General features: G+C 38.5%; 29 protein-coding genes. 15 read left to right on the top strand and 14 right to left on the bottom strand.

The genetic code is table 11. The annotated features are described in order from the left end of the window. The 7 genes from RAO94_12100 to RAO94_12070 all read right to left on the bottom strand — a co-directional run. Positions 1 to 1,101 (bottom strand): hypothetical protein (locus RAO94_12100; protein MDP8323085.1); only part of this gene is annotated, 1,101 nt, incomplete at its 3' end. A 94-nt stretch (positions 1,102 to 1,195) separates the two neighbouring features. Further along, complete coding sequence (locus RAO94_12095) at positions 1,196 to 3,163, bottom strand: LruC domain-containing protein (protein MDP8323084.1); 1,968 nt, start codon at positions 3,161 to 3,163, stop codon at positions 1,196 to 1,198. 13 nt (positions 3,164 to 3,176) lie between these two features. After that, positions 3,177 to 5,141 carry an LruC domain-containing protein gene (locus RAO94_12090; GenBank protein MDP8323083.1) on the bottom strand — a complete coding sequence of 655 codons (1,965 nt, stop codon included), beginning with the start codon at positions 5,139 to 5,141 and terminating at the stop codon, positions 3,177 to 3,179. A 317-nt stretch (positions 5,142 to 5,458) separates the two neighbouring features. Further along, positions 5,459 to 7,615 (bottom strand): ABC transporter ATP-binding protein, encoded by a 2,157-nt coding sequence (locus RAO94_12085; protein MDP8323082.1) that lies wholly within the window; start codon positions 7,613 to 7,615, stop codon positions 5,459 to 5,461. Then, complete coding sequence (locus RAO94_12080) at positions 7,570 to 9,321, bottom strand: ABC transporter ATP-binding protein (protein MDP8323081.1); 1,752 nt, start codon at positions 9,319 to 9,321, stop codon at positions 7,570 to 7,572. Before RAO94_12080 ends, RAO94_12085 begins: the two co-directional genes overlap by 46 nt. A 13-nt stretch (positions 9,322 to 9,334) precedes the next feature. Continuing rightward, the gene (locus RAO94_12075) at positions 9,335 to 10,198 is read right to left on the bottom strand and encodes a glycine--tRNA ligase subunit alpha (protein ID MDP8323080.1); all 864 of its coding nucleotides are present in this window, start codon (positions 10,196 to 10,198) and stop codon (positions 9,335 to 9,337) included. 202 nt (positions 10,199 to 10,400) lie between these two features. Next, complete coding sequence (locus RAO94_12070; GenBank protein MDP8323079.1) at positions 10,401 to 10,529, bottom strand: hypothetical protein; 129 nt, start codon at positions 10,527 to 10,529, stop codon at positions 10,401 to 10,403. Positions 10,530 to 10,914: 385 nt separating this feature from the next. On the opposite strand from RAO94_12070, the gene RAO94_12065 reads away from it, so the two are divergent. The 4 genes from RAO94_12065 to RAO94_12050 all read left to right on the top strand — a co-directional run bounded on the left by RAO94_12065 (position 10,915) and on the right by RAO94_12050 (position 18,283). Beyond that, on the top strand, positions 10,915 to 12,360 hold the full coding sequence (locus RAO94_12065; GenBank protein MDP8323078.1) for a TldD/PmbA family protein: 1,446 nt from the start codon (positions 10,915 to 10,917) through the stop codon (positions 12,358 to 12,360). Continuing rightward, the gene (locus RAO94_12060) at positions 12,357 to 13,643 is read left to right on the top strand and encodes a metallopeptidase TldD-related protein (GenBank protein MDP8323077.1); all 1,287 of its coding nucleotides are present in this window, start codon (positions 12,357 to 12,359) and stop codon (positions 13,641 to 13,643) included. Before RAO94_12065 ends, RAO94_12060 begins: the two co-directional genes overlap by 4 nt. 158 nt (positions 13,644 to 13,801) lie before the next feature. Continuing rightward, positions 13,802 to 15,157: an MATE family efflux transporter gene (locus tag RAO94_12055; protein MDP8323076.1), complete on the top strand. Its 1,356-nt coding sequence runs from the start codon at positions 13,802 to 13,804 to the stop codon at positions 15,155 to 15,157. Between the two features lie 21 nt (positions 15,158 to 15,178). Next, a complete protein-coding gene (locus tag RAO94_12050) occupies positions 15,179 to 18,283 on the top strand; it encodes a glycoside hydrolase family 38 C-terminal domain-containing protein (protein ID MDP8323075.1) in 3,105 nt (1,034 codons plus the stop codon). A gap of 15 nt (positions 18,284 to 18,298) precedes the next feature. Here the strand turns inward: RAO94_12050 and RAO94_12045 are convergent, their stop codons facing one another. Beyond that, positions 18,299 to 18,829 (bottom strand): 3'-5' exonuclease, encoded by a 531-nt coding sequence (locus RAO94_12045; protein ID MDP8323074.1) that lies wholly within the window; start codon positions 18,827 to 18,829, stop codon positions 18,299 to 18,301. Between the two features lie 30 nt (positions 18,830 to 18,859). Beyond that, positions 18,860 to 19,600, bottom strand: coding sequence for a 2-C-methyl-D-erythritol 4-phosphate cytidylyltransferase (gene ispD, locus RAO94_12040; protein ID MDP8323073.1), 741 nt, complete (start codon positions 19,598 to 19,600; stop codon positions 18,860 to 18,862). A 328-nt stretch (positions 19,601 to 19,928) separates the two neighbouring features. Here ispD and RAO94_12035 point away from each other — a divergent pair, with 328 nt between their 5' ends. From RAO94_12035 to lpxK, 7 genes are read left to right on the top strand one after another with little or no spacing between them, the layout of a single operon-like run. After that, positions 19,929 to 21,515 (top strand): SpoIIE family protein phosphatase, encoded by a 1,587-nt coding sequence (locus tag RAO94_12035; GenBank protein ID MDP8323072.1) that lies wholly within the window; start codon positions 19,929 to 19,931, stop codon positions 21,513 to 21,515. A gap of 3 nt (positions 21,516 to 21,518) precedes the next feature. After that, positions 21,519 to 21,854: an STAS domain-containing protein gene (locus RAO94_12030; GenBank protein ID MDP8323071.1), complete on the top strand. Its 336-nt coding sequence runs from the start codon at positions 21,519 to 21,521 to the stop codon at positions 21,852 to 21,854. Between the two features lie 4 nt (positions 21,855 to 21,858). Next, positions 21,859 to 23,070: an HD domain-containing protein gene (locus tag RAO94_12025; GenBank protein MDP8323070.1), complete on the top strand. Its 1,212-nt coding sequence runs from the start codon at positions 21,859 to 21,861 to the stop codon at positions 23,068 to 23,070. Continuing rightward, positions 23,057 to 23,605, top strand: a complete 549-nt coding sequence (locus tag RAO94_12020; GenBank protein MDP8323069.1) for a hypothetical protein — start codon at positions 23,057 to 23,059, stop codon at positions 23,603 to 23,605. The genes RAO94_12025 and RAO94_12020 overlap by 14 nt, the downstream gene beginning before the upstream one ends. 46 nt (positions 23,606 to 23,651) lie before the next feature. Continuing rightward, positions 23,652 to 24,038 carry a hypothetical protein gene (locus RAO94_12015; protein MDP8323068.1) on the top strand — a complete coding sequence of 129 codons (387 nt, stop codon included), beginning with the start codon at positions 23,652 to 23,654 and terminating at the stop codon, positions 24,036 to 24,038. Between the two features lie 15 nt (positions 24,039 to 24,053). Next, positions 24,054 to 24,560 carry a cob(I)yrinic acid a,c-diamide adenosyltransferase gene (locus RAO94_12010; GenBank protein MDP8323067.1) on the top strand — a complete coding sequence of 169 codons (507 nt, stop codon included), beginning with the start codon at positions 24,054 to 24,056 and terminating at the stop codon, positions 24,558 to 24,560. Beyond that, positions 24,560 to 25,600 carry a tetraacyldisaccharide 4'-kinase gene (gene lpxK, locus RAO94_12005; protein ID MDP8323066.1) on the top strand — a complete coding sequence of 347 codons (1,041 nt, stop codon included), beginning with the start codon at positions 24,560 to 24,562 and terminating at the stop codon, positions 25,598 to 25,600. The genes RAO94_12010 and lpxK overlap by 1 nt, the downstream gene beginning before the upstream one ends. A gap of 369 nt (positions 25,601 to 25,969) precedes the next feature. Here the strand turns inward: lpxK and RAO94_12000 are convergent, their stop codons facing one another. The 5 genes from RAO94_12000 to RAO94_11980 all read right to left on the bottom strand — a co-directional run bounded on the left by RAO94_12000 (position 25,970) and on the right by RAO94_11980 (position 38,427). Further along, a complete protein-coding gene (locus RAO94_12000; GenBank protein ID MDP8323065.1) occupies positions 25,970 to 31,063 on the bottom strand; it encodes a C25 family cysteine peptidase in 5,094 nt (1,697 codons plus the stop codon). 23 nt (positions 31,064 to 31,086) lie between these two features. Further along, the gene (locus RAO94_11995; GenBank protein MDP8323064.1) at positions 31,087 to 34,161 is read right to left on the bottom strand and encodes a C25 family cysteine peptidase; all 3,075 of its coding nucleotides are present in this window, start codon (positions 34,159 to 34,161) and stop codon (positions 31,087 to 31,089) included. Positions 34,162 to 34,869: 708 nt separating this feature from the next. After that, entirely contained in the window at positions 34,870 to 35,010 is a 141-nt protein-coding gene (locus RAO94_11990; protein MDP8323063.1) for a hypothetical protein, read from the bottom strand. A 435-nt stretch (positions 35,011 to 35,445) separates the two neighbouring features. After that, complete coding sequence (gene polA, locus RAO94_11985) at positions 35,446 to 38,148, bottom strand: DNA polymerase I (GenBank protein MDP8323062.1); 2,703 nt, start codon at positions 38,146 to 38,148, stop codon at positions 35,446 to 35,448. 96 nt (positions 38,149 to 38,244) lie between these two features. Continuing rightward, entirely contained in the window at positions 38,245 to 38,427 is a 183-nt protein-coding gene (locus RAO94_11980) for a 4Fe-4S dicluster domain-containing protein (protein ID MDP8323061.1), read from the bottom strand. Between the two features lie 189 nt (positions 38,428 to 38,616). Here RAO94_11980 and RAO94_11975 point away from each other — a divergent pair, with 189 nt between their 5' ends. From RAO94_11975 to RAO94_11960, 4 genes are all read left to right on the top strand, one after another. Further along, on the top strand, positions 38,617 to 39,684 hold the full coding sequence (locus tag RAO94_11975; protein MDP8323060.1) for a glycoside hydrolase family 3 N-terminal domain-containing protein: 1,068 nt from the start codon (positions 38,617 to 38,619) through the stop codon (positions 39,682 to 39,684). Positions 39,685 to 39,721: 37 nt separating this feature from the next. After that, positions 39,722 to 40,657 (top strand): sugar ABC transporter permease, encoded by a 936-nt coding sequence (locus RAO94_11970; GenBank protein ID MDP8323059.1) that lies wholly within the window; start codon positions 39,722 to 39,724, stop codon positions 40,655 to 40,657. 9 nt (positions 40,658 to 40,666) lie between these two features. Next, entirely contained in the window at positions 40,667 to 41,653 is a 987-nt protein-coding gene (locus RAO94_11965; GenBank protein ID MDP8323058.1) for a carbohydrate ABC transporter permease, read from the top strand. 65 nt (positions 41,654 to 41,718) lie between these two features. Further along, the gene (locus RAO94_11960; GenBank protein MDP8323057.1) at positions 41,719 to 42,123 is read left to right on the top strand and encodes a hypothetical protein; all 405 of its coding nucleotides are present in this window, start codon (positions 41,719 to 41,721) and stop codon (positions 42,121 to 42,123) included. Positions 42,124 to 42,147: the final 24 nt, after the last annotated feature.

Here is a 42,147-nt window from a genome sequence, read left to right as displayed (position 1 = left end):
GATCGTGATCAGGTTGGCGAATATTATCAGATTCATTCCGGTTACTGCCAGTTTATTGGGTGTGATGCCATAAGTGAAAAGGCGGTAGAGTATAGCCGAAAGCGCGATCAAATTCAAGACGCAGGCAAATAGAGTGAGAAAATAAAGGACAATAAATTGGAATTTATCCTTTTTTGTCCCAGTAATATTACTAAGCGAAAATATTGTAACTGACAGCACAGTGAATAGTATAATATTGAAAACGATCAGGAATTCGCGTTCAGCATAGATGTTTTTTCCTGCCTGGGCAATGGTGATCAGATAGATGATCAGAACGATCAGGAGCACAGGATTGAATATTCTGGCGATGAGGGGAACTATTTTATTAGTGAGAGTTGGTATGCGTTCAATGGCAAAGCTGGCAATCAGAGGTGATATAATTGCTGCGTTAATATACAGATCCAGAACCATCATATCACTGAATTTGATATCCATCGATTCAAACAGACTGATAGTAATCCCCAGCAGAATAGTCCAGCAGATCATTACCAGTCCCGTAAAGAGCAGCAGGTCACCATTATAGCGCAGGAATCCTGTCCAGGCTCTGGAATCATTTGATTTACCGATATTAAATGCTAAACCGAACATAAACCAGAAGAGTATGGGGGCATGTAATAATGCCAGGATAAATGTCTGCCCTTCAGGGTATCCGCTGAGACTGTTCAGATGCAATGTCATCAAACTGTAAAAAAACAGAAATCCCAGCCAGAAGAACAGTTTACTGTTTTCTTTGCGGAGCAGTTCATAAAAAGTGATACCAGCAAAGGCTATCAATAAAAGATTTTTTATTTCAAATAATTCTTTCATCGAATCAGAAAAGCCAAATATCTGGGGAATTCGAGCCAGAAAAATAACTGCAATAAGTGATATGATGAGAGGAGTGAAATTAACTTTCTGTTCAATTGTGTCCTGTAGTCTGACTTGCCAGAAGTGGATCAGGTCAGAAGGCAAAACTTCTGAAGTTACTTTTTGAAAGGCTGATTTAAATCCATGCTTGTCCTGCCGGTAAAGTTGTTCCAGGGCTTCGGGATCATTAAGAGCTTCTTTAATTTTATTTTCCATGATCATTCCCCACTATTAAAAGAAAAGGCAGCATAATAAATTTCTTTATCCTGCTGCCTGTATTTTTTATCACATGATTTAAAATATCATTTCATTAATGATCTATATACACCTTATCCATATCCACACGATCGCTCTGGAATAAATACCATTCCTGGTTAGAAATGCCACCGCTTTCTGCCCAGCCGGCAAACTGATCATATACTTCAATTATGCTGTTTTGCTCTGCGGGGTAATGCCAGCTTTCCGGCATATTCAATGCCCAGGGTAGATTTGTGATAGAGAGATAATAACTATCCAGAGAAGGAACTGAAGCGTCATCATGAGTTCCAAATAAGTTAAGATCGGCTCTTCCAGTGGGACTATGATTGATGAGATGGATTTCATGAGATACATCGCCCTGCTGGATCATAAAAATATTAAATGGCAGCAGGAAATCCAATGCTGATAAATCCAGATGACTGGCTAAGGTCATATTACAGTAGAATTCTATCGGAGCATGAGTTGGCAGGTCCATATTTGTGTTATATGCCGCCGGCACCGGCTGACCTGTCAATGATGTGGTGTTGCTGAATAGATCAAGTATCGTATAGTTATCTTCAACCAGTGCTGGTGTGAGATTATCACTATATCCCGTGATCGTTACATCACTATAAGTAAAAGGAAATTCAATAGAAAGACCATTATTATTGCTGGCACCTACTGCTCTGAGTCGTCCTAAAACATCAATATCCTTCATCAAACCAGCGGCATTTGTTACTATTTGATAACGGAAGTCAATAACCAAATCATTAAGATCATAATCACCATAATGGGGCCATAGGTCTTCAAAAACTACCGTGGCATATTCTGTGGATGGATAATATTGAGTAAAGGCACGATCAGGATCATTTGGAAATTCATCAATAGGATCACTTACTCCATCACCATCAGTATCTGGAGGAACGTCGATAGGGGGAATATTTGTGTTATCTATACCACTTAAGGGATTAGCATTAGCTATAAAAACGGCATCATTGAAATCATGATCACAAAAACTTTCCTGGCGATTTACATCTTCAAAGCCAAGCACAAAAAGCTCATGTTCGGCATCATACAATAAAACAGTATGCTCATCATCAGGAGCACCTTCGGGATTATACTGCTTGTCACTATAAAAGCGCTGGGCAGTTTCAGAGACGTTTGCCGATCCTTCCCAGCCATTTTGGACCAGGAACCAGCCTATTACTGTCCCTGCCGTAAATGTTCCCAGATATATCTTGGAACCCGATTCCAGAGCTCCACCATAGCCGGGATATGAACAATTGGGGAATAATATAGTATGATCTAAAGAAGCAGGATCAGCAGGAGGATTCCCTACAGGATATGTATAAAAACCAAAGGCATTTCGATAACTGGCACCTTCAGCTACAAACGTTATCCAGACATCCGCATCTTCAATAATAACAAAGTTTGATTCTACTCCGTCAGCTATATATTCAGGATGAGTAGTACCCACATCTTCATGTTCAGGCAGGGAAGTGGAAATACGGGCTATAACCTCCGGTTCAATAGCAATTAAATCTATGGGAGAGGGTACCCCCTGGCTATTATAGGTAACACCAGGAAGATAAGAAAATGATCTGGTTGCAGCAGGAGGTTCATAATTTGCATCACTTCTGAATCCCTGACCGGGACCCATTTCATATCTTGCTTCTCCATTGATGATTTCCAGTTCCTGACTGCTCATAAGACCACTTACAAATAGCTTATTAACATAGGAAGGCACAATAAGCTGTCTTTCGATAATTCCAGTTTCATTTGTTACTGCCTGCATAATATGCATATTTTCGTTATCACTATTCACATAGGCGATGTCAAAAACGATACCTGCAACCGGGGCAGTATTATAATTCTGGATATTGATATACAGGTCTACATTTTGTTCTGAGGAAAAATCAAATCCATCCGGAATTTCTAATTCCTGCATACCATTTGGTGCCTTGTTAATGTCATTATCATTTGAGGTGCAGGAAACCAGCACCAGCATAGTGATAAGGAGCAAGTAAATTAATCTCTTCATTCTATTCTCCATTTTATGGGGTTTGATATATTTTTTCAGGGTCAACTCTATCTTCTAAATAGAGGAACCAGTCTTGGAAGGATTCTCCTCCGCTTTCTGCCCAGGCAGCAAAATTAAAATATGCCTCTGTGATAGTGTTTCTTTCTATGGGATACTTCCAGCTTTCGGGAAGATTCAAACCCCAGGGCAGGTTAAGGGGTGACACGTAATAGGAGCCCGTATCAGGATTACTATTATCATCATCTGTCATGAACAGATTAAAATCATGTCTGCCTGTAGGTGCATAATTCATCAAATGGATTTCATGGCTTTGTGCTCCCTGTCTTGTGATAAATGGATTAAAGGGGAAGGAGAAATCCAGGCTTTCTATATCTATCGGATCAGTTAGCGTCACCTTTGCGTTGAAGTCAACTGGATCATAATATACAGCATCAGTTTCAGTATTAAATATGGTACCTGCCGGCAGACCAGTGATCATTGAAGTTGACTGGAACAGATCAAAAATAGTGTATTCTCCATCCTGTACTAATGCCGGGAAGATATTATCGCTGCTTTCAGTTAAAGTAAGATTAGCATATTCAAATGGCAGCAGAACACTAAATCCGTTATTATAAAAAGCGCCGGCAGCTCTTAAGCTGAATTCCAGATTAAGATCCTTCACTTCATCATCTGCATTGGTTACCATCACATAACGGTAATCCAGCACCATATCATTCATGTCATAATCACCATAAAGGGGCCACATATCTTCATAAACCAGCGTTGCTGTTTGAGTGGAAGATGGATAATATACATCAAATGCCCGTTCGGGATCATCAGGGTAATCATCAAATGGGTCATTTACGCCATCATCATCAGAATCTACAGGTATATCTATTGGCGGAATTCCAGAAGTATCTATATTCTCTATAGGGTTAGCAGTTACAAAAAATACTGCATCATTGAAATCATTATCACCACCAGGTCTCACCTGATCATCAAATCCCAGTAGAAATAATTCTGTTTCTGCATCAAATAGCAGCACCTGGTGCTGGTTGTATTCTTCGTCTTCTTCGGGATTATATTGTCTGTCACTATAGAATCGTAGAGCAGTTTCATCTACATTAGTACCATAATCCCAGCCGTCCTGTACCAGGAACCAGCCCATTATTGTGCCAGCCCCAAATCTGCCTATATAAAGCTGCATCCCGGAAGCTAATCCTCCACCACTACCCGCAAGAGAAGTATTGGGAAATAGCAGGATATGCTCTAGTGAGCTCGCATCATCCGGCGCTCCTGCTTCCTGATCATAGGTATAAAAGCCTAAAGAATTTTTGTAACCCGCACCCTCTGTGATAAAGGTCACCCACACATCAGAGCTGTCTGAGATTATAAAATTTGTGGTGATCCCATCTTCCAGATACTGGGGATGAGAATTTGGTAAACTAACGCCCTCAGGCAAAGAAGTATCTACTCTCGTAAGCATCTCAGCAGTTACAGGAAACATATCATAAGGATTGGGAACCCCTTGACTATTGTATGTGATACCATCCAAAAATGTGAAATTGCGGGAAGGAGCTGGAACTGTGAAATCACCTAATATTTCTCGTCCTCCCGGAACAAAGGAATACTCTACTTCATTATTGATTATGTCCAGTTCAATGCTGTTCATAAAACCTGAAATAAACACTTTCCTCACATAAGATGGCAGGTCAAGAATAGAGTTTATCACTCCAGCAGTATTGGTCATATTTGATCTGATGAACTGATAAGTGCCATTGTTATCTACATAAGATAATCCATAAACTATCCCCGGTACGGGTTCGCCCAGGTTTGATTGGAGAGTTATATCCACTCGCACATCATTTTCCAGTGAAAATTCAAAACCATCAGGTATTTCCAGATCTGTAATGGTCTCAACATTCTCCTCGTCATCACTAAATGAACATCCTGCCATCAGCAGCAGGGAAATCATTATAAATATTAATGAAAATTTCATTATTCCTCCTATTGCATTATTATAAATTCACTTATTTTACAATATAATTCAATAATATATAAAGCAATAAATATACCAAATTATTTCTTTTTTGATTAACATAATTGCACCTTTCTGATAAATCACATTAATTATCTATAAAATATATAGTTATCTGTCAATGATTTTTTAATAATCTTAGAATAAATCTCTTTTTAGCCCTTGATTTTTTTTGTCAGGTTTCAAGAAAAATTTGCTGATGACCATTTTCAGGCAAAATTATGACCGATTCCGGCTAATATAAATAATTATAATAAGATAGTTGCGCCTACGGTTTATCAGCGTTCATATTGCAGCCGATATAGATCATAATAAAAACCTTTATTAGATATAAGTTCATCATGACTGCCAATCTCTACAATTTTACCCTTATGCAGCACGATGATCCTGTCAACATGCTTGATAGTAGAAAGCCTGTGAGCAATGATCAGCGAGGTTCGATTAGCCATAACTTTGCCAAGAGCATCCTGGATCAATATTTCAGTTTCAGTATCGATATTTGAAGTAGCTTCATCCAGAATGAAAATTGCCGGATCATAAGCTAGAACTCTTGCAAAAGCCAGCAATTGTCTTTGTCCCACAGAAAAAGTAGCTCCTCTTTCCATCACAGGTTCATCATATTTCTGGGGTAATCCCTCGATGAATCTATCCACATTGACCATCTGAGCTACCTGCTGTAAACGATCATCGGATATATCCTTATTATTCAAACTGATATTATCTCTGATTGTACCTGAAAAAAGAAATACATCCTGCTGCACTATTCCTATCTGGGAACGGATATCCGGCATAGCGAGACTGGTGATGGGTTTATCATCTATCAGAATCTCACCCTTTTGAATGGGATATAGTCTTGAAAGCAAACTCACAATAGTGGTCTTGCCAGAACCGGTATGCCCCACTAAAGCAATTTTTTCTCCTGGTTTGATCGAAAAAGAGACGTCTTTAAGTATCCAGTCCTCATCATTATATGCCATCCAGACGTTCTGGAAATCTATCTTACCTTCCAGATCAGGCTTTTCGTTAGAAAATTCAATATCTTCCTCTTCCAAAGGCTGATCCATCAGGTCAAAGATCCTCTCAGCTCCGCTCATTGCCGCCTGTAATATATTAAAACGCTCAGCAATACTGTTTATCGGATTAAAAAATCTTTCCATATATCTTAGAAATGCCATAAATATTCCCAAAGTAATGATACCCTTGAGTATCAGTCCACCACCATACCAAAGGATGATAGCCACCGATAATCTGCTGAATGACCAGATCAAAGGTCTAAAAGCAGCATAAAGATTCAGCTCATTTAAAGAAGCATCCAGAAATTTATCATTTTTATCTTTGAACTGGGTTTGCTTGCGTAATTGCAGATTAAAGAGTTTTATGATCTTCATACCCGAAATATCCTCTGAGAGTGTAGCATTGATGATAGCTGTACGTTTGCGAACTTCCCGATAAACCACTCGAACTTTATCACGGAATATTTTCAGCAGAAATATCACAATAGGCACAATGATCATGCAGACCAAAGTCAATTGCCAGGAAAGGATGAACATGGTTACAGTGATCCCGATCACAACCACAAAATCCTGAATTATCTGGATCAAGCCATTAGCCAGCATCTCATCCAGTGTCCGTACGTCATTGGTCACGCGAGTTACCAGCCTACCCACAGGATTTTTATCAAAAAAGGAAGTTGGCATTTTTTCCAGATGACCAAAGAGATCGATCCGCAGATCAAACATAGCGTGCTGGGCAGCGATATTGATAAAAAATACCTGAAAGAAGGAAGCAAACAGCTGCACGGTGATCACAATCAGATATATGATCCCAAAATGTTTGATATTTTTGATATCATCTTCACGTAACAGTGAAAGGTTTTCATTTGTAATGTCAGAGTTATGCTGAAGCTTGGTAAATGAACTTCTGAATATGGCAGATTTATCAATACTGACTTTAATAGTTTTCACACTGTCTGGTAGAACTCCTAAAGCGCTATTATTGACTAGAACTACGTCTTTCCACCAGTTTGTACTCTGCTTAAATTTATCTATCTGATCTTTGGTAAAAAACTTCTCTTTATTACCCTGATAGATCAAATACTGGTCATATTGCTCAAATTTCACTCTTGGATTATCTTTGATGATCTCATCTGCCTGCTGGCTGGAGGTGCACTCTATCAAATTACGGTCACTTACTATATATCGATCCACAATAGTTTTGGTGATCACAGGAATTATCCAGGTGCAGGATGCCAAAATGACCAATAAGATAAATGAGATAACCACATATTTCATATACGGTTTCAGATATCTTACTAATCGCTTGAAAAGGTCCCTATCATAGATCTTTCCCTGCAGATCATCGGCATTAACATCAAAATTATGGCGTGGCATTAGTCCCTGGACTCCAGTTTTTCTTGTAATTGCTGCTTTTCCCACAAATTGTAATACAATTTACCTTCCTGCAGCAATTCGCTATGTTTCCCGCTTTCCACGATTTTTCCTTCATCCAGCACGATGATCTTATCTGCATGCTGTAAAGAAGAGATTCGATGAGCGATTATTATGGTAGTTTTCCCTTTTCTTACTTTGATCAGGTTTTCCAGAAGCTGCTTCTCTGTCTGAGTATCCACTGCCGAAAGTGAGTCATCAAAAACCAGTATTTCAGCATCAGATAAGATTGCCCGGGCAATAGCTATCCGCTGCTTTTGACCTCCGGAAAGCGTTACGCCTCTCTCACCCACTTCGGTTTCATAACCTTTTTCAAAACCTAAAATCTCTTCATGCACCTGGGCAAGTTTCGCTACTCTTTCCACCTCAATATCATCTGCATCCAGTTTCCCTAAGCGGATGTTATTTGCTACTGTATCCGAAAACAAAAATATATCCTGGGGAACAGTTATGATCGTTTTACGCAATAGATCCAAAGGTATTTTATAAATCTCATGCCCACCTATGAACACAGAATTTTCCTGAGGATTATAAACTCTCGTTATCAAATCTATTAAGGTGGTTTTCCCGCAACCGGTTCTGCCTACAATCGCCAGTGTTTCTCCCTGGTTCAATTCCAGATTAACATCATCAAAAATTTCAGGTGACTCTTCAGAATATTTGAATTTCAGATTACTGAGTTTCAAACTACCTTCTACTCCCTTCAAGCTGCTATCTGTTCTTTCATCATCGATTATTGCAGGCTGAATATCAAAAATGGAATTTAGCCTCAACATGGAAGCCTTGCCACGCTGATATAGATTGATTGCCATGCCAATTGCCATTACTGGCCAGGCAAACATACCCAGATAAGTGGAAAATGCTACAAATTCACCAATCGTGATCTCACCCTGGATCACGTTTATCCCACCAAATATTATTACGATCCCCATTGAAATCCCAATTATGAATCCAAAGGATGGATGGAATATCGCTGATAATTTTACCAGTGCTATATTATTTTTTACATAATCATAAGATACTTCCGATATCTTGTCACGCTCCGCTTCTTCCTGCACAAATGCTTTGATTACACGTATCCCGGAAATACTCTCCTGCACCCTGCCGCTCATATTGGCAAATATCCGCTGCACATGCCGGAAACGATGATGTATTTTCTGACCAAAGATTGTGATCACCAATGTAAGAATGGGTAGCGGAGTCACAGCTAAAAGAGTCAATTTTAGATTGATATCAGTCATAAAGATAAAGGTCACCACCGAAAAGAAACATATCTCTACAAGGATCACAAATCCAAAACCAAACAGCATTCGCACCGCATTCAGGTCATTTATGGCATAAGCCATTAAATCTCCGGTATGAGACCGGTTATAAAAATTCTGAGATAATTTCAGTAGATGATCATAATACATCTGACGCAGATCACGGCTCAATCGCAATGATGAACCTATCAAAGCCAAGCGCCACAACCGACGCAATAATGCCATCAAAAATGATAATCCGGCAATGATCAAGGCATATTTAACCAGATTTGCGCGTACAAAACCCGGGTCAGATAATTTATCAATGGCTATCTGCAATACCTTGGGTATGTAAAGTTGAACTATATCCACCACCATCAAAAGAAATAATCCCAGCAGAATTGGCAGGGCATTCTTCTTGAGAATGGGAAATACGCGCCAGAATATCTTCATATTAAAGGATTATTTATTTTTCCAGTTTGTCTGACTGACAGTATTTTGCCACATATAAAGTTGCACAGCTTTTTGCCATGGTTCTGATCCTGCCGATATAGGCTGCGCGTTCAGTAACACTGATCACACCCCGTGCATCCAGCAGATTAAAGGTATGTGAACACTTTAGCAAATGATCATAAGCGGGAAATACAAGCTTTCTGGTTAATAATTCACCTGCTATCTGCTCATGGTCATCAAAATGCTTAAACAGGATATCTACATTGGCTGCCTTAAAATTATATTCGCTGAATTCCACTTCACGATGAAAAAATAACTCTCCATAACTCGTTGTATCATTATATTTAAGCTCTTTGAAATCATTTACATCCTGAATATAGATTGCCAGTCTTTCCAGACCATAAGTAAGTTCTACACTGATCGGAAAACACTCCAATCCGCCTACCTGCTGAAAATAGGTAAACTGACTGATTTCCATACCATCCAGCCACACTTCCCAGCCCAGCCCCCAGGCTCCCAGTGTAGGTGATTCCCAGTCATCTTCCACAAACCGGATATCATGATGTGCTGTATCGATGCCGATTGCCTCCAAACTTTCCAGGTATAGTGTCTGGATATCATCTGGTGATGGTTTTATTATTACTTGAAACTGATAATAATGCTGTAACCTGTTAGGGTTTTCACCATAACGCCCGTCTTTGGGACGACGGCACGGCTGAACATAGGCAATGGATGCGGGTTTGCTGCCCAATGCCCCAAAAAATGTCTCGGGATGAAATGTACCCGCTCCCACATTCTCATCATAAGGTTGAATAATATTACAACCCTTTTCAGCCCAGAACTGCTGTAAAGTTAATATTATATCCTGGAAATTCATTGATACCTCTTAACAACTTTTTCAAAAGATTACTTCTTTCCGGGCACCAATTTCCAGTCAAGTTTTTAAATTTATCACGCATCCCCCCGGAATAAATAAATTCATACTGCTAAGTGCATGTGCACCGCCGGGTATTCCCAGGTAAGGCGCAAATAACGACCGTTATCTCCCATTCAGTACCTCCGCTTCTTCCTCTTCTTTATTAAACATCAGGCAGGACAACCTCCAGAGAATCAGGACAAACACATAGGCGAACAACTGCAAACCAGAATAATTCATAGTTATTATTATTTCCTCTGTTTGTTTTGAAATCAAACTTTTTGATCTTCATAACTGCATTTATGCAAAAAAATGCAGATTTTCTCCGCATTATCTTCATTAATTACTTAATATCAATATTTTACGATCTATAATTCACCATCTGGTATCTCTCAGTACCTCTACAGTGGGTTCCCTGTGGCTTGATTTATGTGATTTGTGACTTGCAGACCATTATTATTACACTTGTTTGCAATTGGAAAGTGCTTTTTCTTCCAATAATTACTTCTTACCCATCGTCCCGGCAATATTATATTATACCAAGGGTGTAATTCAGGTAATTGCAATTTTAGGTTGATTTATTTTCAGGGGTTGACAAATTTTGTTTTTGAAAAAGAGTAATTCATAAATGAAGAATATAATGAGATAGATTTTTAATAAATAGATCAGGAGGTAATGTGAGACATTTACTTGATGTAGCAATGAATGCGGCAGTAAGTCTGGGTGCAGACTATGCTGATATTCGTGTTCAGAAAACCAGGCGGGAATTCATTTACCTGCGCAATTTAAGTTTAAAAAACACTTCAAACAGCTTGACTCATGGTTATGGTATCAGAGTGTTCAAAAACGGAGCCTGGGGATTTGCCCACTCCAATGTATTTACTGCAGATGCAGTGAAATCTACTGTGCGCAAAGCTTTTGAGATAGCGCAGCAAAGCGTTCGTGTGCCTTATGGCAAGGGATTGAAGCTTGCTACCGAACGGGCATATATCGATACCTACCGTACTCCGCTTACAATTGATCCATTTTGTGTTGATCTTAATGACAAAATTGATCTGATGCTGGAAGTTAATAAGACTTTATTGAATTTTGACAAGGTCAAGGTGGCAACATTTATGTTTGAAGCCCAAAAGGATGAAAAGCTCTTTGCCTCCACTCTCGGTACTAATCTCGATATTTCTACTACTTTTGTATATCCCACCTTTACTGCAAATGCCGTGGGAAATAATGATTCTCAGTCCAGGAGTTTTAATCTTGGTGGTTATGCAGGTGGCTGGGAATATGTACTTGGTTTAAATCTCCTTAATGAGGCTCCGCGTGTAGCTGAAGAAGCAATTATGAAACTGGAAGCAGAAGTTCTCACAGAAGAAAAAAAACGCGACCTGCTTTTGGATCCCATTCATCTGGGACTCACCATGCACGAATCAGTAGGTCATCCCACTGAGCTTGACCGCGTGCTGGGCTGGGAAGCTGATTTTGCCGGGATTTCATTTGCCACACCAGAAAAACTTAAAACTTATCAGTATGGCTCATCAATTGTTAACTTCCTGGGTGATAATACCTTAGAGGGCGGATTAGCTACTGCCGGTTATGATGATGATGGAGTTCCTAATCAAAAGTGGTATATTGTCAAAGACGGTATTTTAAATGAATATGGCACAACCCGAGCAACTGCACCAATTATCGGACTTGATATGTCACGAGGTTGCAACCGGGCAACTAACTACTATGATTTCCCGATCAACCGGATACCAAATCTGTATCTTGAACCAGGGAAAAAACCACTTACTCCGCAGGAACTGATATCTGACACAGAAAATGCTATCTACATAGAAGGTCAAGGCTCCTTTTCCATTGATCAGCATCGGGTAAATTTCCAGTTTGGTGGTGATCTATTCTGGGAGATCAAGAACGGCAAAAAACATAAAATGCTTAAGAAAGTTATTTATCGCAGTAATAATCCAGAATTCTGGAATAGCGTAGATGCCATTTGTGATGAGAGGTTCTTCCGCAGTTTCGGAGTTAATAATTGTGGCAAGGGACAACCGGGACAGCGTGGTAGAATGACCCATGGTGCCAGTCTCACCAGATTCCGCAATATCACAGTGGGAGGTTCAAAATGATAGACTATAAAACAATGCAGAAAGCTGCTGATTATATTAGAAAAAACTGTCAGGCACATGACTGGTCATTTTCCATCCGCAGCGCTAATCATACCCGCACAAGGTTTGCCCAGAACGGGATCACCCAGCATATTTCCGGTGATTCAGATGGGATTTCTCTTTCAGTAGCCTTTGATGCCCAAACCGGCTCAGCTTCGGTAAATGATACTTCAGAGCAGGGACTTGCCTATTTGATAGAAACCGCAGAAACTATTGCCAAACGCAATCAGCCTGACCCGGAATATGTAACTTCCGAAGCAGCAAAAGAATTACCTGTAACGGATAATTTTTCTGAAGCTACCGAAAATCTCAGTTCCGCAGATCTAGTTGATGTAGTAGAAAAATGCGTCAAAAATGCCGTGAGTAAAGATGCTAAAGTATCTGGTATGACGGAAAAGGATGCAGCTTCTTACAGTTTATATACCAAAAATGGTTTTGAAGGATTCCATAGATCTACCAGTTTTTCTCATTCCATGACCATGAAAAAAGGTGGTGTGGAAACTAAGATCAATCGCTCCATGCTGGATTATAAAGATTTTGATGTAGATAAGATAATAGCTCAATTAAATACTCAGTTTGACAGCCTGACAGATCCCAAACCCATTGAGCCTGGAAAGATTTCAGTTATTTTGCGTCCCCAGGCTGTTGCTGACTGGTTTGTATACTTATTCTGGATGCTGGATAGACGTAGTGCTGATGAAGGTGTTTCACCATATTCAGGACAATTAGGCAAAAAGTTCTTTGGTGATGATTTTACATTGAAATCTGTTCTTGATGTACCCGGACTTTCAGCTCCTCCATTTACTGGTGAAGGACTGGCTACAGAAAATATTGACTGGATAAAGAATGGTGTGATAGAGAATATGTTCACTTCCCGCTGGTATGCACAAAAGACCAATTCCAAGCCTAATAGCCCTTACAACATATTGATAGAGGGTGGAAATGCAACTGAAGCAGAAATGATGAAAATGGTACCTCGTGGTGTAATCCTTAATAATTTATGGTATATCCGCAATATAGACCGCAAAGAAGGTACTCAAACTGGACTTACCCGTGATGGAGTACTTTATTTTGAGGATGGCAAAATAGTGAGTTCAGTTAATAATTTCCGCTGGAATGAGATACTTCATGATGTCACCAGGCGCATTATAGCCTCTGGACCCAGCGAACTTATTGAAACCTGGTGCAAAGTACCAACCTTCCTGGTTAAAGATTTTAATTTCGTAGATACTACTTCGTTTTAGTAGAAAAATCTATTTCATAATGCCCGGCATTTCTCTGCCGGGCATTTTTTTTACTCTATTTAATAATAAATAATTTACTATGAAAAACTGAATATTTCTACTCCAATTACACGATGATTTAATTGACAAAGCTGGGGCATCAACAGGGATGGTTTCTAATGGAAGAAATTGAAAGAAAACATATATTAGCTGATGAAAATATCGGTAGACTGCACTGGAAGCTGGCAATCCCGGCAATGGTGGGCATGTTCGTGATGGCGATGTATAACCTGGTGGATACGATCTTTGTGGGTCGGTTCGTAGGTACAAATGCCATTGCCGCCCTTACTGTAGCCTTTCCCATGCAAATGATCGTGATGGGATTTGGGATCATGAACGGGATAGGCTCAGCAGCCTTGATCTCAATCAGTCTGGGCGAGAAAAATCCGGAAAAAGCAAACCGAATCTTCCATAATTCCCTGCTCATAGCTCTCTTTTTGGGTTTATTTTTTACTATCATCCTGCAAATATTCCTCGACAAAGTGATAATCTTGTTTGGAGCCAGTCCGGAAGTTCTACCTCTTTCACGCCAATATCTGCGGATCATTATGCTGGGTGCCACTTTTCAAATTGCAGCCATGACCGGTAATAATATCATCCGCTCTGAAGGACAGGCAAAGATCGCCATGATCTCCATGGTCTCTGGGGCAGGTCTCAATATTATTCTCGATGCTGTTTTTATTCTGGTATTCAAAATGGGCGTGAAGGGAGTAGCAATTGCTACTGTAACTGCCCAGATTTTTCAAACTGTGTATCAATATATCTATTTTAAGAGTCCCAGGAGTGCTCTACTTTATAAATTCGGGTTTCGGGAATTCAATTTTTCTATCGTAAAAAATATCGTTAAAATTGGGGTAGCATCATTCCTGAGGAATACTGCTGGTTCTTTGATGATGATCATTTTCAATAATGTTCTCAGGTTCTATGGAGGTGCACTGGCTCTGGCATCAGCCGGAGTGATGTTCCGTTTTCTGCATTTTACTTTTATGCCGGTAGTGGGAATTGCCCAGGGTATGCAGCCGATAGTAGGCTTCAATTTTGGCGCAAAACGAACTGAGAAAGTAATTGAAGCCTGGAAATTATCTTCCATTAGAGCGTCCTTCATTTCATTAACTGCCTTTGCCATTGTGATGCTTTTTCCTCGGCTTATTATAAGCATTTTTACCACTGATGCTGAATTGATAGAGATGGCAGCTCATGGTATCCGCATAATGTTTGCAGGCACTTTTGTGATAGGATTTCAGGTTGTAGGTGCTACTTTCTTTCAGGCGATCAATAAGCCCCTGCCATCTTTCATTTTATCTGTCAGCAGACAATTGCTTATACTCATCCCCCTGCTGCTGATATTACCTAAGTATATGGGCATTAATGGTGCCTGGATGGCACATCCAATTTCTGATTACTTCTCCGTAATCATCACAATATTATTTTTATGGAAACAGATCAACGCGATGAAAAAATCATCGGATATATAATTTACCAGTTCTGGAGGTTTTATGCAAAATGAGAAAATCTATATCACTCGTATCGAGCGCTTTAAAAATGAAATTGCTCAATTGAGATTTACTGATAATATTTCACTTAAGGCTGAATATATATATGATCAGGAGTATCCTATCACTTACGATAAAAACCTGGAAGATTTCTCCAGAAAAGATATTACTACCTCAGATAATAAAAATTATCATTTCCAGCCAATCAGGCAGGGAGAAGAATGGGGCAAAACCTGGGGCAGCAGCTGGTTTAAATTCACTGGCAAAATTCCCGCTGGTTGGAAAGGTAAAGAAGTGGGTGCTCTGATTGATCTGGAAGCTGAAGGCTGTCTATTCAAAGATGGTACCCCTCACCAGGGTCTCACAAATAAGATCCACTGGAACGTAACCTCTGCCAAACGCCTGATAATTATCAATCAAAAAGCAGAAGGTAATGAAGATATTAAACTTCTTGTGGAAGGTGGAGCAAATGGATTATTTGGTGCCGGACAGGAATTTTATAGATTGCAGCAGGCGGAATTATGCCTTATAGATAGCAAAGCCTGGCAGTTATATTATGATCTGGAAGTTATATCATCACTGATATCAAAACTGCCGCAACGCTCTCCCAGACGCCAGAAACTGATCAGGATCTCGAACGATGCCATTAATCTGTTTGAGAATGGCAAAGGCATTAAAAACAGCCTGAAGCTTACAGGAAAATTGCTGGCAATACCAGCAAACAAAAGCGCGATTAACGTTTACAGCGTAGGTCATTCACATCTCGATCTCGGCTGGCTCTGGCCCGTACGTGAAACCAGACGTAAAGCAGGACGCACCTTTGCAACAGCGCTGAGAATGATGGAAGAATATCCTGAATATGTATTCGGCTCTTCACAACCCCAGCTTTATGAATGGGTCAAAGAAGATTATCCCAAATTATATCAGGAAATAAAAAATAGAATTTCTGAAGGCAGGTGGGAATGCCAGGGTGCCATGTGGGTGGAACCTGATATGAACCTGATAGGTGGAGAAGCCATGGTGCGGCAGTGTCTTTATGGCAAGAAATTCTGGAAAGAAGAATTTGACCAGGATGTTAATAATCTCTGGCTGCCTGATGTATTTGGATATTCTGCTGCCTTGCCGCAAATCCTCAAAAAATGCGGAGTTGATTACTTTATGACCCAGAAGATATCCTGGAATGAAACTAATATCTTTCCCCATCACTCCTTCTATTGGGAAGGAATAGACGGGACAAAGATCGCCACTCATTTCCTGCCCACAAATGATTATAACTGCTCAAATCTCCCTAAGCAGCTCCTGGAAAGCGAAGAACGCTTTGCTCAAAGTGATGTGGCTGATGAATTCCTTAATCTTTATGGCATTGGAGATGGCGGTGGTGGACCCGGCAGAATTCATATTGAGCTTGGTAAGCGTCAGCAAAACACCGAAGGTGCAGTGAATTTTATATTTTCTACTGCAGAAGATTTCTTTAAAAGAATGGGTAGGATACCTGCCTCCAGATTACCCCTCTGGAAAGGTGAACTTTATCTGGAACTCCATCGCGGAACTTATACCACTCAAGCACTAATGAAAAAATATAATCGTCAGCTGGAGCTTAACCTGAGAGATGTGGAATTCCTGGGTGCAATAACTGGTAATATGAATAAAGAGGTTATTGACCGTATCTGGAAAAACACACTCCTTAACCAGTTCCATGATATATTACCGGGTTCTTCGATCAAATGGGTTTATGAAGATGCCCATGCCCTAAGCGAAGCTAATCTGCGTACTTTAAGAGAAATGAAGAATTCTCTGCTGGCAGAACTGAATCTGCCTGCTGAAGATGGGCAGAAAGATTTCCATTACCAGATATTTAATACTTTAAGCTGGAAACGAAAAGATGTGATCAATCTGGAATTGCCAGATGATAATGAAAACTGGATTGCTCTTGACGCTTTTGGTAATCAATTACCAGCAAATTTAAAGCAGAACCTGATGCTGGTAGAAATTGAAGTGCCACCGATGGGTTATACTACGATCAAATTGCAGAAAGTGGATATGACCATCCGGAATACTCGTAAAATGAAGGTAAATGAAAACCTGCTGGAAAATAATCTGCTACGGGTAGAATTTGATGAACAGGGCGTGATTTCCAGTATTTTTGACAAAGAACTGCATCGTGAAATGCTCAGTGAAGCAGCAAATATTATCCTGCTTTATGAAGATAAGCCAAACGACTGGGGAGCCTGGGATATCAATCACTTTTATCGTGAAACCCAGCCCGAACAGGCAAAACTTTCAAATATCAGCTTCGTAGAACATGACTACCTTTGGGCTGCTATAAGTATGGAGTTCACTATCGGTAATTCTACTATCAGCCAGATCATCAGCCTGAAAACAAACTCTAAACTACTGGAATGCTGGACATCCATAAACTGGCAGGAGAAGAACAAAATGCTCAGAATGCGCGTTGTCCCCGATATTAAAACAGATAAAGCAAATTTTGAGATCCAGTATGGCAATATCACGCGCGCAACCCATAATAATACTACCTGGGAACAGGCAAAATTTGAGGTTTGCGGACATCGCTATGCTGACCTCAGTCAGTCTGATTGTGGTTTTGCAATTGTCAACGATTGCAAATATGGTCATTACGTGAAAGATAATATTATGGAACTCACCCTGCTTCGAAGTCCCCAATATCCAGATAATACGGCTGATATCGGAGAGCATACCTTCCGTTATGGTTTCCTGCCTCATTCAGGAAATCTGATCAATTCTCAAGTACTGCCCATAGCACATGAATTCAACAGCGAACTGATCGTGCACAAAATAGCTGAATTGCCGGAACAATTAGAAAAGGCTTATTTCTCTATCTGTGGCAAAAACGTCAAAATAGAAAGCGTGAAACCAGCCGAAGATGGCGATGGTATCATCCTTAGGTTATATGAATATTATGGAACTCAAACTGAGATCAAATTGAAATCTGACAGGAACTGGAAGGAATTCATAGAAACGGATCTCCTGGAAAACAGCCAGTATCTTCATTGCAAAGATGCCCGTGAAACAAGTTTATTCTTTGAACCCTTTGAAATCAGAACATTCCGACTTAAATACGGAAAATAGGATATTTTTTTCACTCTACTTAAAAACGTGTTGGGCAATTTTGGCAATATTACGGGCATCATCTATGCCACGGTGATGTGTGCCTGCAAGGGGAATATTCAAGATCCTGAGTGCCTGCTTCATGCCGCAGGGACGACGCTGCTTTAGCTTCGCAAATTCTTTCTTGAGATTAATATGCTCTTCTGCAAATCTTTCCGGCAGGTTAATGTCATGACGCCGGCAGTCTATCGTAAATTGAGTAAGATCATAACTGCCCCAGCTGACCATTTTGTAATCTTCTTCACCTATCCACTTTAGCAGCTCAGGAAAAACAATATTGAAAGGCTCAGCTTTATCAACATCCTGCTGAGTGATAGAAGTGAGTTCTGTGCAGAAATCACTAAGCTGAGGGATTTCTACAGGACGCACAAAATGAGAGAATTCACTTAGAACTTCCAGATTGTCACCAGCTAACTTCACAGCCCCTATCTCAATAGTCTCCATCTTAGTAAAATCCATATCATTCTTCCAGCAGGTAGCTTCCAAATCAATTATAATGTAATTCATCCAATCCCTACCTCAATATTCTTTAAATATTTACTTCAAAATTAGTTCAGCCTGCTGCAGATCCTGCGGTTGAGTGATCTTAAAATTGCTGTCATCACAAGGAAGATAGTAAACCGGTATCTGGAAATATTCCAGAATGGAGCTGTCATCAGTAAATTTATACTCCACCTGCAAGGCCTTCTGATGATACTCATAAATAAGCTCATAATCAAATACCTGCGGGGTATGGGCATTAAATAGATCACTCCTTGGAACGGTTTCCAAAATCCTGCCATCTGCTATTCTTTTAATTGTATATCTCACTGGACTGCAGGGTATCACAGCTTTTTTTATCTTTGCCAAAGCTATTAATTCCGAGATAAGCTCAGCGGTAACGAAAGGTCGCACCGCATCATGAATAAGCACCAGAGATGTATCTGGCGAACATGCTTTCAAACCATTAATTACTGAAATCTGTCTCTCTGCCCCACCTGGTATGACCATAATTTCCTGCTGGGGAAAATATTCCTGACAAATAGCTATAGTGCCATTAACATCATTTTCTGGAGACACAACGATTACTTTATCAATTTCAGAGTGTTCACAAAATTTTGCCAGAGTGTAAGCCAGAAGTGGTTTTCCATGAATTTCAATATACTGCTTTTTTAGATTACTCTGCATGCGCCTGCCTGAGCCACCCGCCATGATCAATGCCACATTCATTTTTAACTCCCCGCTTTTATTCCTGAATTTATAATGTTTACTTTCTATCCAGTTAAATCTATAAGTCAATCAAAATAATCATAACAGTTATTTCTCAGTCCCTTCAGGCATCTTTGTTATACTGCAAGTGAATACAAAGCAGCATCACAGAAATCCCCATCCAATCGCACTCGAAACGACACAACAAAAAAATGTGGTGTCGTTTCGAGTGCAAGCGGTAAATATGCGGGAAATGGGTGGGAAATATGTGAAGTGAAGTTTATATAAGAGGTAAGAGAGAACTAATTCGGGTAATAAAATGCTTTACATAATAATATGAAATAATTGAATAGGTATTAAGTAGAATTTATGGATTAAATTCTGAGATGCAGGTAAACACGGCAATCTGGAGGTAGATTTGGATAAATTAGATATTTCAATTTTATATGTAGAAGATGAAGATTACATACGCAACAATATGGCTAAGAGTCTTAGGAGACGAGTAAACAGAATCTATACTGCAAGTAACGGTGAAGAGGGTTATGAAGTATTTAAGGAAATTGAACCAGATCTGGTGATTACAGATATCCGTATGCCGGTGATGAATGGTCTAGAGATGATAAATAAGATCCGTAAGCTTAAGAGTTCGACTAAAATCATCATGCTTTCTGCTCATAGTGACACACGCTCGCTTTTGGAAGCAATCGAGATCGGAGTAAATGGGTATATATTAAAGCCATTTCAGATCAAGCAGTTATTTAAACTGGTAGAGGATCTGGCAGCAAATATCATTCTGGATAAGAAAGTACAGGAGCAATCCCTCAAAATCAATGAATTATATACTGCTCTGGTAAAAGATCTGGAAACAGCCGGCAGTGTGCAGGAATATTTATTACCTGATTATCTGATCATAGAGCAGGATCTGTTTTTTACCTCTACTTATGTTCCTTCAAGCAGAATAGGTGGAGATCTTTATGATATAATCAAGATCTCTGATTCAGAATATATATGTTATATCGGGGATATTTCCGGTCATGGCGTGAAAGCAGCACTACTTATGACAGCGGTAAAGACTACTATCAACCGGGTGATAGAAGATGAAAAGCTTCGGGAACCCTATCAGATATTAAACCGTTTGAGCGTGATATTGACAAGGGAGCTTTTCAGGGGGGATTATATGACCCTTCTTTTATGCTATATAAATTGCGAGGAGCATTATATTCGTTCTCTGAATGCCGGTCATCCACCAATATTGATCTATAATAGAGCCACAAAATCTATTAAAACTCATAAAACTGAAGGTTCTATCCCAGTTGGCTGGCTGCCAAATTATTTATATACTCCAGACGAAGAGAACCGGATGGATTTTAATACCCATGAGATCCTTTTTTTATACACAGACGGTTTATTTGAATGTGAAAATGATGCTGGAGAAGAATTAGGAATATCTGGATTAAAGAAGTTTATAAAGAAGAAAGCAGGAAAATATCCTGCCGTAGTATTGCCTTTGATGATCCGTAATACTTTGGTGGAAAATAATTATGATATCAGCACTGATGATTTCACTTTAGTAGCTTTCAGTAAAATACATGATGCTGATAGTCCTGAGGGTTTAACATTTTTTTCGGGAAATATCAAGACGGAATTGTGCTTGATCAAAGAGCAGCTTGTGAAATTTGCGAATTATAAGAAGCTTTCTGCCGAATTTGTGAAAGGGATAGAATCATTGGGTAATGACTGGTTCTGTAGTTTGATCAATCTGGAGATGGATATTCCAGATAAAGAAATCCGCTATTTATCAGAGATAAGTGAAGCGGAAGGTAATAATTTAGAGATCACGTTGTGGTTCATGACACCAAAGGCACCAGAAACTCTTTTAAAGTCAAACCTGGAGAAAATTCCTGTCACGGAGTCCAGTAGTTTAAATATATCCTTTAAGAGTATAAATTATACCGGATTTCAGGAGTTGAAGATTAAAATCAGTGATAAGCAACCAAAGAGGTGATTTATGGAAATAGGACATAAATTTATCGGTGATATACTTGTGATCAATATCTATGGTGAATTATATAGCGAACAGGTAATGCAGATGGAATACAAGCTTCTGGAATTTTCTACTAAAACTAATCGGGTGATAATTGACTGTGAGGAATTAGAATACGTTGATAGTAAAGGTCTGGGAGTATTAATAAGTTTTCAGAAGCTTCTTGAAGAACGAGGTGGAGAAATGGCCGTGTGTTCACCCAATGGCAAAGTTGAGAAAGTATTTGAGCTTACCCACTTTGATAAATTCACTAAGGTGTACGCAACCCTGGAAGATGCTTTAAAAGGCTTTGAGGACTAAATAGATGTTTGAGAAAAATGGTGAGATCTTTAAATTTGAAGATTCCGAACAATCTGATGAATTACTTTTTGCACCTGAGCAGGAAGAAGAAAAGCCGGTAGAAGAGAGTAAGAAGCAAAAAAGTAATAACCAGGTAGAACGCGAATTATCAGCAGATTTTACCATTTGGAAGATACTGGTTGTAGATGATGAAGAAGATGTGCATACGATCACGAGTATGCTTTTTGAAGATGTGAGTTATCAGGACAAACCTGTAGAAATCATTGATGCCTATAGCGGAGCTGAGGCGTGTAAAATACTGGCAGAGTCAGAGGATATAGCTTTAGTTTTTCTTGATGTGGTGATGGAAACATCTCATGCTGGACTGGAAGTAGTGCGCTATCTAAGAGATGAGCTTGGCAATCGGACTACCCGTTTGATTTTGCGTACCGGACAGCCTGGAGAAGCACCTGAGAGCAAAGTGATCATGGATTATGAAATAGATGATTACAAGCTGAAAACAGAGCTGACCGCCCAGAAGATGATCACCAGTTTGATTGGCGGTTTACGTTCATACGGTACTTTACGTAGTTTGGAATATGAAAATCAAAGACGAAAAAGAGCGGAAGTAAAATTACAAAAATCTTATGAAAGACTGGACAGAGTTTTTGAACAAACCGTAAGCAGCTTAAGCTCAACTATTGAGTTAAGAGATGCTTATACTGCAGGTCATGCGCGTAATGTAGGTGATCTGGCAAAGCTGATCGCAGAGAGAATGGGTATGCCATCAGAGACATGTAAAATGCTGAAACTTGCAGGATATCTGCATGATATCGGTAAGATCAAAGTACCTATGGAGCTTCTGGTAAAGGAAGGTGTACTAGATATTGATGATTGGGAGATATTACGCGGTCATCCGATGACAGGATATGAAGTATTAAAATCAATAGATTTTCCCTGGCCACTTGCGAGAGTGGTTCTGGAGCATCATGAACGGTATAATGGAGAAGGTTATCCTGAAGGGAAGAACAGCACAGAATTACTTCTGGAATCTCAAATACTTGGTGTGGCAGATGTTGTAGAATCTATGACCTTGTCCAGACCATATCGAAAAGCGCTTGGAATAGATATCGCCATGGAAGAGATATTTAACCGCAAGGGAGAACATTATCATCCTGAAATAGTAGAAATATGTCAGCAAATAATCGATGAGGGATTTGAGTTTGAAAAAAGTTGAAATTAATATTTTGCTGTTAATATCAGTGATCCTATTACTCACACAGCTAACTGGCTGCGCCATGTGGAAATATCATAGATGGAACGGATTTCAGAATACTGAAGCGGGTTTTAGTATTCAGATTCCAGGAAAACCCCGGCATTTCACAATGTCAACCAACTCATCTATAGATAAAGATGAGTATGATCAATGGACCGTGATTGATCCTAAATCAAATCAGCAGTTTTTTATTATCCTGGCAAATTATGAAAAAAGCCGATATGAAAATATGACAGCAGATGAATTGCTGGGCAAAGTAGATCGTCCAACAATTGGTTTTCTGAGTGAAGCGAAGCAGATCAATATGCAAAGACTTTTTGATAATGGTCATCTGATGGAGGAGCAGGAATGGCAGTTAGTGAAGCGCACTAATCATGCCCGAAGCAGGATATATATTTATGATGGTAAAATAATAGAACTGATCCATGTATATTCAATATCAGATAAAGAAATCGAGGTGGGAGATCATTTTTTTGATTCTCTCGAAATTGAATAATTGAACGAAAATTATAAAAAATATCCACAAGGATTGAGGTGAAATCATGTATAAGAATGTAATATTGATCCTGGTAATAGGCATTGTGCTATTAGCCGGTTGTCAAAAACCTGATGAGACCGAAGGGTACTATATTAAGGGTTTAAAGGCTGAACAAGATATGCAATATGAAATGGCAATAGCCCATTATGCCAAGGCATTGACATTTAATCGTCAAGATGCCTTAACCTGGTATGCCAAGGGGAGAACCCACATGCTCCTGGCAATGTCAGACTACTTTATGAACGAATCCAGTGATGAAACAACCACTCATATTAAGGGCAATCTAAGTAAAGCACAAGACTGCTTTCGTAGAGCTCAGCAATGGGGTTATACCTCTTCTATTGAAGTAGACACTTTGCAAGTGAAGCTTCAGGAAGAAATGTTTAAATAACAACAGGAACTTAATGTGATCCAGGTTTACACGGGAAACGGTAAGGGTAAAACTACCAGTTCACTGGGACTGATCATCCGGGCATTAGGTCATAACTGGCGAGTATGTCTGATCCAATTCATGAAAAATGACTGGAGTTATGGAGAAATCAAAACCTTGAGTAAGCTGCAGGGATTGGATATTTTCCAATTCGGTACAAAAGATTTTGTGAATCCCAAAAATCCAGCAGCAATTGACTTTCAGGAAGCTGAATCCGGATGGGCAAAGGCAAAAGAAATATTGATATCAGATAAATATCAGCTTGTGGTTCTTGATGAGATCAATGTTGCAGTATTTATGAAACTTCTATCTGTTGAAAAGCAATTGGAATTATGTGATCTGGCAGGAAAGGCTGAACTGGTGATGACCGGGCGTTATGCCGATGAACAGGTGATAGCAAGAGCTGATCTGGTTACCGAGATGCGAGAGCAGAAGCATTATTTCAATCAAGGCGTAGCGAGTAGAAAAGGGATCGAATTTTAGTGACCCGTCAGGACTTCATTAATCACCATTTACTGAATAGATCAATACTCTCAATAATTTTATATCCATTATCACTTATTAATCAAGTGATTCAGAGTTGCAGGCGAGAATGGTATCATCATTATAAGGCAAAAAAGGCTGATGTAAAGATCATTTCTATAGGCAATATAACTGCTGGGGGCAGCGGAAAAACGCCTTTCACCATCTGGCTGGCAAAAAAATTGATGCAGCAGGGCAGAAAAATTGCAGTATCTCATCGAGGATATAAAGGTGATTTTGAAAATAATAATACCCTGATATCAGACAGAGATAATGTATTACCTGCAGCTAAAAAAGCTGGCGATGAAGCACAATTATTGGCAGAGAAACTGCCAGGTATTCCAGTCTGTGCCGGGAAAGACCGCTGGAAATCAATCCAGATGCTTTGCGAGGCATATCCTGATCTGGAAATGATAATTTTGGACGACAGCTTTCAGCATCTCAAAGTAAAGCACGATATTGATATTGTGATCTTCAAGACAGCAAAACCATTAGGAAATGGGTTTTTGCTGCCTGCCGGTATTTTGCGGGAGCCATTATCAGCAATAAAAGATGCGGATCTGATCATCTTTAATGGTGAAGGTGATATACCAGAAACTTTCCCGAAGTATAATAAAGATATTCATCAGGGAAGTTATCAGGTTGAAGGGATTTATGTTAGTAACCAAACCAGGATAGAAGTGTCAGAATTAAAATCCAGAAGGTTAGGTATCATTTCTGGAATAGCTGATCCTCTTTCTCTGGAAACTACCATATCAAATTTAAATCTTGAATGGCAGTTTCATCTGAAATTTCCTGATCATTATCATTTTGCCAATACTAATGATCAACAAACCATGGAAAATCAGATAGAAGGAAGTCAAATAGATTATATATTAACTACTGAAAAGGATTATACTAAACTCAAGCATCTGGTCTTATCAGCGCCATGTGCAGTTATTAGAATTGAATTTTATCTTTTCAATGATGATGCCATCGTAACATCTATTGTTATTCATTAATATTAATATTAATTTCATGTCTATTATCTTAGCTCATCTTTCAAAAAACAATTGCTAAGTCATTGAAAATCAATGAATCGGGTTTTATTTTGGTACTACAAATAAAATGGATGAGTATCTGAATAGTTCTACAAACCTGGCAGTAAATAAAAAATAGAATTTTATATTAGGAGGATAAACAGGGCATCTGAGCAGCATAAATTTGCTTCCTGTTGATCCTCCTAATTCATAATTTTCAGCTCTTTTCTTAATGCCTGTTATGCAGAAATTCTCAGGTTATAACAAGCTTCAAGATTTCCCAGTAAAATTTGTGAGAAGTATAGCTACAACTCTTGAATTCATTTTTTACTGGGAATATTCTTAGATATACTAATGCAGCAACAGCATTTTTCTGCATTCAGATAATACTCCGTCTGCTTTTAATCCATAACAATAAACACCGGTACCTACTTTAACATTACTGCTATTGCGTCCATCCCAGATTATTTCTCCACATCGCTTTTCTTCTGGATTCAAAACATAGCTCCTCACTTTTTGTCCTTTGATATTATAAATAGCAATTTCTGCTTTGCTTATATCATCGCGCAAGGCATATTCTATTACTGTCCCTGTCCTTATATTGTTAGTTGCAATAAAAGGATTGGGATAGTTTTGTTCTATTATGTTATGAGAGATAATATCTTCTCCTGTACCCGTACCATTATCAACTGCTGTAATTGTTATTGGAAATACAATGTCTGGATAGTTAGTATAATCATTTGCCTCCAGAATTATATTCGCTTCATATACATGATTCGGTTGCAGCAAAAACCCATCAATTTGCAGAATTAAATCATTGCTTTCTCCACTTACAATCTCCAAGTCATCATTTCCCAGGGAAATTCCTGGAACCACGGAAATTTGATAATTAACATTGTTGTGCGGTGTTACATTCAGGGGAGGGTATCCTTGAACCAGATCATACCAGCTATTAGTATCATCAAATCTCCAATAAGCAATCAGATCATCATCACTGGGATCTACAACTTGACACATATTGTCATTTATTTCATCTACAGTACGGACATCATTCCAAAAGCGTACTTCATCCATTGCACCATTCAAGAAGGATTCCTGATCAACGTCATGATAATACCGATGAGCACCCAGATCTTTATTCACTACTCCAGCAATATAGTCACCACTCTCATCATTTTCTGCATGAGCTTTTACTTCACCATCAATATATAGATAAATATCGTCATCATTTACCGTAGCAGCATAATGGTGCCATCCTCCCAAATCAGGGGCAGAGGTAACAGTCAGTACGGTACCGGAACTATAAGATCCCTTAATAATGAATTTAGTCTCACCATTAGCTGTTCTGACAAAAAAGCAGATTACTGCACCATATCCTCCAGTTGCAGTATTTTTTCTCTGCTCATATAGAGTATTAGTTGCATGATCACCGTATGCGGCACCATCAACTCTTACCCAGGCTTCTATGGTAAAATCATCATCAGTGAGTAAACATTGGTTAAGTTGCAAATATCCATTGTTGAAATCTGCACAATAATTATAAATACCCTCCAAATGAGCTGAAAAATCAAAATTTGCCAGACCGACATTACTGATACAGATTGGGATATCTGTAAGTTCATCAATTAGTACGGAAAAATCTGTGATTTCTTGTACTTCAATTTCAGGAGGATCTACAACAGTACCGATTACTTGAATTTCATACTCATCATTAATTACAGAATTGCTAGATATTGTTATTGATCCCTCAATTTCTCCGTATTCTTCGCTTTCATAAGTGAGTAACAGTTCTGTAGTTTCTCCTGGTGCAATGGTTTGAGGTTCAAAATCACTTTGAAGCCCAGTACAGTCTAAATAAATATCTGTGAGTTCCAAATCTACTGCCCCAATATTTCCAATCTCCAAAACATACTCTTTCTCATAATTACGGAAAACTTCTCCGTAATCAATAATGCTTTCAGAAATATTAATTGAGGATGCTGTGATATCCGGAATTGAAATATAATCCCAACTCATTCCATTACATTGGAAATTAAGATTAAATCTTAACGTTTCCATTAGTGGAAAATTCTCACTAACATCGAATGAAAGTTCGGTTATTACTGCCGTATTTCCTGAAGCTATTGTAGAAGCTGTATATTCGCTGGTTGTCAGTTCAACATATTCTTCATGATCACATGACAAAGTAATAGAAATATCCCCGGTGGCTACACTACCTAAATTCTTTAAATCAATAGTAAGATTGATTGTTGTACCTGGTAGAACAACTTCCTCTGATTGGTTGTAATGCAAATCTTCCATTACCAGCCAGCAGGAATTTGCAGGTATAGTAACTCCACTGATCAGTATAGCAGTATGATTATCAAGTTGGGTTCCTGTATCAAAATATTCATTATTAAATGAATATTGAACTCCTATTGTTCCTGTCTGGTCTTCGATCCCAATTGTTGAATATAAACCATGTTCCGCACTACCACCACTATAGGAGCCAGCATTGACATTATTAAATGTATTATACTGAAACTTCATTTCATTATTTCCATTGGAAGTGGAACGCTCAGCTCTGTCATAGATGATTAGTTGAAAGGTTTCTTCATAGATTATTCCAGGTTGCTCATAATCATTTTCCAGATTATCCCATTCAATAATAAGTGTGTTATTTTGATAACTTGTATATACTCCTGAATTTGCATTCATAACAAGATCATCCCAGAATACGGCTATCATTGGTGACACTCCTCCATCTCCGGGAATTGGTCTGTTCATATAAGAAACACTCTCCGTACAACCAGGAGCTACCCAGCCATTTGAGCAAATAGTTATTTCATCATAATTTTTACCATAAAAACGAAAATCAAAAGGAAGATTTACCTGCCATGATGTGCCTTGATCTCCTACCCCAATATTATATTCTGGATCTAAAGGCAAAGCAGTTGTTGTGTTTATTTCAGTCCAGACATAACTAACCGATTGATCTCCGGTATCATTTTCATCGTAGATACAATATCCAAATTCATCTGGTCCTGTAGGATCACTTGTCCCGGCGGTTCCTATTGCCTGGATAACTTCTATCTCCTGCCAAAATCCCGCTGCATTAGATAATGTTAAGGTGAAAATTGAATCCGTTTCTGGAATAAACTCATCAGCAATATCAATATAAAAAGGATCTAATAATGATTCATAAATTTCCTGTGGGTCCAGATCTATCGGGTCACAAGAGCTTGGTGAAATAGTTATTAAGTTACTATTGCAGGTTAGTTCCAGAGCTATATCATTAATCTCATAATCACCTGTATTTTCTATTGCAAAATCAAAATCTACTATTTCTCCGGGTTCGGGATCATTATTATTATTAATTACACAACTATATAACGATAATTCCAGAAATGTTAGTGGTACAATATATGAGTCTGTGTATGAACATTCCAGGGATTCTATACTGATACTTATACTACAATCAGATATATCTGCCCCCCCCAGGTAATTTATGATAATATCATCAAGAAGAACTGATTGCTGCGCTGGAATCGTAACGTTCGTTATTTCCCCATTTTCAATTGTTATTTCATCTGAAATACTCGCTATAGTTACTTCAACCTGTGAAATATCATCATCGCTATCATTAAACAGATTAAAGGTTAATTCTCCTTCTTCTCCTGGTTCAAAACTTTCATTATTGCCTATGTTAGCAAAGGTCAGATTAGTTATTTCCAGTTCCTGGTTTACCAGATGTATATCACTCTGTACCGGATTATAATTTTTACCGCTAACCGTCAGTTTAAATAAATTAGATGTACATCCTGAAATATCAAAAAAAGCATTTCCGTTTTCATCAGTGAAACAAAAATATTGTTCATCATTGGGCTCATTATAAAGACATGCATATAAACCTTCTACTGGGTAGTTATTGTCGTTTTCCGCACAAATTATTATACCATTTTGATTACTTGAGTAATCCACTTCGCTTTCAACCACAAGATTTAGTGGTTCACCAATCCAGATTTCTACAGAAGGGTCACCCATCAAGTTATTCCAGCAATTAAATTTTTCAGTTTGATTATCTGGATTGTCAGGATAACCCTCCCACAATGAAACTTTTCCTCTTGTATGTGCAGCTCCCATAGTTTTTAAATCCTCTGCATATAATCCATAAGCAACTCCCTGAGCAAAACAGTTATTGAAACAAGTATTTGTCTCAGTTGTTGCTGTCCCTATAGCTCCGATTCCTCCTTGCGGAAGTGTGTTAGATCCGGCTCGAAGGAATGATTCACTACGGCAATTATTGTCATCAAAAAAACTTCCAGTATCACAAGTAGGTATAACTACAAAAGGCATCATATAGCCATTAGATAAAGTACACGCAGTTGCAACTTGCCAACCACTCATGTTATTATATCCTCGGTAGGTGAAAAAGCTAACTCCTCCATTAATATAGGATTCCATTTGTTGTACGAATGAGCCGTCATACACTTCAAAAAAGCTATATTCAGGATGATTATTATTTATCAATTCTTTGATGTTTACACAGGTATAAATACAAGATAAGCCAGAATCAGTTGGATCTCCAGTTAATAGAACTTGATTATACCAGCTTAGATCGTTTATAAATGGCTCTTTTTCATATTTTTTTGTTTTGAATACTATTATTTGCAATTCCTCTTCACTGCTAAAAGATAATCTCCCAATATGAACATCGCTGATAGCGTCATCACCTGCCAGCAGAGTGTATTGATGGTCTCCTTCTCCAGATCCATTGCCATTCAAGGGTGAGTAAAAGTTGGTGGGAATCGCGTAATCGCCATTAGCATCTCCAACCAGGCAAATATACTCTGGTGGCACATCCCAGGTATCGTAAGCATTCTGGATATAATTCTTGATGGAGGTCGTGGTTGTTCCGGTCTCGGTTGTAGTAGCAACAGTTACTAGATATCCCTTCTGTTTTTTCCATTCTACAAGATAGTTTAGATTAATCAATACATTCGCATCATCAGGATATATATATAGAATACTTGGCTGGGCTGGTTCTACATCACGCCAGTTCTCACGTTCTGCCATTTCGGGAAACATACTGATATACATCTTCAGAAATGAACCTGCCGGGTTATTAAACGTTATCCCCTCTTCGCTACTGCCGCTTAATTCTACACTTATAGTATCGCCACTTACTAATCCCAATTCAGGTTCTACAGTTAGTACAGTAAATTCCATATCCCGCATTTTCATAACTGAGCTTAATGCTGCTGAACAATTCATGGAATTATCTATACTATATCCACATCCGTCTATCACAGGCAGAACCTGATGATATACTGAATCCGCTTCTGAATTATATAAAGGCATTCTCAGGATAGTCTTTTCAACAGTAGTTTCTACTTGAAACTGATTGGTAATTGCACTTAAAAATAACGGTAACAACAATAACATTGCCAATATTTTTTTCTTCACTTTATCCTCCAGTTTAAATTGTTTTATTTGATTAATATGATTTTCTTGGTAATATCAAGATTGCGGGCTTTCAATCTGGCAAAATATATTCCCGTGCTTGTTGTTTTACCTGAAGCATTACGGCCATCCCAGATTACTGAATGATTGCCCTCTTCAAGATGTTCATTGATCAATTCCCTGACCAATTGCCCTTTGATATTATAAACACTGAGATTTATTTCAGTGTTTTCATTCAAATTAAATGAAAGGGTTGTTTGAGGATTAAATGGATTAGGATAGCTTTTTAAACTTGTCACTGCATTCCCAAAATTTTCTTCAGATTTTTCTCTTGCTGATGAATACACTTGAATATCATCAAAGGCAAATCCATCTTCATTGATGATCTCATTATCGTAATGCTGAAATTTAATCACATAATGTGAATTTAAATCCCATGTAAGATTGGCTGCAATAGCTGATATATCCAGCACAATATTTGTCCACACTTTATTAGCATGAGTTTCTCCATTAAGATTGTGTACTTTTACAAAATTCATTCCACCATTCTTAGATAAGTATATTCCATCTCCAGCCTGATATTCATCATTGTAATCATTCCACCAGAAATCAAGTTCTACATCAGTTTCATTCTCCAGGTTCAAATATAAAAATGCCCTGTTATACACATAAGTTCCACTTCCATCACCTGCCATAACAAGAGCTTCTTGACCTCCATGAGGATACATATTTTCAGAGGTGACTTCAATATAACCATGTGCATTACTCGATTCAGTATCCCAGTAACCATCCAAGCCTGATTCAAAACCCGTACTATAGGGAAGATCAGCATACATTGAATAGACTTGAATATCATCAAAAGCAAATCCATCGCTACTAATTGGAAAATTATCATACTGCTGGAATCTGATAATAAAGTTATTATTATATTCCAATCTTGCCGTGTATATTGCTGCATCCAGATCGATCATTATATTTTCCCAGCCAATGCCATTTATTAGTGAATAAATTTTGGTGAAGTTATCTCCATTGTCATCTGATATGAACACGCCATCATAATCATTATCTTCATCATAAAATTCCTTCCACCAGAAATCAAGCATTAGTCTGTCTTCTCCTGTCAGATTTAGATGTAAATCAGCACTATTGTGTGCATATTCATAGTTTGTATTTGTGTCCATGGTCAAATGCATATTTCCACTATGGGGTGAATTCTCGGAAGTAACTAAAATTCTGCCATAAGGCAAATCAGATTCCACTCTCCAATTCTTATCCAGCCCGTCCTCGAATCCCATCGAATAAGGTACCGTATCATTAGTCTTCAAATAACTGTATTCCCTTATATCATGAACGTAATTTGCCTTGTTGGCTGATATTACCCAGTCATTACCAACTGTGCCATTATATTGAAAAGGTGACATCCCTCTTCCCTGGAGCACTCCTACATCATCAATTACACTTACAAGCGCTTCAACAGGATTACCCTGAGTGTCAAAAACTTCAAATTCAGGCCATAGACTTTCAGGAGATACTCTGATATTTTTACTAAGAACAAGTTGCTTGGCTTCAGCAGACCATACATCCATACTTGGATCTCCGAATAATGTATGACCTAAAAATATTAACTTGTATAAATATATTGAAAATAGATTGTCATATAAATTCCAGGCTTCATTAGTGATAAATCCCATAGTATGTTCATCGTCAATAAACTGTAAATCCATATATTCTTGTACTATAAATCGTGAAATACTCGGATAATCAGTGGTTGATGACGCATATATTGCTACTGGACCTCCCACCTGATTAAAAAATACTTCATTTATGCAATTCTCATCATTATAGACCGTCACAGGTGCAGTGTTCACCCAATAGTCGGACCAGCCATTTTCATCCAAATTACAGATAATCTCATCCTGTTCATCTCTTGCACAGTCTTGTGAAAAACTTACATAATTCAAATCCATTGTCCTACAGGATGCTATCCAGGTAACGTATGTATTCCCATAAGTCTCTGGTAAAACGTCTTCAAGCTGCAGGTAACATTCATCTGAAATTGTGTAGAAATATTGCCATTCGCCATTTATCTCTTCCCCATATTCACAACTCCCTTCCTCCACTCTATTAGTATTTATGCTTAGAGATTGCATATGAGGCCCAAAACCCTGCAAGTATGCTGAATCGTTATGATCAAACTCACTGTCCAGGATTGTAAATTGATCCACTCCATGCCAAACTCCATATAAAAAAGAGTAATCCCTGTCCTGAAGCACATTCACTACTTCAGTAGCGGCGCCATTAACGATATCAACTAAATCTTCACATAACAAGAATTCGTTGACAATATTAGCCCCGGTATGTGTCATTATATCACTTACATAGGAATCGTATAAATCATATGATGCATCTCGAGGAACATTAGTGGATATAAAACTCATCCTGTCAGTATTATCAATATAATTGGTCCGATAATTCCGGTACTTAGTTATAAAATTCTCAACTTCATCAGAATTCCGTACAGGTAATCTACCAACATAAAGATCAATATCAGTAACTATTGCCATGATATCATCATTCTGGGGCCAGGCTGATAATACATTACTATAATAAAAATCAGTTGATGCAGAAATGGTACTTCCTGCATGATCATAGACTATTTGATGTGCCGGAACTAAATCAATACTACCTCCGATTATAACATATTGCAAACTTGCATATGTTGTTTTTCGAGTTTCCAGCCAACTTCTTATTGCAGTTGAAGTTGTGCCCGTGGTTGTCAATGTGAATATTTCTGTTACTATTCCTTCTTCAGTCTTGAGCTCAGCAAACTCTTCAAAATCAGTTTCCAGTGCATCAGTCGTAATGATTACTAATTCAGGACTAAGTAATCGGTTATCTCTCAGCTCTTGATGAGAATCTTCGTGTTTTGTATTCTCCATCGCTGTAATTATGGTCTCTGCATCAGCACTGTACTTTTCAGGAATAATAACATCCTGGTTACCTAATGTATCAACGCATAATAGATCATAACTTAGCAGAGTAAACATAATCATGCAGATCAGAACTAAAAACTCATTTCTGTTAATTCTAACTTTTGTCATTTTAAATACCTCCTGTTTAATTTATTTATATCGCAATATCATTTTCATCTTGCCAATGATATTTTCTTCAAAATAACTATCAATCTATTAACAATCTCGTAAAAATTCTTATAATTAAAATCATCTCTATATATATATAGTCCCTGAATTTGCCAAAGTGTGACAACATCACTCAATTTTTTTATTTTTTTATCTTTTATGATCTCACATAATCTAACAATGTTAATAATGTGATATATAGTATAAAATAATAATTGAACTTGAAACAAAATACAGTGATATTTTTCTATTTCCCGTATAAAGTGGTATGATGATTAAGATAAAAATAAAGAGCCGATTGAAGTTCCTGATTTAGAAGAATGGCGTAATATATACTCGCCATAGAAGATAGTCAGATAAAATACATTTGGCTCTCAGCAAAAATTAGTGGCAGATTTCAAAATTATCGCAAGGAACTATATTTAGTAATTTATCTTTCGCATAGTAAATACCCGGCTATTTATCATATCACCATACACTCGTTCACTTCCTGTCTTTACAATTTTACTCATTATATATTTTAGACTATATGTTACACTTTTCGCATTTTATCTCATTTTATATGCTTTTTGATCATAAATATCTGAAATGTCATTATTTAACTATTTTCTCTGTCCCAATTATTCTCCCTGTACCCTCCCTGTGGGTTCCCTGTGGGTTACAAGTGTATCAATATTCTTCTTCACCATATAAAATATCATTATTATTTTCATATATTGCTGCAACGTTTCTACTGAATAAAAGCTTTTTCTCCAATTTCTCACTTTTATCTTCATCCTCACCTAAAACATGATATTCTTCTGCACCCATATCCCCCAATTTGTAACTGAAACTTCTTTTGCTAATTTGAAGCTATTCAGATGACCTTTGTTTTATTGTCTACCCACTAATTTCTGCGGAGAGCCATACATTTTAACCACCGAGAAGGATTATACAAAACTTATGCATCTGGCTTTATCAGTGCCGATTGCTGTTATTAGAATAGAATTTTATCTTATTAGCGGAGAATGGACGGAAATATCCAATTTCGGAGAAGACTTTCTAAAACCTTGCGAATGGTCCATAGACCTCCGCAATGGTTGACCGATATGAGCAAGCTACTAATAACGCTAAATCGTATATTGGCTTTTGTTTATGTTCTTCTTCCCTCTGATCAACCATTGCGGAGGTGCAGGCACCATTCGCAAGGTTTTGGCTGGTAAGAATAGAATTTTATCTTATGAATGGTGATTTGCTGAATATATTTTAGTGCGCTTCGAACCAGTTTGATCCTACCCCGATTTCAACTTTCAGAGGAACAATCCCTTTAAACTCATCTGGTATGGCAGATTCCATAGTATTTTTTATCACTTCCAATGCCTCATCCATCACGTCATCCCTGATCTCAAATACCAGTTCATCATGAACCTGGATGAGCATTTTTATCTCAGGTCTATTTTCGAAAAACTTATGCAGTCTATTCATGGCAATTTTGATAACATCTGCAGCACTACCTTGAACAGGCATATTCACTGCTACTCTTTGGGCAGCTTCGCGTAATTGCCTGTTTGAGCTATTCAGATCAGGTAAAGAGAGTTTGCGTCTTAGAATAGTTTCCACATATCCCTTTTCAGCAGCTTCCAGCAGATGAACATCGATGAAGTTCCTGACAGAAGGGAAATTCTGGAAATAGTCATCAATAAATTTCTGAGCATCTTTGCGAGAGATAGAGAGTTCATTTGATATTCTGTAAGCACCCATGCCATATAACAAGCCAAAATTAATGATTTTTGCATAACGTCTCTGTTCTGGAGTAACTTCAGACTCTGCAATTTTATAGATCAAGCTGGCAGTTTTACTGTGAATATCTTTATCAGCCTGGAAGGTTTTGATCAAAGTATCATCACGAGTTAATATGGCAAAGATCCTAAGCTCGATCTGCGAATAATCAGCAGAAACTATAGACCAACCCTTATGTGAAGCACAAAATGCTTTGCGAACTTCCTTACCTAATTTAGTACGAATAGGAATATTCTGCAGATTGGGATTAGAAGAAGAAAGTCTGCCCGTGGAAGCAATTGTCTGATTAAAGGAAGAATGAATCCTACCGGTAAGGGGATTCACAAGAGCAGGCAGGGCATTAATATAGGTATTCAGAAGTTTATTGAGCATTCTGTATTCTAAGAGCAGACGGGCAATCTCATGTTCTGGTGCCAGCTTTTCAAGCACGCTTTGATCAGTGGAATAACCTGATTTAGTTTTCTTCACCGGAGGGATTTCCAGCTTATCAAATAAGATTTTGCCCAATTGTTGAGTGGAATTAAGATTAAATTGCACCTCGGAAATTTCATATATTTCCTTAGTAAGTTTTCCAATAGTTCCCTGAACCTGGGATGAAAGTTTCTTCAAAAACTTTTGATCCAGATAGACACCTTTGCTTTCCATTTCAGCTAAGGTAAACAGGAGTGGAATTTCCAGATCATAATAAAGCTTATCCAGTTCAGATTCCTTAATTCCTGTAGAATGCAATTGATATAATCTCCAGGTGACCCAGGCATCTTCAGCAGAATAACGGCAAGCCTGGCTGGTACCCACCAGGTCAAAAGTTACCTGTTTTTTCCCTTTACCAATCAGATCTGAAATAGGGATCATTTTATATGAGAAATACTTCTGGGCACAATGATCAAGGCTATGTCTATCGGATGGATGCAGCAGATAATCAGCGATCATGGTATCAAAAACTTGATTATCAAGCTGCCAGCCGGCAGATTTGAGTACCAGAAAATCATATTTATAATTATGAGCTATCAGGATTTTACCTTTAAGGGCATTTTGCAGTTTTTCCTGCACTATTTCTCTATCAAGATTCACTGCCATTTGATGACCAATAGGCAGATAATATGCCTTATTTTCTTCCCAGCATAAAGATATTCCCACCAGCTCAGCTAATAACGGATCTTTGGAGGTGGTTTCCGTATCAATAGCAATAACTGACTGTTTTTTTATTTGATCAATAAGTTTATCAAATTCAGAATTTTCATTGATCAGCACTGCTTTAAAAGGATCAGATTCATCAGCAGCTTCATCATCGAGCATACTGAATATATCCTGCTCAAGCGGCTGCACTTTATTAATTATTGATTGCAGTTCATATTTCCGCAAAAAATCAATAGTATGGGAAAGTCTGGCATTAGTGAATTTCAAATCCTTAAGATCAATATTCAGAGACAGATCACGGATAATGGTAGCCAGTTTGCGGGATAAGTAAGCATCTTCCTTGTGTTCAATCAGCTTTGTTCTGATACTTTTTGAGGAAATATCATCCAGATGTTGATAGATATTATCAAGATCACCAAATTCCTGAAGCAGCTTTTCTGCTCCTTTGGGACCGATACCTTTCACTCCAGGTATATTATCAGCACTATCACCGCAAATTGCCAGATATTCAATAAACTGCTCAGGAGTAACACCATATTTTTCTATTACCTTCTCACGATTGATAATGATTTCTTTTTTGGGATCAAAAAGTACAATATTGTCATCCACTATCTGAGCGAAATCTTTATCTCCAGTAACGATGACAACATCAAACTCACTTTTATATTGCTCCGCAACCGACCCCAGAATATCATCAGCCTCATATCCTGAGATACTCACTTCTTTCACACCAGCTAACACGAAGAAATCCCTGATCGGCTCAAACTGCTCAATCATTTCCGGAGGAGTTGGAGGACGGTTAATTTTGTAATTAGGGTCAAGTTTAGATCTGAAGGTTTTTTCCTTCAGATCAAATGAAATCAGCATATACTCAGGATTATAGCGTTGCAAAAAAGAGAGAAACATATTGAAAGTGCCAAACATGGCACTGGTATTAATGCCGGTAGAAGTATAAAGAGGATTACGGATAAGTCCATAATAGGCCCGATAGATCAGGGCGGTACCATCAATTAAAAACAGCTTCTTTTTCATTATTGCTCCTGTGTATTAAAGCTTTTATTCTCTGATTATAAATTTCTGTAAAGTAAAAATATCGTTAACTTATGAAATGTCTTATCTTTCTCTGAATCAGTCTTCGATTATCTCGCAGAATGCCGGGCAAAAATATAAACATTTCCGGCACTCAGTACATTTTTGATAATCTATCTGTGGAACCTTTCCCGGCTCATGGGTTACAGCTTCTGCCGGGCAGAAACTGATAACCTGACATTTATTGTCTTTAGAACAATATTCCGGTTTAATCACGATCATTTTCTATCTCCTGAACAAATACAGAAGGACAATTTATATATTGTCAACCAATAATTCACATGTTTAGGAACTATCCTATAATATATACATATAACTTGGGAAAGTGCAATAACTTACTATCCCGGATTTTTTTCTTTACTTTCTCTGTCTCTCAACAATAATGTATCTATGGTAATTTTAATATTAATTGTGATTATTCTGTTATCAGTACTAAGTACTGGTCGAGTATCTTCTCTGGAAAGCAAAATAGCCCAAATGCTGGTCATGGGATTTTTGGGTGACGATGAATCTAACCCGGAATTCGCTGCATCCCTGGAGAAATACAATCCTGGTGGTGTGATACTCTATAATCGTCCTTCATATCCTGAAGCCGGTAATATTAAATCCCCTGCTCAATTACTCCGGCTCACGAATTGCATTAAGCAGCATTCCAAAATTCCTCCTTTCATTGCTGTTGATCAGGAAGGTGGAAAAGTGATCCGATTAAAGCCGGAACATGGTTTTCAGGCATCAGCAAGTGCCAGAGAGATAGGAGAGCAAAACCTGGTATCTGTCACCAGTAACTGGGCAGGAAACATTGCTAAAGAGCTTCAGGAAAATGGGATAAATCTCAACCTTGCCCCCGTTATCGACCTGGATATAAATCCAGATTCCCCGGCTATTGGCAGGCATCAACGCTGCTTTTCATCATTACCTGAATTAGTAACTATTCAGGCTCGAATTTTCTGCCAGATGATGAATAATTATAAAATTTATAACTGCTTGAAACATTTCCCTGGTCATGGCTCAGCCAGCACGGATTCTCATTATGATAAAGCTGATGTAAGCCAGAGCTGGAATGATCTTGAACTTGAGCCCTATCAGCAGCTAATTCCAGAAAACATTGCGGATATGGTGATGGTGAGTCATATACAGAACAAGCATTTAGATGAGAACTATCCTGCTTCACTAAGTAAAAATATTATCACTTCTCTATTGCGAGACCGGCTGAACTGGCAGGGCGTAATTATCACTGATGACTTGCAGATGAAAGCTGTAGCTGATCAATATAGCCTTACTGAAATTCTTAGGCTGGCAATTCTGGCAGGTAATGACCTGCTGCTTTTTGGTAACAGCAAACCAAATAATCAACTCACAATTGAGCAGATAGTGGAGACAACCCGCGAATTGGTATATTCAGGAGAAATTCCCGAGTCACTCATAGAGCGATCATATCAGGGGATCAGACGATTAAAAGCCAAATTTATTGACATTTAAGATGCCTATAATGATTTTATCCAGCGAGTGAGGTGAAATGGTAAAAAAGAAATTTGATATTGGTCCATATTTATATTTACTTCCGGCACTGGTGATCATAATTGTATTCCGTCTGGTACCGATAGTTTTATCCTTTGTAGTAAGTTTTTATGAATGGACAATTAATGGTGCAGGTGATTTCATAGGATTTGCTAATTATCAAAAATTGCTAACTGATCCTGAATTCTGGCAATCCATGTTAAATACACTTTATCTGGTGATCTTCGTAGTACCTCTCAGCCTGTTTTTATCACTGGTTTTTGCCAATTTCCTGAATGGCATCACAAAATTACGTGCCTTTTTCCGAACCGTATATTACATCCCCACAGTCACTTCAATGGTGGCAGTCTCTATTGTCTGGAAGATCATTTTCAATCAGCAGACAGGATTAATGAACTATCTTCTGGGATTGATCGGCATAGATCCTCTGGGTTGGCTGGCAGAAAGTCGCGGTATTTTTCAGTTGATGTTCGGCAGTGCTGTTCCTGCCTGGGCTGGAGGACCTTCACTGGCACTTTTTTCCATAATTATTCTCACAATCTGGAAAGGGCTGGGTTATAATACAATAATCTATCTTGCCGGTTTACAGAATATACCCGAAACATATTATGAAGCGGCTTCTATTGATGGAGCAAATAAATTCACCAAATTCTTTAAGATCACATTACCCCTGGTATCCCCCACTACATTCTATGTGCTGATGATGACTACTATAACCACATTCCAGGTATTCTCACAGATCTACTTGATGACCGGACCTCCTGTGGGAGGACCATTGGGAACCACAAAGGTGATAGTCTATTATCTCTTTGAGCAGGGTTTTGGCGAAAGCCAGAATCTCAGTTATGCCAGTGCCATTGCTCTGGTTGTTTTCTTCATTATTCTCAGTCTCACTCTATTCCAGAGAAGGCTGGAGAAAAAAGTACACTACTAAGGATAGAGCATGCAGGACAAAAAATTATTTGCTTATATCATTCTGGGCTTATGCGGATTATTTATGATCATGCCCTTTGCCTGGATGCTGTCTACATCTGTAAAAGCGCAATTGGAGATCAATAAAGGAAATAACGGGTTTATCCCTTATGTGGAAGCTGATTATCTTGATCTGGCTGGGGATGGTGAATTATTACGCTGCAAAATCCTCAAACCTGCTCCGGGTGACAGTCTCTGGATCAATATTTTTGATGAAAATGATGTGATAATAGCGTCTTATCTTAAAGTTCAGGCGTCAAAAGTTACTCACAAGAAAAGCATAAAATTCTTTTTCAGTAATTTTGCTGAAGCCTGGAAAAAGGTACCTTTCGGCAGGTATTTCCTCAACACTTTATTCGTCAGCGGTATCAGTGTATTGGGAGTGATCATCACCGGCAGTCTGGCAGCCTACGCATTTGCCCGAATGAGGTTCAAGGGAAAAGAATTCATTTTCTATCTCTTTATTTCCATGATGATGGTGCCTCAGCCGGTTTATCTGATACCCTCATATATTCTGCTTCACCATCTTGGCTGGCTAAACACATATTATGCGCTCATAGTGCCCTGGCTGGCAAATATATTCACGATCTTCCTGCTGCGTCAGCAATTTAAATCTTTACCGCAGGAACTTTTTGACGCTGCTTCAATTGACGGCTGCAGCCGTTTTGGTGCTCTCTGGAGGATCGTGCTGCCACTTTCCAAGGGTGTGATAGCAACTGCTGCCATTTTTGCCTTTATTGGCTCCTGGAATAGCTTTATGTGGCCCCTGGTAATGATAGACAGTCCCAAATTGCGTGTGCTCCAGGTTGGTCTATCATATTTCTCAGCAGAAGCCAGTTCGCAAACTGCCCTGCTGATGGCTGCTTCCACATTCAGTATCCTGCCTTTGGTTCTGCTCTTCCTGATTGCCCAGAGACAGATCATGTCATCCTTTGTATCCAGTGGCTTAAAGGGATAATTTTACTTGACGATATAACATTGCTCTAAATATGTTTTTTATCAATTAAATGATGGAATAAAAAAATGATAAATAATAGAAGTATAACCTGGTTTTTCTGCCTGATCTTTTTGATGCTGGCAGCGGCGGCTCATTGCCATGAGCCTTCTGATATGACGATCAAATACAGTGCCATTAGCGGTGATCTTTCCGTGATAGTATATCACAAAGTGAATTCCACTTCGGTTCACTATATCAATAATCTGGAAATATATATGAATCGCCAGGGACTAGAACTGGAAGACAGATTGCTGATCACACAGAAATTCTTTAGCCAGCCTATCCGAAATGAACAGAGAGCTAATTTCATGGTGCGGGATCTTAATCCCGGAGATGAACTTACAGTCATAGCCTATTGTAATTTATTTGGCAAAATTGAACGCACAATAACTATTACCGAGGAAAACTGGCAGGATAACACCCCAGAATAAGACAATCGTTCTCAATCCGCAACT

Source organism: Candidatus Stygibacter australis (assembly GCA_030765845.1).
Classification (GTDB): Bacteria; Cloacimonadota; Cloacimonadia; order Cloacimonadales; family TCS61; genus Stygibacter; species Stygibacter australis.
The sequence above is the reverse complement of the archived record's forward strand: the minus strand, read 5'-3'. Positions and strand labels throughout refer to the sequence as shown.

What these genes read in the sequence shown, in the direction of transcription:
- RAO94_12095 (MDP8323084.1), bottom strand. Translation starts at nt 3,163, where the DNA reads ATGAAGAGATTAATTTACTTGCTCCTTATCACTATGCTGGTGCTGGTT.
- RAO94_12090 (MDP8323083.1), bottom strand. Translation starts at nt 5,141, where the DNA reads ATGAAATTTTCATTAATATTTATAATGATTTCCCTGCTGCTGATGGCA.
- RAO94_12080 (MDP8323081.1), bottom strand. Translation starts at nt 9,321, where the DNA reads ATGAAGATATTCTGGCGCGTATTTCCCATTCTCAAGAAGAATGCCCTG.
- RAO94_12075 (MDP8323080.1), bottom strand. Translation starts at nt 10,198, where the DNA reads ATGAATTTCCAGGATATAATATTAACTTTACAGCAGTTCTGGGCTGAA.
- RAO94_12070 (MDP8323079.1), bottom strand. Translation starts at nt 10,529, where the DNA reads ATGAAGATCAAAAAGTTTGATTTCAAAACAAACAGAGGAAATAATAAT.
- RAO94_12060 (MDP8323077.1), top strand. Translation starts at nt 12,357, where the DNA reads ATGATAGACTATAAAACAATGCAGAAAGCTGCTGATTATATTAGAAAA.
- RAO94_12055 (MDP8323076.1), top strand. Translation starts at nt 13,802, where the DNA reads ATGGAAGAAATTGAAAGAAAACATATATTAGCTGATGAAAATATCGGT.
- RAO94_12050 (MDP8323075.1), top strand. Translation starts at nt 15,179, where the DNA reads ATGCAAAATGAGAAAATCTATATCACTCGTATCGAGCGCTTTAAAAAT.
- RAO94_12045 (MDP8323074.1), bottom strand. Translation starts at nt 18,829, where the DNA reads ATGAATTACATTATAATTGATTTGGAAGCTACCTGCTGGAAGAATGAT.
- RAO94_12030 (MDP8323071.1), top strand. Translation starts at nt 21,519, where the DNA reads ATGGAAATAGGACATAAATTTATCGGTGATATACTTGTGATCAATATC.
- RAO94_12025 (MDP8323070.1), top strand. Translation starts at nt 21,859, where the DNA reads ATGTTTGAGAAAAATGGTGAGATCTTTAAATTTGAAGATTCCGAACAA.
- RAO94_12015 (MDP8323068.1), top strand. Translation starts at nt 23,652, where the DNA reads ATGTATAAGAATGTAATATTGATCCTGGTAATAGGCATTGTGCTATTA.
- RAO94_11995 (MDP8323064.1), bottom strand. Translation starts at nt 34,161, where the DNA reads ATGACAAAAGTTAGAATTAACAGAAATGAGTTTTTAGTTCTGATCTGC.
- RAO94_11990 (MDP8323063.1), bottom strand. Translation starts at nt 35,010, where the DNA reads ATGGGTGCAGAAGAATATCATGTTTTAGGTGAGGATGAAGATAAAAGT.
- polA (MDP8323062.1), bottom strand. Translation starts at nt 38,148, where the DNA reads ATGAAAAAGAAGCTGTTTTTAATTGATGGTACCGCCCTGATCTATCGG.
- RAO94_11980 (MDP8323061.1), bottom strand. Translation starts at nt 38,427, where the DNA reads ATGATCGTGATTAAACCGGAATATTGTTCTAAAGACAATAAATGTCAG.
- RAO94_11970 (MDP8323059.1), top strand. Translation starts at nt 39,722, where the DNA reads ATGGTAAAAAAGAAATTTGATATTGGTCCATATTTATATTTACTTCCG.
- RAO94_11965 (MDP8323058.1), top strand. Translation starts at nt 40,667, where the DNA reads ATGCAGGACAAAAAATTATTTGCTTATATCATTCTGGGCTTATGCGGA.
- RAO94_11960 (MDP8323057.1), top strand. Translation starts at nt 41,719, where the DNA reads ATGATAAATAATAGAAGTATAACCTGGTTTTTCTGCCTGATCTTTTTG.